At 32.9% G+C, this 47276-nt stretch carries 35 protein-coding genes; 18 read left to right on the top strand and 17 right to left on the bottom strand.

The window, feature by feature from the left end; all coding sequences use genetic code 11:
• Window positions 1-107: 107 nt before the first annotated feature.
• The 6 genes from rpoC to AC5LAX_RS08480 form a co-directional block, all read right to left on the bottom strand.
• Window positions 108-4271 (bottom strand): DNA-directed RNA polymerase subunit beta', encoded by a 4164-nt coding sequence (rpoC, locus tag AC5LAX_RS08505; protein WP_193525971.1) that lies wholly within the window; start codon window positions 4269-4271, stop codon window positions 108-110.
• A 164-nt stretch (window positions 4272-4435) separates the two neighbouring features.
• Complete coding sequence (gene rpoB / locus AC5LAX_RS08500) at window positions 4436-8113, bottom strand: DNA-directed RNA polymerase subunit beta (protein ID WP_033405645.1); 3678 nt, start codon at window positions 8111-8113, stop codon at window positions 4436-4438.
• A 672-nt stretch (window positions 8114-8785) separates the two neighbouring features.
• Window positions 8786-9505 carry an amino acid ABC transporter ATP-binding protein gene (locus AC5LAX_RS08495; protein ID WP_117584997.1) on the bottom strand — a complete coding sequence of 240 codons (720 nt, stop codon included), beginning with the start codon at window positions 9503-9505 and terminating at the stop codon, window positions 8786-8788.
• The gene (locus tag AC5LAX_RS08490; RefSeq protein ID WP_008538735.1) at window positions 9492-10157 is read right to left on the bottom strand and encodes an amino acid ABC transporter permease; all 666 of its coding nucleotides are present in this window, start codon (window positions 10155-10157) and stop codon (window positions 9492-9494) included. The genes AC5LAX_RS08495 and AC5LAX_RS08490 overlap by 14 nt, the downstream gene beginning before the upstream one ends.
• Window positions 10158-10250: 93 nt before the next feature.
• Window positions 10251-11042: a basic amino acid ABC transporter substrate-binding protein gene (locus AC5LAX_RS08485; RefSeq protein WP_018999586.1), complete on the bottom strand. Its 792-nt coding sequence runs from the start codon at window positions 11040-11042 to the stop codon at window positions 10251-10253.
• Between the two features lie 101 nt (window positions 11043-11143).
• Window positions 11144-11431 (bottom strand): zinc-ribbon domain containing protein, encoded by a 288-nt coding sequence (locus AC5LAX_RS08480; RefSeq protein WP_008538738.1) that lies wholly within the window; start codon window positions 11429-11431, stop codon window positions 11144-11146.
• A 311-nt stretch (window positions 11432-11742) separates the two neighbouring features.
• Between AC5LAX_RS08480 and AC5LAX_RS08475 the strand changes: the two genes are divergently transcribed.
• The 8 genes from AC5LAX_RS08475 (at window position 11743) to holA (ending at window position 23428) form a co-directional block, all read left to right on the top strand.
• Window positions 11743-13206, top strand: a complete 1464-nt coding sequence (locus tag AC5LAX_RS08475) for an LCP family protein (RefSeq protein WP_288909193.1) — start codon at window positions 11743-11745, stop codon at window positions 13204-13206.
• 119 nt (window positions 13207-13325) lie between these two features.
• Entirely contained in the window at window positions 13326-15272 is a 1947-nt protein-coding gene (locus AC5LAX_RS08470) for an ABC-F family ATP-binding cassette domain-containing protein (RefSeq protein ID WP_288909192.1), read from the top strand.
• 39 nt (window positions 15273-15311) lie between these two features.
• On the top strand, window positions 15312-17477 hold the full coding sequence (recD2, locus tag AC5LAX_RS08465; protein WP_288909191.1) for an SF1B family DNA helicase RecD2: 2166 nt from the start codon (window positions 15312-15314) through the stop codon (window positions 17475-17477).
• A 26-nt stretch (window positions 17478-17503) separates the two neighbouring features.
• The gene (locus AC5LAX_RS08460; RefSeq protein ID WP_224169603.1) at window positions 17504-18202 is read left to right on the top strand and encodes a ComF family protein; all 699 of its coding nucleotides are present in this window, start codon (window positions 17504-17506) and stop codon (window positions 18200-18202) included.
• Window positions 18199-19302 (top strand): tetratricopeptide repeat protein, encoded by a 1104-nt coding sequence (locus tag AC5LAX_RS08455; RefSeq protein ID WP_288909190.1) that lies wholly within the window; start codon window positions 18199-18201, stop codon window positions 19300-19302. The genes AC5LAX_RS08460 and AC5LAX_RS08455 overlap by 4 nt, the downstream gene beginning before the upstream one ends.
• A 40-nt stretch (window positions 19303-19342) precedes the next feature.
• Window positions 19343-19942, top strand: a complete 600-nt coding sequence (locus AC5LAX_RS08450) for a ComEA family DNA-binding protein (RefSeq protein ID WP_288909189.1) — start codon at window positions 19343-19345, stop codon at window positions 19940-19942.
• 51 nt (window positions 19943-19993) lie between these two features.
• Window positions 19994-22387 carry a DNA internalization-related competence protein ComEC/Rec2 gene (locus tag AC5LAX_RS08445; RefSeq protein ID WP_288909188.1) on the top strand — a complete coding sequence of 798 codons (2394 nt, stop codon included), beginning with the start codon at window positions 19994-19996 and terminating at the stop codon, window positions 22385-22387.
• A 24-nt stretch (window positions 22388-22411) separates the two neighbouring features.
• Window positions 22412-23428, top strand: a complete 1017-nt coding sequence (gene holA, locus AC5LAX_RS08440) for a DNA polymerase III subunit delta (RefSeq protein WP_288909187.1) — start codon at window positions 22412-22414, stop codon at window positions 23426-23428.
• Window positions 23429-23618: 190 nt separating this feature from the next.
• Here holA and rpsT read toward each other — a convergent pair whose 3' ends face one another.
• Window positions 23619-23885, bottom strand: a complete 267-nt coding sequence (gene rpsT, locus AC5LAX_RS08435; protein WP_018999578.1) for a 30S ribosomal protein S20 — start codon at window positions 23883-23885, stop codon at window positions 23619-23621.
• Window positions 23886-24138: 253 nt separating this feature from the next.
• On the opposite strand from rpsT, the gene AC5LAX_RS08430 reads away from it, so the two are divergent.
• Together AC5LAX_RS08430 and AC5LAX_RS08425 are read left to right on the top strand one after the other, a co-directional pair.
• Window positions 24139-25503 (top strand): GDSL-type esterase/lipase family protein, encoded by a 1365-nt coding sequence (locus AC5LAX_RS08430; protein ID WP_288909186.1) that lies wholly within the window; start codon window positions 24139-24141, stop codon window positions 25501-25503.
• Between the two features lie 108 nt (window positions 25504-25611).
• Window positions 25612-26784, top strand: coding sequence for an FprA family A-type flavoprotein (locus tag AC5LAX_RS08425; RefSeq protein WP_288909184.1), 1173 nt, complete (start codon window positions 25612-25614; stop codon window positions 26782-26784).
• A gap of 126 nt (window positions 26785-26910) precedes the next feature.
• Here AC5LAX_RS08425 and AC5LAX_RS08420 read toward each other — a convergent pair whose 3' ends face one another.
• From AC5LAX_RS08420 to AC5LAX_RS08395, 6 genes are all read right to left on the bottom strand, one after another.
• Window positions 26911-27927 (bottom strand): Na/Pi cotransporter family protein, encoded by a 1017-nt coding sequence (locus tag AC5LAX_RS08420; RefSeq protein ID WP_278850129.1) that lies wholly within the window; start codon window positions 27925-27927, stop codon window positions 26911-26913.
• Between the two features lie 224 nt (window positions 27928-28151).
• Window positions 28152-28799, bottom strand: a complete 648-nt coding sequence (locus tag AC5LAX_RS08415) for a hypothetical protein (protein WP_288909182.1) — start codon at window positions 28797-28799, stop codon at window positions 28152-28154.
• A 150-nt stretch (window positions 28800-28949) separates the two neighbouring features.
• Window positions 28950-30170, bottom strand: coding sequence for an ABC transporter permease (locus tag AC5LAX_RS08410; protein WP_288909181.1), 1221 nt, complete (start codon window positions 30168-30170; stop codon window positions 28950-28952).
• The gene (locus AC5LAX_RS08405; protein WP_288909180.1) at window positions 30160-30876 is read right to left on the bottom strand and encodes an ABC transporter ATP-binding protein; all 717 of its coding nucleotides are present in this window, start codon (window positions 30874-30876) and stop codon (window positions 30160-30162) included. Before AC5LAX_RS08405 ends, AC5LAX_RS08410 begins: the two co-directional genes overlap by 11 nt.
• Window positions 30877-30893: 17 nt before the next feature.
• A complete protein-coding gene (locus tag AC5LAX_RS08400) occupies window positions 30894-32018 on the bottom strand; it encodes an efflux RND transporter periplasmic adaptor subunit (RefSeq protein ID WP_288909179.1) in 1125 nt (374 codons plus the stop codon).
• On the bottom strand, window positions 32011-33294 hold the full coding sequence (locus AC5LAX_RS08395) for a TolC family protein (RefSeq protein WP_026296963.1): 1284 nt from the start codon (window positions 33292-33294) through the stop codon (window positions 32011-32013). The genes AC5LAX_RS08400 and AC5LAX_RS08395 overlap by 8 nt, the downstream gene beginning before the upstream one ends.
• 220 nt (window positions 33295-33514) lie before the next feature.
• On the opposite strand from AC5LAX_RS08395, the gene serA reads away from it, so the two are divergent.
• The 5 genes from serA (at window position 33515) to AC5LAX_RS08370 (ending at window position 39034) form a co-directional block, all read left to right on the top strand.
• Window positions 33515-35101: a phosphoglycerate dehydrogenase gene (gene serA, locus AC5LAX_RS08390; protein WP_018999569.1), complete on the top strand. Its 1587-nt coding sequence runs from the start codon at window positions 33515-33517 to the stop codon at window positions 35099-35101.
• Window positions 35102-35332: 231 nt separating this feature from the next.
• A complete protein-coding gene (locus tag AC5LAX_RS08385; protein WP_018999568.1) occupies window positions 35333-36295 on the top strand; it encodes a malate dehydrogenase in 963 nt (320 codons plus the stop codon).
• 138 nt (window positions 36296-36433) lie between these two features.
• Window positions 36434-37054 (top strand): GTP pyrophosphokinase, encoded by a 621-nt coding sequence (locus AC5LAX_RS08380; RefSeq protein WP_018999567.1) that lies wholly within the window; start codon window positions 36434-36436, stop codon window positions 37052-37054.
• Between the two features lie 29 nt (window positions 37055-37083).
• Window positions 37084-37752 carry a response regulator transcription factor gene (locus AC5LAX_RS08375; protein ID WP_115151022.1) on the top strand — a complete coding sequence of 223 codons (669 nt, stop codon included), beginning with the start codon at window positions 37084-37086 and terminating at the stop codon, window positions 37750-37752.
• A 22-nt stretch (window positions 37753-37774) separates the two neighbouring features.
• Window positions 37775-39034, top strand: a complete 1260-nt coding sequence (locus tag AC5LAX_RS08370) for a sensor histidine kinase (protein ID WP_008538766.1) — start codon at window positions 37775-37777, stop codon at window positions 39032-39034.
• An 82-nt stretch (window positions 39035-39116) separates the two neighbouring features.
• Here the strand turns inward: AC5LAX_RS08370 and AC5LAX_RS08365 are convergent, their stop codons facing one another.
• The 4 genes from AC5LAX_RS08365 to AC5LAX_RS08350 all read right to left on the bottom strand — a co-directional run bounded on the left by AC5LAX_RS08365 (window position 39117) and on the right by AC5LAX_RS08350 (window position 43714).
• A complete protein-coding gene (locus AC5LAX_RS08365) occupies window positions 39117-40274 on the bottom strand; it encodes a glycoside hydrolase family 3 protein (RefSeq protein ID WP_288909178.1) in 1158 nt (385 codons plus the stop codon).
• Window positions 40275-40353: 79 nt separating this feature from the next.
• Window positions 40354-41619, bottom strand: coding sequence for an NAD(P)/FAD-dependent oxidoreductase (locus AC5LAX_RS08360; protein WP_008538769.1), 1266 nt, complete (start codon window positions 41617-41619; stop codon window positions 40354-40356).
• A 341-nt stretch (window positions 41620-41960) separates the two neighbouring features.
• Window positions 41961-43007, bottom strand: a complete 1047-nt coding sequence (locus AC5LAX_RS08355; protein WP_287792923.1) for an N-acetylmuramoyl-L-alanine amidase — start codon at window positions 43005-43007, stop codon at window positions 41961-41963.
• A 62-nt stretch (window positions 43008-43069) separates the two neighbouring features.
• Complete coding sequence (locus AC5LAX_RS08350) at window positions 43070-43714, bottom strand: amino acid ABC transporter permease (RefSeq protein WP_008538772.1); 645 nt, start codon at window positions 43712-43714, stop codon at window positions 43070-43072.
• A gap of 206 nt (window positions 43715-43920) precedes the next feature.
• Between AC5LAX_RS08350 and nhaA the strand changes: the two genes are divergently transcribed.
• From nhaA to AC5LAX_RS08335, 3 genes are all read left to right on the top strand, one after another.
• Window positions 43921-45123: a Na+/H+ antiporter NhaA gene (gene nhaA / locus AC5LAX_RS08345; RefSeq protein ID WP_117584979.1), complete on the top strand. Its 1203-nt coding sequence runs from the start codon at window positions 43921-43923 to the stop codon at window positions 45121-45123.
• Between the two features lie 51 nt (window positions 45124-45174).
• Complete coding sequence (gene ftsZ / locus AC5LAX_RS08340) at window positions 45175-46332, top strand: cell division protein FtsZ (protein ID WP_117584978.1); 1158 nt, start codon at window positions 45175-45177, stop codon at window positions 46330-46332.
• A 93-nt stretch (window positions 46333-46425) separates the two neighbouring features.
• Window positions 46426-47169: a tRNA threonylcarbamoyladenosine dehydratase gene (locus AC5LAX_RS08335; RefSeq protein ID WP_117584977.1), complete on the top strand. Its 744-nt coding sequence runs from the start codon at window positions 46426-46428 to the stop codon at window positions 47167-47169.
• Window positions 47170-47276 lie beyond the last annotated feature (107 nt).

Here is a 47276-nt window from a genome sequence, read left to right as displayed (position 1 = left end):
TAAAAGGACTTAGTCCCGTAGAATACAGAACTAAGTCTCAATTAGTAGCTTAATTAATATGTCCAATATTTTGGGTGCATATCAAAGTATCTTGCTTTTTATTAATCTTATTCAGTAACTGTAGCTTCTTCTTGTGCTTCATGTTCAGCAGCATCTAAATCTACTACATTGATATTTCTATATCTACTCATACCAGTACCGGCAGGAATTAATTTACCGATAATAACATTTTCCTTAAGACCGATAAGTGGATCAACCTTACCTTTGATAGCTGCATCAGTAAGAACACGAGTAGTTTCTTGGAATGATGCTGCAGATAAGAAGGAATCTGTTGCCAAGGAAGCTTTTGTAATACCTAAGAGGATTGGACGAGCAACGGCTGGAATACCGCCTTCTTCAATAGCTTTAGCATTTGCAGATTCAAAGCTATTAATATCAATATACTCACCAGGGAGGAAATCAGTGTCACCAGAATCTTCAATTTTAACTTTATGAAGCATCTGACGAACCATAACTTCGATATGTTTATCGTTGATACCAACACCCTGAGATTTATATACTTTTTGTACTTCGTATACGAGGTAACGCTGAGTTTCACGTAAACCACAAATACGTAAGATATCATGTGGATTAATAGAACCTTCAGTGATTTTATCACCAGGTTTAATTCTTGCACCATTTTTAACAATGAGACGAGAACCATAAGGAATTAAATATTCTCTAGATTCGCCTTCATCTGGTGTAATAGTAACTATGCGCATTTCTTTATCTTCGGAAATGAGAACAGTACCTTCGATTTCAGCAATGATAGCATGATGTTTTGGTTTTCTTGCTTCGAATAATTCTTCAACACGTGGAAGACCCTGTGTGATATCTTCGTCACTGGCAACCCCACCAGAGTGGAATGTACGCATTGTAAGCTGTGTACCAGGTTCACCGATAGATTGAGCAGCGATGATACCAACTGCTTCACCAACTTCAACCTGATTAGCTGTAGCAAGGTCTTGACCATAACATTTAATACATACACCAAGCTGAGATTTACATGTGAGTACGCTACGAATAGAAACTTTTTCACGTACTTTACAAATTGCTTTAGCAAGAGCTGGTGTAACAGTTTCATTAAGGGAAGCGATTTTTTCACCAGTAGCAGGATCAATAATATCTTCTGCTAATACACGTCCTACGATACGATCTTCAAGAGATTCGATAATACCGTTACCTTCTTTAATAGCTTCAACTTCGATACCACGAATGTTATTATTGCGAACTTTAACTTCTTTCGCATCGCTATTTAATACAGCTTCGATATATTCTTCTGTAAGTGGTGTATTTGCAGGAATGATTTCTGCGCCTGTGCTGTCATAAACAGCATCAGTTGTATTTTTGCCAAGCATTTCATGCATCATAGCATGTTTGATGGATTTTCGTACATTTTCTTCAGGAGCACCAAGAGCTATTGTTTCAGTGGACATGGAGTTGAGTCCTTCATAAATAGCGGAACCTTTGAGTACGATTTCGCTAACATTATGTTCACCAATAGTATTGAGAGCTTCTTCATCAAGTGTAGTATCTGCAGCATAAAGAACTTCGCCTGTTTTTGGACTAACGATATCATTTGCAAGCACACGGCCTTTTAAGCTATCGCCAAGTTCTTTGATTGCAGCGCTAGAAGATGCAGCGAGTTTTGCACGTTCACGTACGAGGTTAATACCTACAACGTCACAGTCATCTTCACGAACGATAACGTCTTGAGCAACGTCAACAAGACGACGAGTGAGGTAACCAGAGTCAGCTGTTCTAAGTGCTGTATCGGCAAGACCTTTACGAGCACCATGAGAAGAAATAAAGTAATCAGACACTGTTAAACCTTCACGGAAGTTTGCTTTGATTGGTAAGTCGATGATTTTACCAGATGGATCAGCCATAAGACCACGCATACCAGCGAGCTGACGCATCTGCTGTCTGTTACCGCGGGCACCGGAGTCAGCCATCATGAAGATATTATTGAATGTATCCATGTTAGCCATCATCGCATCAGCAACGTCATCTGTAGCATCGCTCCAAAGTTTTACAACTTTCTTATAACGTTCGTCTTCAGTGATAAGACCACGATTATAGTCACGTTCAACACGGTTAACAACTTTTTCTGTAGCTGCCAAAATTTCTTTCTTTTCTGGTGGAACGATGATATCGGAGATAGCAACTGTCATACCAGCAAGACAAGCATAATGGTAACCTAAGTTTTTAACATTATCAATTACTTCAGCAGTTTTAGAACCACCAAATGTTTCAAAGCATCTAGCAACTAATTTACCAAGTTCTTTTTTACCTGTTTTGTAACCGAGATACCATTGTCCAGAGTTACCACCATGAACAATAGCTTCTTTAGCATCACTAGCAAGTAAGTTTTTAATATAACCAGCATCAACAGCTGTATCGGCTGGAACGATTTCTTTACCTTCGCTATTAACGATTGGTTCAGCCATCTTTTTACCTTTTAAGCCTTTAATTAAAGCTTCACGAGCTTCTGGTGTATCAGCTTCTAAGGAAACTTTTGTTACTTGATAGAAATCGCGAATTTCAGGAGGAAGAATTTCATTGAAAATCATACGACCAAGAGTTGTTTTTACAAGGCCATATCCTTCCATACGAACCTGAATTAATGCTTGTAATTGAAGATTTTTATGTTGATGAGCTAAAATAGCTTCATTTATACCAGTAAATACTTTTCCTTCTCCTTGAGCATTTGGACGAAGGATTGTTAAATAATAAGAACCAAGTACCATATCCTGAGATGGAGTGATAATTGGGCCACCATCTTTTGGTGCTAAAATGTGGTTAGCAGCAAGCATTAAAATACGAGCTTCTGCTTGGGCTTCTGCTGAAAGTGGAAGGTGAATAGCCATCTGGTCACCATCGAAGTCAGCGTTGTAAGCTGTACAAGCAAGTGGATGTAATTTAAGTGCACGACCTTCTGTGAGTACAGGTTCAAAAGCCTGAATACCAAGACGGTGAAGCGTAGGGGCACGGTTTAAAAGAACTGGATGTTCTTTAATAACTTCTTCTAATACATCCCAAACTTCTGGACGAATACGTTCAACCATGCGTTTTGCAGATTTAATATTATGTGCAAGTCCAGAATTTACAAGTTTTTTCATTACAAATGGTTTGAATAATTCAAGAGCCATTTCTTTTGGTAAACCACATTGATGAAGTTTAAGTTCAGGACCTACAACGATAACGGAACGACCAGAGTAGTCAACACGTTTACCTAATAAGTTCTGACGGAAACGACCTTGTTTACCTTTGAGCATATCACTTAAAGATTTAAGTGGACGGTTACCAGGGCCTGTTACAGCACGACCACGGCGACCATTATCGATAAGTGCGTCAACTGCTTCTTGAAGCATACGTTTTTCATTGCGCACGATAATATCTGGTGCACCTAAGTCTAATAAACGTTTTAAACGATTATTACGGTTGATAACACGACGATATAAATCATTTAAGTCAGATGTAGCAAAACGACCACCATCTAATTGAACCATTGGACGTAATTCTGGTGGAATAACTGGTACTACATCAAGAATCATCCAAGATGGTTTATTGCCAGATTTACGGAAAGCTTCTACTACTTCTAAGCGACGAATAGCACGAACTTTACGCTGACCGCTAGAAGTACGAAGTTCTTCACGTAATTCTTTATTCATTTTATCTAAATCTAATTCTTCTAAAAGCTGTTTTACCGCTTCAGCACCCATGCCTACTTTGAAGCTAGAGCCATATTTATCATAATACTCACGGTATTCATTTTCGGATAAAAGTTGCTTTTTAATAAGAGGTGTATCGCCTGGATCTAATACTATATAAGAAGCAAAGTATAATACTTTCTCTAAAGAACGAGGTGATACATCTAAGATAAGACCCATACGACTTGGAATGCCTTTAAAGTACCAAATGTGAGATACTGGTGCAGCGAGCTCTATATGACCCATACGTTCACGACGTACTTTTGCACGAGTTACTTCTACGCCACAACGGTCACAGACAATACCTTTATAACGAATGCGTTTGTATTTACCGCAATGACATTCCCAGTCACGTGTAGGACCAAAAATTCTTTCACAGAACAAACCATCACGTTCAGGTTTTAAAGTACGATAATTGATAGTTTCTGGTTTTTTTACTTCGCCATAAGACCATTCACGAATCTTTTCTGGAGAAGCTAGTCCTATGCGCATAGAATCAAAATTATTTACATCTAACAAGGGGCTGTCACTCCCTTTCTTTAAAATTCAGCCTTGCATCTGTTAAAAAACTTTTATTAAACAAATAAAAGTTACCTACATTACTATATCACTATTTCAATTTATTGATTAAGAGCATTTATAATTAATAAATGCTCTTAAATCGATTAAATTAAACCATTATATTATTCGTCAAAATTATCTGCACCAAGATCAGCAATGATATCATCTGTTGGTTCTTCAGTAGTATAATCATCTTCTACTACATTTTCTTCAGAAACATCTGTTGTTACTGCTTGACCATAAGATTCTTTTGTTGCTGTTGCATCCATATCAAGTTCTCTTGCAGTTTCATTGATATCATCTTCAATATCATTAATCATAATTTCCTGTGCATCTTCGGAAAGAACTTTGATATCAAGACCAATACTTTGTAACTCTTTAATGAGAACTTTGAAGGATTCTGGAACACCTGGTTCAGGAATGTTTTCACCTTTTACAATAGCTTCATATGTTTTAACACGTCCAACAACATCGTCAGATTTTACTGTTAAAATTTCTTGAAGTGTATAAGCCGCACCGTATGCTTCGAGAGCCCAAACTTCCATTTCCCCGAAACGCTGACCACCAAATTGTGCTTTACCACCAAGTGGCTGTTGAGTAACAAGAGAGTATGGACCAGTTGAACGAGCATGGATTTTATCATCAACAAGGTGATGAAGTTTAAGCATGTACACGCAACCTACTGTAACTGGATTTTCAAATGGTTCACCTGTACGACCATCATATAAAATAGTCTTACCATTATCAGAGAAACCAGAAGCTTTGAGTGTTTCAAATACTTCGTTACCTTTTGCACCATCGAATACTGGAGTTGCAATGTGAATACCAGCAACGTCTGGTTTTGGCATACCATTTTTATCAAAATCATAACCAATTGCACGTAAACGAGATTCTACTGTTGGATCTCCTGCTTTAATCTGCATACCAAGTTCACGAACAGCCATACCAAGATGTGTTTCAAGTACCTGTCCGATGTTCATACGTGAAGGCACGCCTAATGGGTTAAGCACGATATTTACTGGAGTACCATCTGGTAAGAATGGCATATCTTCTTCACGCATAACGCGGGATACAACCCCTTTGTTACCATGACGACCAGCCATTTTATCGCCGACAGAGATTTTACGTTTTTGAGCAATATATACACGTACTAACTGATTTACACCAGGTGGTAATTCATCATTATTAGCACGGTTGAAGATTTTAACATCAACAATTCGACCAGCTTCACCATGTGGAACACGAAGAGAAGTATCACGAACTTCACGAGCTTTTTCACCAAAGATAGCGCGTAATAATCTTTCTTCTGCTGTAAGTTCTGTTTCTCCTTTTGGAGTAACTTTACCAACTAAGATATCACCTGCACGAACTTCTGCACCGATACGGATAATACCATCAGCATCAAGGTCGCGAAGAGCATCTTCTGCTACGTTTGGAATATCTTGTGTGATTTCTTCTGGTCCAAGTTTTGTATCACGAGCATCACATTCATATTCTTCAATATGGATAGATGTGTAAATATCTTCTTTTACAAGTTTTTCACTTAATAAAATCGCATCTTCGTAGTTATAACCTTCCCAAGGCATATATGCTACGATAACGTTGTAACCAAGAGCTAATTCACCATGGTCAGTTGCTGGACCATCAGCGATAGGTTCTTTTGCTTCTACATGGTCACCTTTGTACACGATTGGCACTTGGTTCATACATGTACCTTGGTTGGAACGTAAATATTTTTGTAATTTATAATGGTCGATTTCACCAGTTTCGTCTGCACGAACTTCAATGAAATCTGCTGTTACTCTAACAACTTCACCTGCGCGTTTTGCAAGTACCATAACGCCAGAGTCGCAAGCTGCTTTATATTCCATACCAGTACCAACAAGTGGTGCCTGTGTTCTGAAAAGAGGTACAGCCTGACGTTGCATGTTCGCACCCATTAAGGCACGGTTAGCATCGTCGTTTTCTAAGAATGGAATCATTGCTGTCGCAATGGATACAATCTGTTTTGGTGATACGTCCATGTAATCTACACTATCTGCATCAACAAGCATTGTTTCTTCATGAACACGTGCTGTTACACGCTGAGCTTTGAACCAGTTATTTTCATCTAATGGTTCGTTGGCTTGTGCAATTACTAAATCATCTTCTTCATCAGCTGTTAAGTAACGAACATCTGTTGTTACTTGTTTATTAACTTTATCGACTTTACGATAAGGTGTTTCCATAAAGCCAAATTCATTAATACGAGCATATGTTGCAAGGGAACCGATAAGACCGATGTTTGGACCTTCTGGAGTTTCGATAGGACACATACGACCATAGTGAGAGTTGTGTACGTCACGAACTTCGAACCCTGCACGTTCACGGCTAAGACCACCAGGACCAAGTGCAGATAAACGACGTTTATGTGTAAGTTCACTAAGTGGGTTGTTCTGGTCCATGAACTGAGACAACTGGCTAGAACCAAAGAATTCTTTGATTGCTGCCACAACAGGACGAATATTTACAAGAGCTTGTGGTGTAATTACATCATTATCTTGTGTATTCATACGTTCTCTGATTACACGTTCCATACGGGATAAACCGATACGGAATTGATTTTGTAACAATTCACCAACAGAACGGATACGACGATTTCCTAAATGGTCGATATCATCTTTATGTCCATGTCCATCCATTAAGTTTAATAAATAACTAATAGATGCAATAATATCGTTAATAGTAATTGTACGATGATTGTATGGTAAAGTACGAGAACAAATCATCTTAATTCTATTATTGTTTTTATCTTTAATATAAACAATTGCATGTTCATCTTCACCGAAGATATTATTTTCCTGTTCGATAGTAATATCTTCAACCATAGATGCTTCAATTGTAACATCAGCAGGAACTAAAACCTCACCAGTTTCTTTATCTACTAATGGCTCAGCTAATTGTTTGCCTAAAAGACGACGTTTCCAGCCTAATTTTTTAGTTAATTTATAACGACCTACAGTTGCTAAATCATAACGTTTAGGATCAAATAAAAGCTGTTCTAAAAGTTGTTTAGCATTATCTACAGTAGGTGGATCACCTGGACGCTGTCTTTTGTAGATTTCTACTAATGCTTCTTCTTTTGTTACTGTATTATCACGGTCTATAGTGTTTCTAATGCGTTCATCATTATCAAATAAAGACATAATAGCATCATTTGTACCATAACCTAATGCACGGATTAATACTGTAGCTGGTAATTTACGATTGCGGTCAAGACGAACAGAAATAACATCATTTAAATCTGTTTCAAACTCTATCCATGCACCACGGTTTGGAATAACTGTGGCATTATATAATCTTTTACCAGTAGGATCAATATTTTCACCGTAATAAGCACCAGGAGAACGAACGAGCTGACTTACGATAACACGTTCCGCACCATTGATGATAAATGTACCTGTTTCTGTCATGAGTGGGAAATCACCCATGAAAACTTCCTGTTCCTTTACTTCGCCAGTATCATTATTAACCAGGCGTACATTGACACGTAAAGGAGCAGAATACGTAGCATCGCGTTCTTTACATTCATCAATATCATATTTAGGTTTTCCTAAAGAAAAACCTTCAAACGATAACACAAGATTTCCTGTAAATCCCTGAATTGGAGAGATATCATGGAAAATCTCCTGTAATCCTTCCTTCATAAACCAATCATAAGAATTTCTCTGGATATCCAGAAGATGAGGCATATCCATAACCTCTTTGATTTTGGCATAGCTATACCTGGTCCGTTTACCAACTGAGACAGGATTGAACATTAAAATCTTCACCCCTCAAACCGAATTGAAACTAAATATTAAACATATGAATAAAGTGTTTTCTTATCTTTTGTCTACACGCTTTGATATGTTTTCACTATCAACATACATTAAACGTTAAAAAGGCAAGGCACTTTTTCTCTTTAAAGACCTTGCTTTGTAATTGACAAAGATATTCCTTTGTACACCTCATTCACTCCAAAATATATAAAGCTATAGAAAAATATTTTCTATAACGTAATCAAATATATTGACATTCTTCACTCAACAATGATAACTACAGTACTTAAATACTTAACAGTTATAATTGCCAATAGAAGATTTTTAAGAAGTATATCCTCTTAAAGGAACTGTCAAAACTCCTTTGTAGCTTCTAAAATATGAAGTCCTACATTTTGTGTTTTTAAAGAACAACTAACTTTATAGGCTTGCTATTTGCTTACCTAAAACTTAACATAAAGCTTTATTTTCTTTGAAATAAAATCAAAAGAACTCTCGCTTTTTATGTTAAAAATTTTGAACGTTACTCATCTCAAACTAATTTTTATTTAGTTTTTTTACGACAAATAATCGCACGTCCGGTAATAATAAATTATAGCATACTACCAGATGAGCGTCAATCAAATATTCTAGCTTAAAATGCGATTTAAACTAGAATATTTGATTTTAATTTTAAAGAATTTTAGATAAGAATAATTTTGTACGTTCTTGTTTAGGATTTTCAAAAATTTCTTTTGGTGTACCTTCTTCAATGATACGACCTTCATCTACGAATAATACACGATCCCCAACTTCACGAGCAAATCCCATTTCATGAGTAACTACAACCATTGTCATACCTTGATTAGCTAAGCTTTTCATAACATCTAATACTTCTGTTACCATTTCTGGGTCAAGAGCTGATGTTGGTTCATCAAAGAGCATAACTTTTGGTTTCATTGCAAGAGCTCTAGCAATAGCAACACGTTGTTGTTGCCCACCAGATAACTGACTTGGATAAGAATTAGCTTTTTCTTTTAAACCAACTCTTTGTAATAAATCCATAGCTGTTGAAATTGCTTCCTCACGTGAAATTTTCAACACTTTTGTTGGTGCAAGTACAATATTTTCTAATACTGTCATATGTGGAAATAAATTAAAACGTTGGAATACCATACCGATATTTTCACGAATTTTATTGATATCCGCATGTTTATCAAGTTTCATATTATCTACAGTGATATCTCCACTTGTAGGCTCTTCTAAATAATTCATGCAACGAAGTAATGTAGATTTACCAGAACCACTTGGCCCAATTATAACTACCACTTCTTTTTCTTCAATGGAAACATCTACGCCTTTTAATACTTCTACATGACCAAAAGACTTATGCAGATTTTTAATTTCTATCATCAATTTGATACCTCCGCTCTAAATATGCTACAAAACGAGAAATAGATAATGTCATTATTAAATAAATTAAAGCAACACAAACCCAAATTTCTAAAGAAGCATATGTTCTAGCAATAACTAATTGACCACGACGAGTTAATTCTTCAAAGCCAATAACAGACACTAATGATGAATCTTTCAATAAAGCGATAAATTCATTTCCTAGTGGTGGTATTACACGTTTAAAAGCCTGAGGAATAATTATATATCTCATTGTCTGGAACCAAGATAAACCTAAAGAGCGACCTGCTTCCATCTGACCATTATCTATAGATTGTATACCTGCTCTAAAAATTTCCGCTACATATGCACCACTATTGATACTACAAGCAGCAATAGCTGCTACAAATGGGTTCATTTTTATACCTGTTAATACAGGTAGTGCAAAATATATCAAGAAAATCTGTACTAATAAAGGTGTTCCACGTAAAAAGTCAACATAAATAGCTGCTAACCATTTAATTATTCTAATTTTACTAATGCGAGCAACACCAACAAATAAACCAATAATAATACCGATTGCAACACTTAGTGCTGTAATTTGAATTGTGAAAATAGCACCTTCAATAAGTAATGGAAAAGCATTGATAATAATATCAAATCTAAAATCCAAAAATAAAACCTCCTCACTTTCTTCTATTATAGAAAAAGGACACTGACCATCAGACAGTGTCCTTCTAGGTTACTATGTTAAATACAAAATCTATTATTTAGCAGGTTTTGTACCAAACCATTTTTCATAGATTTTGTCATATTCACCATTTTCTTTAAGTGTTTTTAAAGCTGCATCTACTTTTTGTTTTAATTCTGTATTACCTTTTTTCATTGCAAAACCATATTCTTCAGATGTGAGTTTATCATCTAAACGTTTTACATCAGTAGCTTTAGTTTTTACAATATAATAATCATTTACAGGAAGGTCATTAATAACTGCATCAACGTTACCTGCTTTTAATTCCATAAATGTATCAGCAGAACTATTTAAAGCTTTTACTTCAGCACCTTCGATTTTCTGTGCTTCTTCCATGCTAGTTGTACCGATCTGTACAGCTATTTTTTTGCCTTTTAAGTCAGCAAAACCATTGATATCAGTGTTGTCTTTAGGAACAACGATAGTAAGACCAGAAGTATAATAAGGATCAGAGAATTCTACCTGATTTTTACGTTCTTCATTAATAGTCATACCAGAAGCGATTATATCAATATTGCCAGATTCCATAGCAGGAATTAAGCCATCGAAGTTAACATTTTGAATTTCAGCTGTGTAACCCATTTCTTTAGCTACAGCTCTGATTAAATCCATATCAAAACCTTGATATTCTGTACTACCATTTTCGTCTTGGAATTCAAATGGAGCAAAGTCAGCATTAGTACCTACACGTAATACTTTTTCTCCGCTAGAAGCTGCTTTATCAGAACTATCTTGTCCACAGCCAGCGAAAAGTGCACTTACAGCAAACATACAAAGAGCACATAAAGTTAATAGTTTCTTACTCATTATGTAACTTCCCTTCTTTAAATTTGTTTATAAAATTATAATTACATCTAACCTTAAAAAAGGCTCGGAAATATCCAAGCCTCCTTGCCGATTAAACTAAATTATTTATTGCGTCTAGCGTTGAAGCAATCACGACAATAAACTGGACGGTCTCCTTTTGGTTCAAAAGGAACCTGTGTTTCTTTTCCGCATTCTGCACATTCTACAGTATACATCTGACGCTGTTCTTTTCCGCCTTCACGTTCGCGACGTCTTTTATCACGGCATTCATGGCAACGTGCTGGTTCATTTTCAAAGCCTTTTTCTGCATAAAAAGCTTGTTCTCCTGCACTGAAAACAAATTCCTTACCACAATCTTTACATACTAGTGTTTTGTCTTGAAAATCCATTTGTAAAACTCCTTAAAAATTTCAATTAAGCCCAAGCCGTTTCATCCCATAAATGCATGATTTTCCACGTCATTTTTCATGTCAGAACAAAAAAGCTGTTTGCTTCTTTTAGTATAAAGTTTTATTCAACAAAAATCAAGCAAAAATTAACTATATATTGTAAAATTATAAAAAATTTTCTCCCTTTACCTGTATATTTATACACAATATTTATAAATATTTATTTTTATATAAATTGAAATGATAATTTATATTTGATATACTAACTTAGTTAGCATAATGTATAAATAAATTAGTAGGAGTTTTTTATTTTGGAAAATAAAATTGATGATACAAATAAACACGATACAACTAGTGATAACGATAAAAATGATATTGATACATTAAATACTCCAGATTGGCTCAGCAGGGAATGGCGAGAAAAAAATGATCCACCCCCTCCTCCACCGCCAAAAAAAATATATAAAAAGAAGAAAAACTATAACCGTCTTATTGCTTTAATTATTATTCTATTATTGGTATTAGTTGGATTTGTCTTTGCTAACTCTGATTCTTCCTCTGATAATCCTCCAACTATAACTACAGAACAAACAAACGTTCTTAATATCATGATAATGGGTGTAGATAGACGTGCTGATGATGTCGGTCGCAGTGATACATTAATGGTTTTAACATATAATCCAAATGAACAAAAAGCTTCTTTATTATCTTTGCCACGTGATACTAGAGTACATATCGAAAAAAATGACTATGACAAAATAAATCACGCTTACGCTTATGGTGGTCATGAGCTTACGCAAAAAGTAGTGGAATCATTTTTAAATGTACCGATTAATTACTATGTTCTTATAGATATCCAAGCTTTTGAAAAAATCATTGACGCTGTTGGTGGTGTTGATATTGATGTAGAAAAACGCATGTATTATGAAGACCCTTGGGATGATAATGGTGGTCTTGTCATCGACCTTCAACCAGGACTTCAGCATTTAAATGGTAAAACAGCTATTCAATATGTTCGCTATCGCGATGGTGAGGGCGATATTGGTCGTATAAATCGTCAACAAAAATTCATGAAAGCTTTCCTTGCGCAAGCAATATCACCATCAATCCTACCAAAACTACCAGATATTTTAAGCAATATTTCCTCAGCTATTCAAACTAATATGCCATTGAGTAAAATGATTGCCTTAGTATCCAATTTACCTACAATCCAACAAAATGGCTTATCTTCTAGTATGGTTCCTGGACAACCTGCTTATATCGAAGATATCAGCTATTGGATACCAGATATTGCCAAAACACGAAATTTAATAGCGCAAAATATGGGAATTACCTTAAATGAAACTGCTCAAAAAGATACTGAATCTACAATAAAAGCATATGAAAAATCTTTGCCTAAAGGTTTAAAAATGGGCGATATTACAACAGAAACTCCTTCAACTGAAGAAAAATCTTCAACTCAAGAAGATAACACAGCTCCTGCTAAAGAAAAAGTTGAACCTATAAAAAATGAAGATATAACTGTTCTAGTCATCAACTCTAGCGGTATCAATGGAGCTGGTGCAGAAGTTGCAGATATCTTAAAACGCAAAGGTTTTAAAATTTCTAGTGTTGAAACAGGAAATACATCTTCTCGTGAACATACAACTATTACGGCAAATGAGCATGAAACAGATTGTTTCTATGGTATGCCATTTACTTGTACTATTATGTCAGGAGGAAGCGCTGGTCAGGCAACAGTCAATATTGGCTTAGATTATCAAAAACAAAATTAAATTATTTTAGATTAAATCTTGCTATATCTTCATGGAGTAGCAAGATTTAATTATATAGGTCTATAAATTTAAAATTTAAATTATATTATATAGTTATAAATTATAAAGGAAGTGTTATTTTGGGAATTTTACGCATTCAAGATTTAGGAAAATCCTTTGGCATAGAAGAATTATTTCATAATGTCTCCTTTGATGTGGCTCGTGGTGATAAAATTGGTTTTGTTGGCCCTAATGGTGCTGGTAAATCCACTTTAATGAAATGTCTTTTAGGTATTGAAGAATATGATACAGGACACATCAGTATTGATAGTGTGGATACTATCGGTTATATGCAACAGCAGTCAGATTTCACCCATGATAATTTATATGATGAACTCTTATCTGCTTTTGCTGATATCATTGCTCTCGGACAGAAAAAAACTACATTAGAAAAACAAATTGAAAACTTAGATGATGATGATAAACTTGATGATTTAATGAAGGAATATAGTCGTATTTCTGATAAATTTGAACAATTAGGCGGATACGATTATGAAAGCCGTCTTCGTCGCGTTGCTTTTGGTCTTGGCTTTAGTGAAGAAGACTTTCCCAAAAACCCAACATTATTTTCAGGTGGTCAACGCACTCGTATTTGTTTAGCTAAAGCATTACTTCGTGAGCCAGATTTTCTCTTTTTAGATGAACCGACAAACCATCTTGATATTGAAATGATTGAATGGCTCGAAGGCTTTTTGAGCAATTATAAAGGTGGCGTACTTTTAATTTCTCATGACCGCTTTTTCTTAGACAAAGTTGCCACTAAGATTTTAGATTTAGAAAATAAAACAACTGTTTTATATGATGGCAATTATTCTACTGCCATGAAAGTAAAAGCTCAAAGACGAGCTACTTTAGAATCCGCCTATGCTAAACAGCAAGAACATATCCGCGAAACAGAAGAATATATTCGTCGTTATAAAGCAGGTGTCAAAGCCAAACAAGCTAGAGGACGTGAAAAACAATTACAACGTTTAGAACGCATCATCTTACCGCCACAAAAATCAGGCTTTAATTATTTTATGTTCCATAAACCAGAAGAATGTGCTCAACGTGTAGCTGAACTTGATGATGTATCTGTTAGCTTTGGCGATCATAAAATCTTTGAACATCTATCTTTATTAATTCGCAAAGGTGATGGTGTCGCTATCGTAGGCCCTAATGGTGCTGGTAAAACAACTTTATTAAGATTACTTTTAGGCGAATTACAATCCCCTACAGGAAATATCAAAATCGGTAGTCGTGTAAAAATCGGCTATTATTCCCAGCAACATGAAGGTCTTTGCCCTAGCAATACTGTTTTTGACGAAATCTTATCTTCATTTGGTTTAAATGATGAACAGGCTCGCCACTGTCTAGGTGCTTTCTTATTCAAAGGCGATGATATTTATAAATTAATCGGCGATTTATCCGGTGGAGAAAAATCTCGCTTGGCTTTATTGAAATTGATGTTAACTGGTGCAAATTTCCTCGTAATGGACGAACCTACAAACCATTTGGATATTCCTGCTAAAGAAGCTATTGAAGAAGCGATGATGGCTTTCCCTGGTACATTTATCGTCGTTTCCCATGACCGTTATTTCTTAGATAAAGTTACTAACTTCACTTGTGAATTAGAAAACGGACATTTAACAGAGTATAATGGAAATTATAGCTATTATCGTGAAAAAAAATTAGAAATGCAAAAAGAACTTGAGTCTACTCAAGAAACTTCAAATAAAAAAGCTACTGTTGAAAATAAAACTACACCTAAAACAAAACAAGAAAAAGCAAAACCTAAAAATGCACATGTAGCTTCTGCTATGAGCAGTGAAAAATTAACCATGATGATACAGCGTTGCGAAGCTACTATCGCTATGTTTGAAGCTGAATTAAAAGGCTTAGAATATCAAATGAATGACCCAGCACTGCAAGCAGACCCTAATAAAAGTCATGAAATAGCTACAGCTTATGCTCAAAAAGAACAAGAACTAGAAGAAAAATATATTGAATGGGATAAATTAACCGAAGAATTAGCAAATAAAGCATAGAATAATAAATTTATCATAAATAATAGAAAGGCTTTACTTATGGAAAAAATATGTGGAACAGTAGACACGATTATTTTTGCCAGTCAAGATAATCGCTTCACTGTTTTAAAATTATCACCAGAAAAACTTTCTACACAGATAACAGTTACCCTAAACGGCATAGCTCCACTCATTGGGCAACTATTAGAAATCGAAGGGGAATGGGTAAAGCACCCTAAATTTGGGCAACAATTTAAAGCTACGACTTACAAAACTGTTGCTCCTACAGAAATATCCGGCATTGAAAAATTCTTAGCTTCTGGGGCAATCAACGGCATTGGCCCTGCCATGGCAAAGAAAATAGTCGCTGAATTTGGCGAAAAGACTTTAGAAATAATTGCTAAATCACCAAATGAATTATTAAAAGTTCCTGGTATCGGCAAAAAAACAGCAGAAAAAATTTCTACATCTTATCTTGAACAAAGTGAACTCACTGAAATTATGGTTTGGCTAGAAAATCATGGTATATCCAATACTTATGCAGGTAAAATCTTTGCTAAATACGGTTCTTTTGCAATAGATATCATGGAAAAAGATATCTATCGCTTATTTCAAGATATAGAAGGCATAGGCTTTTTAACAGCTGATAAACTCGCTTTTAATCTTGGCATACAAAGAGATGATAAACGACGCATAATCTCAGGCATAGATTATGCTTTAATGCAACTTTGCAACAATGGTCATTGCTGTATTCCTGAAATGGCTCTTGTCGATAAAACAGCAAAGATATTGCAAGTAAATAATCAAATTATCTTCACTATTTTAAAAGAACGCATTGATAATGGCTCTTTAAATACTGAAGTAGTCGGTGGTGAAACTTTAATTTATCCGCCATATCTCTATTATGCCGAAAAAAAAGTTGCTATGCGTCTACTTCAATTACAACAAGCAACTGAGCCTTTATCAGAAGATAATCTTTCTTTATTTATCAAAGTATGGGAAAAAGATAATCAAATCCAACTTGCACAAAAACAAAAAGAAGCCATCAAAGCTTGTCTTCATCACGGAGTTTTAGTCCTCACTGGTGGCCCTGGTACTGGTAAAACGACTGTAATCAAAGGCATCTTATCTATTTTAAAAGCCCAAGGATTAAAAATTCGCTTAGCAGCACCAACTGGACGAGCTGCAAAACGCTTAAGAGAAACAACAGGGCAAAAAGCTTTGACTATTCATCGTTTATTAGAAGCAAATAATTTAGCTCAAGATGATAATTTACAATTAGGCTTTAGCAAAGATATCGATGACCAATTAGATGCTGATGTCATCATCTTAGACGAAGTTTCTATGGTGGATATAGTCCTCATGCACCATTTTCTAAATGCTGTACCAGATGGTTGTCGCATCATTTTAGTCGGTGATACAGACCAACTCCCTGCTGTAGGCCCTGGCTCTGTGCTTAAAGATATCATCCGTTCGCAAAAAATCCCTGCCATTCGCTTAGATGAGATTTTCCGCCAAGCTCAAACAAGCATGATTATCCAAAATGCACATATCATAAACGCTGGTAGATTACCTGACATTCGCAAACAATACAGCGATTTTGTCTTTTATGAATTAAATGACGATACTTCCATTACACAAAAAATCCTTGATTTATGTACTAAAGATTTACCTCATGAAGGTTTTGATGTTCTCAAAGACGTACAAATTTTATCTCCTATGCATCGCTTTTTATGTGGCGTAGAAAATTTAAATCTAATGCTTCAAGAACAATTAAATCCTAAAAAAAATCAAGATGAATTAAAATATTCTTCACAAACATTCCGCGTTGGCGATAAAGTCATGCATATTCGCAATAACTACCAAAAAAATGTATTTAATGGCGATATTGGTTTTATCCAAGATATCAACAACGAAAAATTAACTGTAGATTATTTTGACCATATTGTTACCTATGAAAAAAATGAACTAAACGAATTAACTCTAGCTTATGCCTCAAGTGTGCATAAAAGTCAAGGCAGTGAATATAAAGTAGTCATCATTCCTTTATCAACTAGCCACTACATCATGCTCCAACGAAATTTACTCTATACAGCTATCACCAGAGCCAAACAAAAAGTCATCATCATTGGCTCAAAAAAAGCATTGATGACTGCTATTCAAAGCAATCGAACACAAAAAAGATATACACTGCTTGCTGAACGTTTAGCCCATAAATTAATTTAAGCTATTTTAGAAAAGAGTTCTTTATCATGTTAAATAATATCTATCAAGCTATTATGCAATTTCTATTTCCTAGCCATTGCCCTTCTTGTAATGCCTATGTAGAACAAAAAGGTATGTGGTGTCCTTCTTGTTTAGAAGAAATTATCCGCAATGAAAATCTAGCTTATGATGAAGATATTCGGCAATATATTTCACCTATTATAGCTATAGGTAAATACGATAAAGGACTTAAGAATTTAATTCACGAATTAAAATATCAAAATAAATTTGCCACTTTAGCTTATTTAAAACCATTATTTTCATATTTAGATGAAGACTGGGATTTTTCCACTTATGATATGATAATCCCAGTACCCCTACACAAAAATAAATTAAAAAAACGTGGTTTTAATCAAGTTGAAAAAATTTTTAAACCATGGATTGATAAACATCATTTTAATTATTGCGATATTCTTGAGCGTACAAAACAAACTAAATCACAATATCAATTACTACGCCATGAACGTCAAGAAAATTTAGCCAATGCTTTTACCTTAAAAGATTATGTTGATGTAAAAAATCGCAAATGTCTATTGATTGATGATATATTCACCACAGGCAGTACACTAAAAAATTGTGCTATGGTTTTAAAAAATCATGGCGCTAAAACTGTAAGCGGTCTAGTATTAGCTAGTCAAGCCAATATCAATTTACCTACAAAGCCTTCAAAGGAGGTATTCTTTTGAAAAAACGTCCAAAATGGTTTCAACAAACCTCTTTTAATCAACCAAACACTTCTGATACTTCTTACTGCGTATTTAAAAATCTCTATCCATCTTCCTCAGAAGATACAACTACAGAAGAAATATCAGCTCAAAATATCACTACCGATAATAAGCCATCTTCAAATGAAATGACTAAAGATGATTTTCTCTTGGAAATCCATCAATTCAAACAACAAAAACTCTATGAAGAAGCTTTATCTTGCATTCAATTATTATTTGAAAAAAATATCGTAGATAGTGATATCATCTACGAATTAGCTGATACCTATTTATGTTTACATGATTATGAACGCGCTTTCAATTGGACACAAAAGTTAAAAGCTCAATCTCCACAAGATTGCCGTAGTCTACTTCTAGAAATCCAACTTTTATTAGTTCATGGAAAAAAAGAAGAGACTTTAAATCTACTAAATCATCTATTATCCAATAAAATCACTTTAAAAAATGAAAAAGATTATCAGCTTTTAGATATGGTTATTGAAAAACTCAAAAAAATATTTAAAGCTGATAAATTAATGCGTCGCTGTCCCAATCTAAATACTTATCAAAAACAGCGTAGACAGTCTTTAAAGACACAAAAGCAAAAAAAACCTGTTAATCATGATTTAACTGTTCATCAATCCACTGTTATCAATAGTGCAAAAGGAGTCATCATGCCTGATACTAATACCAATATAAATCCAGCCCTACAAAATACAATCAATCAAATTTGGGATATGCAAATAGCCAATAAGGAAAATATTTCTACTATTTTAGCCACACCTTGCGAGCAAGTGAGTCAATGCATCATGTCTCAAGTTTTATCTTATAAGAAAAAAATTTGGCTATTTAATTATCTAGCTGATATTTTCCGCACACATAATAATCTTCAATCAGCTATTTTTTTATTGCGCCAAGCTCTACTTTTAGATGATGAAAATGACTTCATCTTAAAAAATCTTGGCTATCTGCTCTGTCAAAATGGCGAATATCCAAATGCTTTAGTAGTATTAAAAGATATTAAACATAAAGATTTCGCTGTACTTGATTTAATCGCCAAATGCCAAGATTTAAAAAATTAATATTTCCTTTTTGTTTTTATAATTAGAAAGAATGATTTATATGCCTATGTATAAAAAATCGCTACTTGTTTTATTTTGTATAGCTCTATTTGCTAGTGTTTCAACTTTTTATTATCTTTACACACAAGAAGATACTACTCCTATTATCACCGATAATATGCAAACACAGACTCAAGATAATCAAGAAGATGTTACAATTACTGTTTATGTCTCCGGCGAAGTCAATTCTCCTGGTTTAGTTGAATTACCCAGTGATAGTCGCATTGCTGATGCAATTAAAGCCTGTGGCGATTTTACACCACTTGCAGATAAAACTAAAATCAATTTAGCTCAAAAATTAACTGATGGTATGCAAATTCAAGTAAGCAGTAAGGCTCCTGTCATCAATTCTAATGAACAGGTAAATGATACTAATTCCAACAGTCCTAGTAATAATAATTCATCTTCTAATTTAATCAATATAAATACTGCAACAAAAGAAGATTTAGATACTTTACCTGGAATTGGCCCTGCAACTGCTCAAAAAATCATTGATTATCGCCAAGAACATGGTAATTTTTCTTCTATCGAAGATATCAAAAATGTCAAAGGTATTGGTGAAGCTAAATTTAACAAAATGCAAGATAAAATTTGTACTTAAAATCTTTTAAATCTAACAAATGATTTATTTTATTATTTAAGAAGGCATATTATGATTAAGATACATTATGGGCAATCGCCCTTACTTTTCATTAATTTTATAATTCTTTTCTACAGCTTAGGTGTGTATATGACGATGAAAACTCCTGAAATTTCTAAGTCATATACACACCTTTTTTATTTAATTATAGTAAATCTAATATTAGCCTTCTATTTTACTTTGCGTAAACATAAACTTACATTTTTACTATATCTTATTTTATTTTTCCTTTTAGGTGTGATGCGTTATCTCTCTTTTACCTTCATTGCCGATGACAATATAAAAAATTATGATAATCAAGAAATCACTTTGACTGGTGTTATCTGTCAAATGCCTAAAATCCGCCAAGACAGTGCTGGTATATATCATTTAACATATGTTGTTGATACTAAATCTATCAAGCAAAAAGAAGAAAAAACTGCCACAGGAAAAGTTTATCTCTACCAAAAACAAAAAAATTTAACTAATCTTGCTAAAATCAATGATACGATTTCTGCCACAGGTACTATCCGCTTAATCCAAAATTATCACAATCCTAATTTAATTGACCGTGAGCTTTCTGCCCAAGAAGAAGGTATTTATGCTACTTTTTCCATTGGCAAACAAAATTTAAAAATATTAAATACATCTGATAAATTCTCGCTTCAAGAATTTTGCTATCAAATTGAACAATCTTTTTTGCAATCCATGTATCAAGTAATGCCTGAAAATGATGCTAATATGATTTTTGCTATGTTATTTGGTGGCTATAATAATATCGAAAAAGATATCTTAGAAGCTTATTCAATCACTGGAATTATTCATATTCTTTCTGTATCAGGTTCTCATATCAGCTTGATTTCCCTATTTTTATTATCTTTAGGTAAATTTTTACATCTGCCTCGCTTTTTTAATTTAATCTTATTATTAATCCTCATTATTTTTTATACTATTCTATGCGGTGCTAGTATACCTGTCATACGTGCTAGCATAATGGGATTACTTAGCATTATCGCTCTATATCTTGAGGAAAAATCTACGGCTCAACATTTATTGAGTATCATCGCTTTGATTTTATTGCTCTTTGATCCTTTATTATTATTCAATATAAGTTTTCAGCTTTCATTTGCCTCTACAGCTGGTCTTGTCTATTTAATGCCAATATTACGCTCTAAATTAAATAAATTAAAATTGCCTTCACTATTAATAGATAATTTAGCTTTAACCATGAGTGCTCAAATCTTTGCTTTTCCTATTATTATTTGGTATTTCACCAGTTTATCTCTTAGCTCCCTACTAGCCAATTTAATCATTATTCCCCTATTGGAAATTCTCATCATCTTGGGTTTAATAGCTTTCATCTTAGGATTTATCTTTCCTTTTATCACTAAAATTTTATTTATTTTTGCCAGCTTAATTTTAAGTACAAGCAATGAAGCAACTTTTTTACTCACCAAAATTCCCTTTGCTAGTATTTATGTACCGCCATTAAATTTTCCAGCTATTTTAATTTATTATTCCCTTATTTTTATAATTTTAAATATCAAAATTCGCAGATACTTATATTTACTTTTACAAAAATATAAATTTATCACGTATATATGTAGTATTAGCCTAATTATTTGTTCTTGTTATTTAATGATAAAGCCTTCTCCTCTACAAATACATTTTATTGATGTAGGTCAAGGTGATGCTTGCCTTATCATCACGCCCCATCAACATAGTATACTCATTGATACAGGTGGCTCTATTAATTCTGATTTTGATATTAGCTCTTATGTAGATTTACCTTATTTACGTCATTACGGTATCAATAAATTAGATTATTTAATTTTGAGCCATGCTGACGCTGACCATAGTGGTGGAGCTAGTTCCATTTTACAAAAAATACCTGTAAATCATTTAATTATCGCTGATGAAGATAAAAATTTATATGCTAAAATTTTAAAATTACCACTAAATAATCCCCTATTAACCAAAGCTATTGTAGCTAAGGAAAACACTGCTTTTAATTTAGAAGATATTCATTTCCAATTTCTTCAAAATGATGAAAAAGAAAATTTAAAATCTAGCAATGATAGTTCAAATGTACTAAAATTAACATATCATAATTTTTCTGTGTTATTCACAGGTGATTTACCGCAAACACAAGAAAAATATTTGTTAAATAAAAATATAGCCTCTACAATTTTAAAAGTTGCTCATCATGGCTCTAAGACTTCTTCTTCACAAGAATTTTTAGAACATGTACGACCTCAATTAGCTATCATCTCTGTGGGCAAATATAATAGCTTTGGTCACCCTAGCAAAGAAGTTCTCGATAGGTTGAATAATCTGCCTACAAAAATTCTCCGCACAGATGAAAAGGGGGCTATAGTAATTTATACTGATGGCTATAATTATTCTCTCAAAACATTTTTAAATTAATATATTTTAAGCAAAGGATTTCCCATGAAATATAATGATGCAATAAAACAATTACAAGCTAAACAATTAAAATCAGTCTATTTAATCACTGGTGAAGAATTATATTTAGCTGAAAATTATCTCAAAAAATTACTAACTTTATTAAATCCACAAAACGACAAAGAAGCTGTTCAATATTTTGATAGCACAGCTGATACAAAAGCTATTTTACAAGCATTAGATAGTTCTCCTTTTTTCAGTGAACATAATATCATCATCGCCAAAGATTTGAAGATATTTCAAGACAAGTTATCTGCTAAAGATAAAGAAGATGAACAATTATTTTTAGATTATATCGCCAATATGCCTAATTATAGTATATTGATTTTACAATATAACTTAGGGAAAATTGATAAACGCAGAAAACTCATTAAAACTATTGAAAAATTTGGCACTATAGTAGAATGTGAAGCTATAGCATATTGGAATATCAATGACTGGCTCAACTCTCGCCTTCGTGAGTTAAATCTCCGCTTTGATCGAGAAGCTTATGCTTATTTTTTAGAAGCTATAAAATCCATGGAAAAAATCTCCCTTGGCTTTTTAGACCAAGAATTACAAAAACTCACACTCTATCCACAAAAAACACTTATTAATCGCCAATTTCTTGAAAATAATTTTTCTAGTATCCCTGAGATTTCCACATTTCGCCTTTGGGAAGCTTTAGGCAATAAAGATATTGCCACAGCCTTAGAATTATTTACCATTCAACAACAAGCAGGTATACATCCACTGCGTTTATTAAAATTCTTAGCTCGTCAAATAGACCAGCTTTGGCATGTAAAAATTTATCTCAGTGAAGGTCAATCTACAAAACAAATAGCTTCTATTTTAAAATTACATCCATTTATCACTGAAAAAATCATCAAACAAGCTCAAAATTTCAGTTTATATAAAATTCAACAAATGATCATAGATATAGCTGATGCTGATTATAAATTAAAAACAGGCTCTAATGAACCTGCTTTAATCGAAAATCTTCTTATAAAATTTTGTCTTTAAAATCTAATAAAAATAATTTATTTTACTCTTAATCTACAAGATTATGCCATTATTTTAATGGCATTTTTTTATTAAAAAATATTCTATATTCATCTTTAATAAAACTTTCTCCTCAAAATAAATTAATTTATCTATAAAAACGAAAAAGGACTGCTTTCTTTTGGAAATCAGTCCTTACTTTGATTAGCAATTATTTGCTTAAGCTGTTTACTCGGCGAGCTAAACGAGATTTACGGCGAGCTGCGCAATTTTTATGGAATAATCTGTTAGCAGCAGCCTGGTCTATTTTTTTGCATGCGATTACAAGTAATGCTTTTGCTTCTTCAGCATTGCCAGCAGCAACAGCATCAAGAACTTTACGAGAAGCAGTTTTTATAGCAGATTTAGCAGAAACATTTTTTGCACGACGCATAGCATCTGTTTTTACGCTGAGAATAGAAGATTTAATGTTTGGCAAGAAATTCACCCTTTCATCATTATAATTGTACCAAAATAGTTTATCATGTTATAAAACAATTTGCAAGATGGCTAGATTAAATACTATGTATTCAATAGCTAGACGCGATATATATTGTACCACATAAAGCTCTAAAAAATCTAGTCTTTCTTAAAAAACATTTAAAATTTTATTTTTTTCTTGACTTAGAGTCAAATCCTAGGTATATAATCTTTTTAACTATTTATTATTTATATATGAAGGATTTTTATTTATGAACAAAAAATTTTTATTTATCATTTTAATTTTAATAACTTTAAGTTGGCATTTATCCCTACAAAATAATGATACTATTGATGCAGAAACAAAAAATACAGCCCAAATATCAACTTCAGAAAAAACTCCATTAGCACCAGCCTTAGTAGCTTTATCTCACTTTCCTCTACAAGACCCTAGCAATAATATGCCTCTCTTAGAATGGAGAGAAGATTTAAATGCTGTTTATTATGAATTAGAATTATTTGATACCATTCCTGATGATTTAAGTGATGAAGAATTATCTTCTGAACATTTATATTATACAGCCTCTGTTTACACAAACGCTAAACAACTTGATTTAACTCAAATTGCCCCAAATGCACTGAACGGAAAGACTCCTCTTTATTGGCGTATTCGTTCTATGGATATAGACCATAATCCTATCACTAAATTTTCAGCTTTAGAAGAACTATATGCCACTAATCAAGCACCTCAAATGAATACACCTATACCACATGTTATTTATAATGAAAAAAACGGCACTACACTTCTCTATCCTGTTTATTCGTTTATTCCTAATGCAAATGCCACTCAATTTGAAATAGAAGTTACAGATAACATTCCAGAAAATCCTAATGGCACAACACCTTCTAAATATCGTATTTATGCCAAAATAATCACAGGTGGTGAGCTTTATGATGAAAAACCTCGTATTGGCACTTTTTATTGGCGTGTACGCGGTTTAGATGATGAAGGAAATCCTGTTGGCGTATATTCTGATGCTCAAATTTTCAAAAATGAACCTCAAGACAATTGGAAAATCGCAATTTTTGGCGATAGTATCAGTCATGGAGGTGGGCATTTATCTTTTGGCCCAGCAGATTGGGCATATAGTTATGCTTATTATTTAGACTTTCCTACTATTAATTTATCTTGTAGCGGAGATACTAGTGAAACTATGGTACAACGTTTTGATGATGATGTACTGCCTTTCCACCCACAATATTTATTAATCATGGGAGGAACTAACAGTCTTCGTGCTGGTATGCCTGCCGAAAATGTAATCAATGATTTAAAAACAATCCAAGAAAAATGTTATGAAAATAATATCACACCTATACTACTAACTTTAGCGCCTATAAATCCTTATAATATAAAAAAGGTATTCAATGAAGAAACCTCTGAAGTATGGCAATATAATTTAAATTTAGTCAACGATTTCATTCGCACACAGCCACATATTGATACAGCAAAAGCTTTGAATAGTCCACCAATATTGCCAACAGAATATGCTATGGACGGATTACATGGTGATGTTATCGCTAAAAAAATCTATGCTCAAGAAATCAATGATAACATTTCTCAATTTATTGCTAAATAACCCTACCTATATGTTGTAATTATAGTTTTGAAATTGTATAATAATTACTGTAAATAAAACAGCTAATTTTTAATTTCTATAGAACTATTTTTACAGGAGGAAGATATCTTGAAAGCTACTAAAATACGTGATGATATTTATTGGGTAGGTGCCATTGATTGGTCCGTTCGCAATTTTCATGGTTATGAAACTGGACGCGGTAGCACTTATAACGCCTATTTAATACTTGATGAAAAAATCACTTTAATTGATGCTACTAAAAAAACTTTTAGTGATGAAATCTTAAGTCGTATTTCTTCTATCATTGACCCAGCAAAAATTGATTATATTGTTTGCAATCATTTAGAAGCTGACCATTCTGGTTCTTTAGACGCAATCGCTCAAAAATGCCCTAATGCTACTATTTTTGTCAGCCAACCAAATGGTTTAAAAAATATTGCTAAATTCTGCGGTGAACATACTTACCAAGGCGTAAAAGCTGGTGATAGCATAAATATTGGTAAACGCACTTTAAAATTCGTTCCTGTACCTATGCTTCATTGGCCAGATAGCATGGTTACTTATTGCCCAGAAGAAAAAATTCTTTTCTCTAATGATGGTTTTGGTCAACATCTCGCTACTAATGAACGTTTTGATGATGAAGTTGATTATGCTGTTTTAATGCATGAAGCGAAAAAATACTATGCTAATATTTTAATGCTCTATGGTCGTCAAGCTCAAACTGCGCTTAAAACAGTTTCCACACTTGATATTGATATGATTTTAACAGGTCATGGCATAAGCTGGCGTAAACATATTAAAGATATTTTAGATTTATACGCAAAATGGAGTAATTTTGAAGCTGATGAACATAAAGCTGTTGTAGTATTTGACAGCATGTGGAATTCTACAGAAATTATGGCTAAAACAATCACAGAAGCATTCCAAGCAAAAGGAATTTGTGCAAAATTCTTCGATTTAAAAACTAATCATTATTCTGATATCATGACTGAAGTTCTTGATAGTAAATATATCGCTGTTGGCTCTCCTACTTTAAATAATGGTATGATGCCAAATGTAGCTGCCTTCTTATGCTATCTCAAAGGTCTAGTACCTAAGAAAAACGACCGTCAAGCTTTAGCTTTTGGTTCTTATGGCTGGGGTGGACAAAGCATTGCTCTCGTACAAAAAGAACTTGAAGAAGCAGGACTCAATATCTTCCATGATATGATTCGTATTGCTAATCAACCAACACAAGAAGATTTAGATAATATTTATAATAATATCATTGAAAAACTTTAAAATCTAAAAAAGACTGTGCTTTAAAATAAAAATTAAAGCACAGTTTTATTTTTTATCCAAAATAAAAAATAAAAAAAGCGAAGAAAAATTTCTTCGCTTTTTATTTCTATATTATCATTTATTATATTAAACAGCTTCAGACTTAACTTGTTCTGTAGATAAAGCTGGTTTTCTATCTGGAACAATAAAGCAAACTATTTTTACCATTATTGGAATAAGTGGTAACCATAATAAAGTATTTATTAAATTAAATGAAGTATGTGCATTTGCAATTTGACGAGAAATAACTGCTGTTTCTGGTCCAACAGGAGAAATATACATTACAAACTGAGCAAACAATGGTAATATACATAAGAATAAAATACTTCCTGTAATATTAAATACGCTATGTGCTACAGCTGTACGTTTTGCGTTTTTAGATTGACCAATAGAAGCTAATAAAGCTGTAATTGTTGTACCAATATTGTCACCTAATAAAATAGGTAATGCACCTTGAAGACCGATGATACTGTTACCATCTACACCTGCTTGAGATGCGAAGTTCTGTAATACTGCAATCGTTGCACTAGAACTTTGTACAATTACTGTCATAACTGTACCTAATAATAAACCTAAAATTGGATTATCATGTACACTAGCGATAAGTTCTGTAAAGATTGGTGCATTTACAAGTGGCTTCATAGTAGAGCCCATGATTTCGATACCTGCGAATAATAAACCAAAGAAAAATACTGTCTGACCAATATTTTTTAATTTATCACTCTTAGCAAAGAAATAAACCATAAAACCGATAAATACGATTGGCCAAATATAATCGCTAAGTTTAAAAGCAATTAATTGCGCAGTCATTGTTGTTCCGATATTTGCACCAAAAATAATGGAAATTGCTTGTGGTAATTTCATTAATCCAGCACTAACAAAACCGATAGCCATTACTGTTGTAGCACTAGAACTTTGTAATACACATGTAACTAATGCACCAGCTAATACACCTACAACTGGATTTTTAGTTAATACGCTAAGTACATAACGCATTTTTTCTCCAGCCATATTCTGTAAACCTTGACTCATCATGTTCATACTGTAGATAAATAATGCCAAACCGCCTAATAATTCAAAAGCAATTTTCAAACCCTCACTCATTAAATATTCCTCCAAAATAATTTTCTAACACATATTTTCAAAATAAAATTCGCTCGATTGCTATTTAATTATATAAATAAGTGAATAATGCTTTCTAGTAGAAAAAAGTAAAATGAATGTAAAATATATGTAAAATCTTTTTCATAATATCCAGATAGAGATTATATCTTTATATAAAAAAACTGGTGTAAATTAAGTAATTACACCAGTTTCTTGTCTTTTTATCAAACAAAATATTTTGTTTTGAATTCTTCGATTTGAGCTTCATCTAATGGTCTAATTTCACTTAAATAAGCGATTTCTACTTTACTACCATCAGAATGTACACCTTCTAAATAAACAACGCCATAACCTTTAGCTAAATATTGTATCATGCCTTCGCCAGTTTCTTCATTATAAATTTTAATACCTATGCAATCATCAAAAGTTCCCATTGAAGTGACTATTTTATATCTTCCTAATAATACAATATTTGTAGCATCTCCACCTGTATAAACTTTGGGTTGTTTAGAATTTGTTTGCACTGTTCTAAAATCCTGCAAATATGGCATTTCTTGTCGCTTATTTAGCACAACTTCTGACACTTTATCTTCGCTACCAATAATTCTTTTTACTAATAAAGGCTGTAATACTTTTTGATTTTCCTTATCTACAATACAAGTTCCTTGATAAAAATTAACTTTATCACCTTTATTTTGTTCATCAAAATTAAATGTAGCTAGATAAAAATTGTCATTTTCAAAAGGTGCTGCTAATACATTAATTGTACCAGTAGCTTGCTGATATTCTCGCAAATCTATATTTTTAGGAGAAGCTAAAGCTACCGCTTGAAATGTTAATAAAACTACAAAAACTACTAATAATCTTTTCATTTAGATAGCCTCCCTTTATTTATCACTATAATATATATCATATATTATATAATTCGCTACAATACTAAAAAATACCTTTCATAAAAAAATTTTTTACAAAAATAAAGACGAATATATTGCTATTCGCCTTTATTTAAATTATCTATGAACTTATTCATAACGAAGTGCTTCAATAGGGTCTAATTTGGCAGCTTTTCTCGCTGGATAAATACCAAAGAATAAGCTTATGCCTACAGAGAACATAAAAGATATAATAATTGGCTCTATAGTGATAACTGTTGTAAATCCGCCAAATTGAGCTATCGCTGTAGCTAAACCAACGCCAACACCTACACCAATTAAACCACCTATAATCCCTACAAATACAGCTTCAATCAAAAATTGGAACATAATATTATTATATGTCGCACCTAAAGCCTTACGAATACCAATTTCTCTCGTTCGTTCTGTTACAGATACCATCATAATATTCATAATGCCAATGCCACCAACTAATAATGATATGCCAGCTACACTACCTAATAAAAGTGTAAGCATTGTACTTGTACTAGTCATAGTTTCCATAATACTAGTCAAATTTCTTACAGTGAAATCATCTTCTTTATCTCCTGTAATTTTATGGCGTTGTCGCATTAAATTTTCAATTTCAGCTTGTACAGAATCCATTTTATCTGCTGATACTACTTGTACACTTATTTGCTGTACATAATCTATAGCCATTATACGCGTCATCGCTGTTGTCAATGGTACAATTACTGTATCATCTTGGTCTTGACCTACACTAGATTGACCTTTACTTTCTAAAATCCCTACTACTTTAAATGGGTCATTATTTATACGAATATTTTTACCCACTGGATTTTCTTCACCAAATAAATTACTTGCTACAGTCGTTCCAATAACAGCTACACGAGCTCTTGTTTCTACATCTTTTTCTGTAATAAAAGTACCATTTGCTATACTCAAGGAACGAATATACATATAATCTGGTATTACACCCACCACTTGTGTATTCCAGTTTTGATTACCATTTACGATTTGATAATTTCTTTGTACCTGTGGTGAAACATATTCTACATCTTTTATTTTCTTTTTTATAGCTTCGGCATCTTCTAATTTCAAACGCACATTTGAACCAGCTGCTTGACGAACACCAGCCGCATTTTTTGTCGCACTAGCATTGATAATCAACATATTGCTACCCAAGCTAGCAATTGAATCTTCTACCTGTTTTCGTACCCCCATACCAATAGAAACCATTGCTATAACGGCACCTACACCAATTATAATTCCAAGCATAGTCAGTAATGAACGCATTTTATTTGCCCATAAAGCCAATATAGCCATTTGCACAGTTTCTTTAAATAACATCCATTACTACCCCCTTGCCTGCATCTTTTGTTATTTTTCCATCAACTACTAATAATTGACGTGAAGCACATGCCGCAATATCTGGTTCATGTGTTACTAAAATCATGGTTTTTCCTTCTTCATGTAATTTAATAAAAATCTCCATGATTTCCTTTGTTGATTTTGTATCTAAGTTACCAGTAGGTTCGTCTGCCATGATAATACTTGGGTCATTTACTAAAGCTCTAGCAATTGCTACACGCTGTCTTTGCCCACCTGATAATTCATTTGGTTTATGGTATGCCCTATCATCTAAGCCAACAGCTTTTAAATAATGATGAGCTCTTTCTAATCTTTCCTTCATGCCTACTCCAGCATAAACTAAAGGCAATGCTACATTATCTAACGCAGTTATCTTTGATAATAAATTAAAATTCTGGAAGACGAAACCTATTTTTTTATTGCGAGTCTTAGCAAGCTCATCATCACTTAAATGAGCAATTTCTCTACTATCTAATTTATAAGAGCCACAAGTCGGTCTATCTAAACAACCTAATATATTCATTAAAGTAGATTTTCCTGAACCTGATGGCCCCATAAGTGCTGCAAATTCACCTTTATAGATTTTTAAATCTATACCATTTAAAGCTGCTACTTCTTGTGTTCCCACTTGATAAAGCTTTTTTATGCCTGAAAGTTCAATAGTAATTTCTCTTGTTTCATTCATATCACTATTTTCCTTTCTTAGTGAATTGGTGGTCCTGGTCTAGTAGAAGTTGTAGTAGTTGCTTTTTTAACCATGGTAACATCTACTTTTTCATTTTCAGATAAACCATTTATAATTTCTACAAATTCATCACCATATATACCTGTTTCTACATAGCGATTTTCTGTTGTGCCATCATCTTTGATAACAATTACATATGTTCCATTTTTATCAGTTTTTAAAGCTGAAAGTGGTACAGCTAAAGCACTATCTTTATTTGCAGTTTCAATTTCTACACGAGCAGTCATTGAAGGCATCAATAAACCTTCTGGATCATCTACATCTAAAGTTACACTATAATAAATTACTGCTGCTGATGAAGATGAACTACTGCTTGATGAATTGCTTATATTCCAGCTATTATCCATATCTGTTTGTGAAATTTTAGATACAGTAGCTGTAAAAGTCTTACCATTATAAGCATCTACTGTAAAAGTAGCTTTTTGCCCTACTCTTACACTGCCGATATCTGTTTCATCTACTTTAGCAAAAATCTGCTTTCTTGATAAATCAGCAATACGCATAATTACAGTAGGATTGCTATTTCCCTGTACCGCCATAGTACCATCTGTAACAGGTTCACCAATTACTACCCCATCCATAGGTGATACTATTACTGTTTCGGATAGATTTGACTCTGCTTCTTCCAATTTACTCTGTGCTGTATCGTAATTGTATTGAGCATTATCTAAATCCTCTTTAGATTTTGCTCCTATATTATATAAATAATTAGTTCTGTCATAAATTATCTTAGCATTTTTCAAAGTAAATTCTGCTTGTTCTTTTTGAGTTTCATAATCTTTTCCGTCTAATAAAGCTACAGTTTGACCTTGAGTTACAGTATCATTTTCTTTTACTAATACTTGTTTTACACGAGCTGTAATTTTAGAGCTTACTTCTACTGACTCTACTGGCTTTATTGTTCCTGTAGCTGAAACAATTGATTTCATGCTCATATATTGAACTTGAGCTGTATTTACTACTGGTTTTTTCGCTTCTTCTTGTTTTTGTGCATAATATTTATAACCAGTAATAATAGCTATTATTACAACTACCAATACCAATATTATTTTTGCCCATTTTTTTAACTTCACTTTATCCATCTATTGTTTCTCCCTTTGGTGTTCCAATAACATATTCTAGATTAGCTTTATATCTAGCATAATCATATTGAGCACTTGCATAGTTTAATCTAGCTTGTGAGAGTGCTAATTCTGCATCAATTACATCTAAGATTATACCTGCACCAACTTTATATTTTTCAGTAGCGATGAAATAATCTTCTTCCGCTTGTTTTACTGCCATTGCTGTAGAATTAAAACGTCTTTCAGCTTCTCTCATATTTAAATAAGCTTGTCTTACTTCTAAATCAATAGTATCTTCTGTATCTGATAATTCATATTCTGCTTTATTATAACTAGCTTCTGCTGATTTTACATTTGATTTTGTTACATTATTATCGAAAATATTCCAATTGGCAGATACACCAGCTTGATAATCATGGTCATTGCCACTAGGTAATGCCTGTTTATCCCAACTTGTGCTTACAGATAAATTCACTGTTGGCAAATATCCAGCTTTAGCCACATCAATATTATTTTTAGCAATTTCTACATCTATCTGACTTGCTATTCTATCTTTGCGATAAGCCATAGCATAATCTAAACATTCAGGTAAGGACATTCTAACTATTTGATATACAAAATCATCAGTTAAATTAATAGGTTCATTTCGATCAATTTTTATGATATTACGGAATGTACTTAAATTTATTTCATAATCATTTTGTGCTATAATCAAGGATTGTTGCGCATTTGATAAGGCAACTTCTGAACGAAGTACATCTGATTTTGGTATACTGCCTGCAGCATAGAGATTTCTTACATCTGTCAAATGACTTTCATAATTATTTACAGACTCTTGTTCAATATTTACATTTTGCTTTGCTTCTAATATATCAAAATAAGCTTTTATTGTATTATATTTAATAGTTTCTTCTGTGCGTTCTAAATTCAATTCAGACTTTAATAATTCCAATTTTTTACTATCAATATTTAGCTCATTTTTATTTCCTGTGTAAAGAGGCAATGTTGCTGAAATACTATTACTATTACCTCGCTCAAAAGTTGTATCTGCACTATCTCTAGCTGATAGACTACTTCCTAAAGAAATACTTACACCATTTGCTCCTTTTGTAGCTTCATAATTTGCTTGTGCTGCCATTTTTTCTTCATTAGCAATCTTTACATCATTATTTTTAGCTAATGCCATATCTACAGCTTCATCAATAGATAAATCAGCTGCCAAACAAGCTGGCATACCAATGTTCATACATATAGATAAGACCATACATATATCTTTCATTTTTTTTAGGGACATACGTTCTATTATCCTTTCTTTAAAAAATTAATATATATTTATTATCATTATATATATTTACATATTTATTGTATAACAAAATATAATTATATAGTATTAAATTTATATTAAAAAAATTATACTTGACGATTTCAATTGAACACAATAGAATATTTAGATATACAATATTATTACACAATTGTATTTTTTAGTTCTACTTTTATCAAGGAGAGAGAAATATATGAAAATATTAGTAGCAGATGGTGTTTCCCCTAAGGGCATCGAAATTTTGCAAAAAGCTGGCTTTGAAACAGTAATCAAAGACAAATTACCAGCTGAAGAACTTTTAGAAATTATTCCTGATTTTGATGGTCTAATCGTACGTAGTGCTTCTAAAGTAACAAAAGAAGTCATCGAACGTGCTAAAAAATTAAAAATCGTTGGTCGTGCAGGTGTTGGTACTGATAATATTGACATTAACGCCGCTACTGCACATGGTATTATGGTAATAAATTCTCCTGGTGGAAACACAATTGCTGCCACAGAACACACAATGGGCATGATGATGGCTATGGCAAGAAATATTGCTGTCGCTAATGAAACAATGCAACACGGCGAATGGAACCGTAAAAAATATACAGGTGTAGAACTTCGCGGTAAAACACTTGGCGTAATCGGTCTTGGTCGTATTGGTAGTGGTGTAGCTACTCGCGCATTGGCTTTCGATATGAATGTTATTGGCTATGATCCATATGTCAATGAAGAACGTGCTCATTCTTTAGGCATTAAAGTTGTTTCTCTTGATGAATTAATTAAACAATCCGATTTTATCACAGTACATATGCCACTCACTCCAAAAACAAAAGGCATGCTCAACAAAGATAATATCGCTAAAATGAAAAATGGCGTTCGCTTAATAAACTGCGCTCGTGGTGGTATCATCAACGAACAAGATTTAGCTGATGCTGTTAAATCTGGTCATGTTGCAGGTGCTGCAATCGACGTATTTGAAAGTGAACCTATCGATCCAAATCATCCATTAATTGGTCTTCCTGGCGTAACTTTAACACCTCATTTAGGTGCTTCCACAGTAGAAGCTCAGGTAGGTGTTTCTGTAGATGTAGCACAAGGAATTGTAGCTGCATTAAATGGTGAACCTGTATCTACAGCTGTTAATATGGCTCCAGTTTCTCCTCAAACTATGAAATTCATCAAACCTTATCTAGATTTAGCAGAACGTCTTGGTTGTACAGCTTGCTCTTTAGCTGATGGTCCTATCAGCGAAGTAACTATTAAATATAATGGTGAAATTGCTGATGTTGATACAAAAATGATTACTATTGCCGCTATCAAAGGTATGTTAAATCCTATCTTAGAAAGCAATGTAAACTACGTAAATGCTCCAAGCCTTGCTAAAGAACGCAATATCAAAATCACAGAAATAAAAGATAAAGCTGTAGAAAACTTCGCTAACTTAATCACAATTTCTATCACATCTTCTGGTAAAACAGAAACTATCCAGGGTACATTATTTGGTGAAGAAGGTCGTATTGTCAGCATTAATTCTTATCGTGTTGACGTTGACCCTCATGCTCGCATCCTCATTTGTCCACATATTAACCGTCCTGGTGTTATCGGTACTATCGGTTCACTTTTAGGATATGCTAACATTAATATTTCTGGTATGCAAGTTGGTAAAACAAAAATTGCTGGTACTAGTATGATGGTTTTAACTATTGATAACGAAATTCCTGATACAGTTATGCAACAAATTATAAATTTAGATGGTATTTTTGATGCTAAACTTGTAAATTACTATACAGTTTAATAAATTCTAAGGTAAAGGCTCTAGGTTTTTTACTTAGAGCCTTTAATTTATAAGTTCAAATAAATTATAACTTCTAAATAAACTATATATTACTATAAATAATAAGTAGTATAAATAGTAATAATTTATTATAGAATTGCAAATATTTATCCTATTTTTATTGACATTTTAACTTTATCTAGTTAAACTAAAGATGAATAGATTTTCACATTATAGGGAGATGTTCATATTATGAAAATTTCAGTTATCGGAGCAGGTAACGTAGGTGCTACTTGCGCTAACGTACTCGCACTCAAAAATTTTGCAACAGAAGTTGTACTTCTCGATGTTAAACCTGGCGTATCCGAAGGTAAAGCTATGGATATGATGCAGACTGCACAGATGATGCACATCGACACTAAAATCATCGGTGTAACTGCACCTATGGATGATGCTGCTAAAGCTGACGAAGCTTACAAAGCAACAGAAAACTCCGACGTTGTAGTTATTACTTCCGGTATTCCTCGTAAACCTGGTATGAGCCGTACAGACCTTATCGGTGTTAACTCCAAAATCGTTAAAGGTGTTATGGACCAGGCTTTAAAACATTCTCCAGAAGCAGTATTCATCATCGTTTCCAACCCTGTAGATACTCTTACTTACCTTGCACTTAAAGACAGTGGTCTTCCACGTAACCGTGTAATCGGTATGAGCGGTCTCTTAGATGGTAGCCGTTTTGAATACTATTTAGCTCAAGCTATTGGTTGCCCAGTTCGTGATATCAACGCTATGGTAATCGGTGCTCATGGTGACCTTATGGTTCCTCTTACTCGTTTTGCATCTTATAAAGGCAGACCTGTTACTGAACTCCTTTCTGAAGAAAAACTTGCTGAAATCGAACATGCTACTCAAGTAGGTGGCGGTACTTTAACAAGCTTACTTGGTACTTCCGCTTGGTACGCTCCTGGTACAACTGCTGCTACTATGGCAGAAGCAATCGCTAAAGACAGCGGTCTTACAATCTCCAGCATTTGCTACCTCGATGGCGAATATGGCGAACATGACGTTTGCGCTGGTGTTCCTGCTGTTCTTGGTAAAGGCGGTATCAAAGAAATTACTGTTCTTGACCTCAACGAAAAAGAACAAGCTATGTTCGACGCAAGTGTTGGCTCCGCACGTGAAACAAATGCTAAATTAGCTGAAGCTTTAAAATAAGTTTCAATAGTTAATTTACAACGGAACAAAATATTTATTTAGAAATGCTCCCTTATAGCAAAGCAAATATTTTGCTTTCTATTTAGGGAGCATTTTCTCTAAATAATCAAATTGATAAATCCAAAGCAGGTGATAGTCATGACCCACTTTAATATTTACGGAAAATATGAACCAACTCTCAATATAATTTTAGATAATATAATTTCACAGATAAAAACTTATAATGATATGGAAGTGCAAAAAAGTGGCGAAAAGGCCTATGAACACTTGATTTATCGTGTAAAAGATAAAGATAGCATGCTTGAAAAATGCACTCGCAAAAATCTACCGCAGACAACTTATTCTGCTCTACATGATATTCAAGATGCCATCGGTATTCGTATCATCTGTCGCTTTATTGATGATATCTACAAAAACATTGATTATTTAAAATCTCTTCCTAATTTAAAAATAATCAAAGAAAAAGATTATATAAAAAATGTAAAACCAAATGGTTATAGAAGTTATCATTTAATAGTTGAAATCACTGCTCCCTATGAAGATATTCTAGGCAATAATCCTGGTAAATTTTTTGCTGAAATTCAGGTTCGCACCATTGCTATGGATAGCTGGGCTAGTCTAGAACATCAAATGAAATATAAACATGACATCAAAAATCCAGAGTTAATCGTAAAAGAATTAAAACGTTGCGCTGATGAATTAGCAGCTTGTGATGTTTCTATGCAAACTATTAGAAATTTAATCAACGCTGAAAATTAACTACATTATAAAAAATAAGGAGTATCTTTATGAAAATACTATTAGCTGAAGACGAAAAAGATATGTCTAGTGCTTTGACTGCAATTTTACAACATTCAGGCTATGATGTAGATAGCGTTTATGATGGTCAAGCCGCTATGGAAAAAGCCTTAGAAAATGTATATGATTGCCTAATCTTCGATATTATGATGCCTAAAATGAGTGGAATTGAAGCATTAAAAATAATTCGCCAAAAAGGAAATCTTTCACCCGTGATTATGCTAACAGCTAAATCAGAAATAGATGACCGCATTACAGGACTTGATGCTGGCGCTGATGATTATCTAATGAAGCCTTTTTCTGTTGGCGAATTATTAGCTCGTATACGTTCTTTAACTCGCAGAAATACACAATTTTCACCACTGACTCTATCTGCTGGCTCTGTTCATTTAAATATCGAAGAACAAAATTTGTCTTGCAAAAACTCCATAAGTTTAAATCACAAAGAAACTAAATTAATGAAGCTTTTCATGACTAATATGGATAAATCATTATCCACTAATCATATATTTTCTGCAATATGGGCTGATGAAATAGATGCTGATGAAAATATAGTATGGATATATATCTCTTATTTACGCGAAAAATTGGAAGCCATCAATGCTGACATTCAAATTCTCGGGCAAAAAGGACAAGATTTTTTACTTACCCAAAAATAAATAATTAAAGAGTGTATCTATCATGAATGTAATAAAAAAACTTCGCCGAAAATTCATCTTAATCTCTACTGCTACAGTAACAATTATTGTTATTGGTGCCTTAAGTCTTGTCACAAGTGTAGCTTATATCAGAATAAATGCTCAGATTGATTCATTTCTTATCTATATTTCCCAAAATAATGGAAGAATTTCTGAACATAAATTACCACCAAATACTACATGGTTTAGTGAAACGGATTGGACAGGAGATACACCTGATTTTCCCTACCAGCTCCGCTATTTTAGCGTTCTTGTAGATGACCAAAATTATATAAAAGAAATAAATATAAAAAATATCGCTGCTTTTACAGAAACAGAAGCCATTCAATATGCACAGATGGCTGTACAAAAAGATAAAAGTAATGGTATTTTCAAAAAAGACCGTGCTAGCTATGCTTATCAAATTACAAAATTACCAAATAATGATACCTTAATTGTCATTATGGACTGTACTCGTGATATGGCTATAATCCAAGACTTTATCCAAGATTCTATTGAATTAGGTCTAGTGTGTATTATTCTCTATATCATCATCTTAGCAATTTTGAGTAAACTAGCGATAAAACCATTCATTCGCAATATGGAAAATCAAAAAAGATTTATCACTAATGCTGGTCATGAATTGAAAACGCCTATAGCGATAATTTCAGCCAACACAGAAGCCATTGAGTTAATTAACGGCAAAAACCAATGGACAGAAAATATTTTAAAACAGATACAACGCTTATCTAAATTGATTAATGAATTAATTACCTTATCCAAAATGAGCGAATACTCTACAGAAAATCTTTGTTTTACTTCTACTAATTTTTCTGAAATAACCATTGAAGTGGCTAAATCTTTTCAACAAATGGCTACAGACCAAGAAAAATCTTTAAAATATCAAGTTAAACCTGATGTCTCTATTTTATCTGAATATAAATATCTATATGAATTAGTAAATATTCTTATCGATAATGCAGTAAAATACTGCGATGATAAAGGTCTTGTCGAAGTAAAATTATCTCAATCTAAAAAAACAGTAACTTTATCTGTAACCAATGATTATATCGATGGCAAAAATATTGATTACTCCCGTTTTTTTGAAAGATTTTATCGTGAAGATACTTCTCATAGCAGTGAAAAAGCAGGTTATGGTATCGGACTTTCCATTGCAGAAGAACTTGTAAAATTATTAAAAGGCACCATAAAAGTCAGTTATAATAAAGGTAAAATTACTTTTATTGTAAAATTTACTAACTAAAAATAACTCTATATAAATAAAAGGATAAATAGAAAAATCTTCTATTTATCCTTTTTTATTATTTATTTTATACTAAGTTATATCATTGATATAAATGTAATAATTTCACTTTGATAATTCTTTTTACAGATTCATCTATGCGCTCTTGACTAATTTCACCACTATTAACAGCATCTAATAGACCAAGATATACCTCTTGTTGATGTTCATATTCATGGCAAACAAGCACGATATCCGCACCAGCTTTTACAGCATTTACACCAATTGACCTAAAATCATTATGATTTGCTACTGCACCCATTTCCATATCGTCAGTAATAATTATACCTTTATATCCAAGTTTATTGCGCAATAAATCAGTCATGATTTTTGAAGATAAACTAGCTGGATATTCTTCATCAAGAGCAGGATATTTTAAATGTGATACTAAGATAAAATAATCATTCGGTTCATTTTCATCAATAATAGTTTTAAATGGAAGAATATCTTCTGTCATTAAAACTTCTTTGACAACATCAATACTAGAACTATCTATATGAGAGTCCACTTTTCCCTTTCCTATGCCTGGAAAATGTTTCAAACTATATATAATATTTTCTTGTTGATAGCCCTTAGTCGCTGCTCTTACAAAGTCTATTACTGTATTTGCATCTGTACTATATGAACGTTTATCATTAGAACCTACATCAGCAACTGGCGCAAAATTAACATTAATCCCCATTTCTTTTAGTGATTTAGCAGTTTTTATAGCCCATGTTTTTGCTTGCTCAATATCACCTGTTGCCCCAATTTCTTTTTGTGATGGAGGTGGCGTCAATTTCTCTGCCATACGAACTACATCTCCACCTTCTTCATCTATGCCGATGAATAAAGGAACTTTTTCATTTGATTGAGCTTGTAAATCTGATGTTAATTGTTTTACTTGCTCAGGACTTTTCATATTCCTATCAAGTAAAATCACACCACCCATATGGTACTGATTTAACATATATAAACTATCATCATCAACTTTTGTCCCTTGAATACCAATCATCATCATTTGTCCAAGTTTTTCTGTTTGGGACATAGACGCAACTATTTTGTCTACTTTTTCATCAATAGTTAAATTCTCTTGCTTAATTTGTTGCTTATCTTGTATGATTTGCTTATTATCATTAAAAATATTTCTATTATTAATCCCTAATATTGCTAAAACAATAATTATAATTATTACAATGCCAATAATTTTTTGTTTACGCATTTAGCATAAATTCCTTTCTCTTTGTTAAAATAAAAAATACTTCTGATTAAAAGCAATCAGAAGTATTTTTTAATATATATTAATCTCTTACAATACGAGCCATACGAACACCGAAGAAGTAGTTCATAACCCATTTAAAGATAACTGTGCAGTTTGTTAATGGACCAGCAAGTCTCAATACATGTACTGCCATCCAAGCAATCCATGCAAATAAACCTTTAGATTTCATAACGCCTTTGAACATTACAGCGTCACCTGCACCGATTGTTGCCATGCTACCTAAATCTTTGTAAACAAAAGTTTCTTGTTCTTCACCTTTAATAGCATGCATAATATTTTTTACTGTAGTTTCTGCAGCTTCATATGCAGCTGGTGCAATTGTTGGAAGTGGACGACCATCTTGTTCAAAATGAGCGCTATCACCAATAGCATAAATATCTGGGAAGCCTTTTACCTGTGTTGTTTTTTCTACAATTACACGGCCTGCACGGTCAACTTCAGCACCAAGAGTTGCTACAACTGGCTGAGCTTTAACGCCTGCTGCCCAAATTACAGTACGAGTTCTAATTTTTTCTTCTTTTTCACCACATTTTAATGTGATATATTCGCCATCATAATCTCTAACTTGAGTATTTAAACGAACATCTACTTTTTTACCTCTTAATACATCTACTGTATTATTGCGAAGAGCTTCTGGCATCATTGGTAAAAGTTTATCAGTAGCTTCGATTAATTTAATATCAACATCATTCATATTAAGATTATGATAATCTTTTTTCATGCATTTATATACAAGTTCAGAAATAGCACCTGCTTCTTCAACGCCAGTAGGGCCGCCACCAACAATCATGATTGTCATAAGTGCTTTTTTCAAATCTTTATCATTTTCTACACGAGAAGCACGTTCAAATGTACGAATAAGATGATTGCGAAGTAATGTGCTTTCGCGTAAAGTTTTCATTGGATAAGAATGTTCTTCTACAGATTTCATACCAAAATAATTTGTAGTAGCACCTGTAGCAATAATTAAATAATCATAGCTGATATCCCCATGACTAGTTTTTACAATTTTATTTGCAGGATCAAATCCTGTAGCTTCTGCCATAAAGAAATCGATGTTTTCATTTTTCTGGAAAAATGCACGAATTGGATAAGAAATTTCATCTTCAGATAAAATAGATGTAGATACTTGATATAATAGCGGTTGGAATAAATGATAGTTATGTTTATCAACAATAGTAACATCTACATCTTTGTCTGCTAATAATTTTGCAGCTTTAATTCCACCAAAACCTGCTCCAAGAATAACAACATGTGGTCTTGTTCCCTGATTTTTTCTAGGCATTATTAAATCTCCCCCAAAATTCTAATCATTATTTGTGAAATTCTTCACAATACCCCTAAAATATACCCCAAATAAAACGAAATAAAAAATAATATTTGTGAATAAATTCACTTTTTGTATACAACAAAATAATATATTTATCTCTATGACTTATACAATAACCTTTTATTGTAAATTTGTCAAGTTAAATTCAAAATATTTTATAATATTTTTACAATAAGAATGTTTTATTTCATTTTTGTTATAGGATATGATTTTTCTACTCTATTCTTGAAATTTATTTTATATTTTCTAAAATAAAACAAGCCTTTTCTCAATGTATCTAAGAAAAGGCTTGCTTCTTATAATTCGCTAAAATATCTTACAATACCATTAAAAATACCTTTAGCTGATTTTTTTACACCATCATCTGATTTTAAAATGGCTTCTTCTTTTGGGTTAGAAACAAAGGCAACTTCTAATAATGTAGCTGGCATCTGGGTATGTTTAACCACATAGAAATTACTTGTTTTTGTACCTCTATCATATGTTCCTATTTGCTCAATAACGCCCTCTTTTATATATCTAGCAAGTCGTTCACTATTGCTACTACCATTTACATAATAATAACCTGTAGTACCTTGAGCTGATGGCGATGTGAAGGAATCTAAATGTATACTTACAAATATATCTGAATTTGTTTTATTTCCTACATCTACACGCGCTTGTAATTCTTCCACATCAGTTGCAGGCTGTGGAGCAACATCTGTATCTGTTTTTCTTGTTATATATACTTTTGCTCCGGATTGTTTTAACATTTCTGCTAGATTTAAGCCAATACGTAAAGTTGGGTCTTTTTCACGTACTCCAGTTGGTCCAATTGCTCCAGAATCACTGCCACCATGACCTGGGTCAATTGTAATTCTCTTACCTTTTAACACGGATTTTGCATTTTTATCAATATCAAAATCTTCATTAACTCTATAGCTAGTATCATTACTACTGCTACTTGTAGAGCTTCCTGTAGTAGAGCCTATTGCAGCATAACTAATGTTACCAAAATCCATTGCTACTCTATAAGGTGTTTCTCCGCCTACAATACCAAAAATATCATAACCAGATTTTTTTACATCAGTTTCTACAACAACTCTTACTACATTATCTTTAAATTGTGCAACTCTTACTTTGCTAGCATATTTACTATTGATATCTACTTCTTTTTCTATATTCTTAGCCAAAGCAGCATCATTTAAATCTATAACTACTCTATCAGGTGAAGATAATGCAAATGATTGATAATCTACTTCTTTATCAGCGTCAACTACAATACGAACTTTATCGCTATTATTACTAATTCTTAAATTCTTTATTGTAGCCGTTTCGCTAGCTGCAAAAACCATACTTTGCATACAAAGCAAAGTAAAAAGACATACTAAGGAAAAAATATATAAACTTTTTCTCATTACGTATTTTACCTCGTACTAATATTATATTTCGCTTCTAATTTTTTGAAGCCCCATGTTAATATAAATGTCATAAATAAATAAAAAATAGCTGCTACTAAAAACGGTGTCATATCAAATTCTCTTTGTACTATAGAACGAGCTACTCTTAGTAAATCATTCATAGCCAAGATATAAATAAGTGAAGTATCTTTCACTAAATTTATAGTTTCATTACTTACAGGTGGCAATACTATGCGTATTACCTGTGGCAAAATAACGTGTCTCATCATTTGTGGATAATTCATACCTAAAGCTTTAGCAGCTTCATATTGACCCTTATCGACAGATTGAATTCCCGCTCTAAAAATTTCAGCAAAATACGCTGCATAGTTCAAAGAAAATGCTAATAGTGCAGCTGCTATATCAGGTAAACGAATTCCAATCATTGGCAATGCAAAGTAAACAAACAATAATTGTAACATAAGTGGTGTACCACGCATTAACCAAATATATACCTCTGTCAAATATCTTATTGGTTTTATTGATGATAATCTAGCTAAAGAAAATAGCATACCTAACGGCACCGATAATACCAAAGTAATAAAGAAAATCTGTAGTGTTACCTGTGACCCTTCTAACATCGGTAATACTATTCTTAAAAGGTTATCCATAAAATTTATCAACTCCAAAACTTACTTGCTCATTAAAATCCCAGTATAGTTATTTTACAACAAAGATACATAAAATACAAAGATTAATTATTATTATCTCAAAATATATTTGCCTTACTTATATAAAAAAATGTATAATCTATATAGGCAAATTTTTAGTAAATAAATTAATAATATTAATATTAAAAAGAAAAGAGGTTATTTTATTGAGAAAAAAAATTAATAATGTAGTAAAAAGCAATGTTGAATTACTTACTTCCCCTTTTATGACTTTCTTTCGTCATGAAGCTTCTAGTGGTATAATACTTTTACTTTTTGCTATATTAGCATTAGTGCTAGCTAATACGAGTTTATCCACTTTCTACAATGAAGTTTTAAATACACAAATCCCATTAGGTCCAGCCAAATGGCATTTAGATTTAACTATACTTTATTGGATTAATGATGGACTCATGGCAATTTTCTTCTTTGTTATCGGTCTTGAAATCAAACGTGAATTTCTCTTTGGCGAATTAAAATCTCTATCTGCCACCATCTTACCTATAAGTGCAGCTATTGGTGGTATGATTGTTCCAGCGATTTTATATTATCTTGTAAATATGGGACAAGATACTGTTTCTGGTTGGGGAATTCCTATGGCTACAGATATTGCCTTTTCCTTAGGTATCTTAGCAATCGCTGCTAGTGGTGCACCTCGCAGTATTGCCATTTTCCTCACAGCTTTAGCTATTGTTGACGACTTAGGTGCTATTATTGTTATTGCTATTTTCTATAATTCTAATATATCTTTTGCTGCTTTAGGTATTGGTTTAGTTGCACTTTTAGGTGCTTTTATTCTCAATCGCTTAAATTGCAAAAATTTCCTTCCTTATTTATTAGTAGGTTTAATCGCTTGGGTTGCCTTCTTAAATGCAGGTATTCACCCTACAATCGCTGGCGTATGTTTAGGTATGTTAATTCCTGCTGATAATAAAAACCGTGAAAATTCTTTACTCCACAAACTAGAACATAAACTTGAACCATGGTCAGCTTATGCTATCATGCCTATTTTTGCTCTAGCAAATGCTGGTGTTACTGTTGAAGGCGGTATTTCTGATATTCTTTCTCCTATTGGTATCGGTATCATCTTAGGTCTTTGTATTGGTAAGCCTCTAGGTATTTGCGGTGCAGCTTTCATTTTATTTAAATTAGGCTTTGCTAAAATGCCAGAAGGCGCTAAAACTACTCAATTAATTGGTGCTGGTTCTTTAGGCGGTATAGGCTTCACTATGTCCTTATTTATCGCATCTTTGGCATTTGACAATGCCTCTTACCTTGCTAGTGCCAAAATCAGTATTTTATGTGCTTCCGTATTATCTGGTATTTTAGGAGTAATTATATTTAAAACTTCTAAACTATTCAAAGCCTAAATATTATGGTAAGCTATTAATAATATAAATTCTATTAAGAAGGTGCCCTTATTGAGTGAAATAACCAATGGAATAAAAAATGCAATTGTTAATATAAAAATAATTGGTGTTGGTGGTGGTGGTAATAACGTAGTAAAACGTATTGCCGAAAACACTGATTTAGATTTAGATTTAATTGCAGTTAATACCGACCACAAACAATTAAAATCTTTAACAAGCGACAATATTACAAAAATCCAAATAGGTACAACTTTAACTAAAGGTCTTGGTTGTGGTGGTAATGCTAACTTAGGTCATGAAGCAGCCGAAAATGATGCTGAAGTAATTAAACAAGCATTAAAAGGTGCTGATATGGTCTTTTTAACAGCAGGACTTGGTGCTGGTACTGGTACTGGTGCATTACCTGTAATCGCTAAAATTGCCCACGATATGAATATCTTATCAGTCGGCGTAGTAACTGTACCTTTTACTTTTGAAGGAGCACGTAAACAAAAATTAGCTGAAGCTTCTATCAAAGAATTAATGCCTTATATGGACGCATTAATCACTGTTCACAATGATAATTTATTAAAAATCAAAACAAGCACTAAATTAACACTTTTAAATGCTTTCCGCATGGCTGATATGGTACTCCGCCAAGGTATACGCTGTGTAACTGAATTGATTTTAACAGTAGGCGTTATCAATGTTGACTTTGCCGATGTAAAATCTATCTTCCAGCAAAGTGATCATCCTGATGCACTCTTAGGTATTGGTGAAAGCAGTGAAAGTGCTGTAGATGCTGTAAAAGAAGCTATTAGTAGTCCTTTAGTAGAAAGAAGTTTATCTGGTGCTCGTGGTATTATTTTAAATATCAGCGGTAATTCTTCTTTATCCTTGTATGAAGTAAATGAAGCTAGTAAATTCATCAATGAACATACTCATCCAGATGTAAATATTATTTTAGGAACAGTAATCAATGATAATTTAGGCGACAAAGTTCGTGCTACTATCATTGCTACTGATTTTTCTGATAATGCTTCACCAAATGAAGAAAAAGCTTCTACAGAAAATAAAGATACTGCAACTAAAGCTACAACTGATAATACTGTTAAGCCAAAAACAGATGATAGCTTAAAATTACCAGATTTCATGAATAAAGAAAAAGACAATAAAAAAAGTAGCTTTTCAGCATTTCCATTTTTCAACTTTAAAAACGATATAAAATAAAATTTACTTTATCAAAACTAAATGCACTAAATAGACTAATCAAATTAAAATTAATCTGTTTAGTGCATTTTATCTATTAATGAGGAGAAATCTATGTTAAACCGTTTTAGCCGTACAGAATTATTATTAGGCGAAGAAAATATGTCTAAATTAGCCCAAAGTAAAATTGCCATCTTTGGTATCGGTGGCGTAGGCTCTTATGTGGCAGAAGGATTAGCTCGCTGTGGTATTGGTGACTTCATTTTAATTGATAGCGATGATATATCACTAACTAATATCAATCGTCAAATACATGCTCTTGAAACAACTATTGGTCAGAAAAAAACATTAATGATGAAAGAGCGTATACTTGCTATCAATCCACAGGCAAAAGTTACAACTATAGAAAAATTATATACACCTGAAAGCAATTTTTTCAATTGGGATGACAATTATACCTACATTGTTGATGCTGTAGATGATGTAAAAGCTAAAATTAATTTAATTGTAAATGCCAATAAGCACAATCTGCCAATTATGAGTTCTATGGGCACTGCCAATAAATTAGACCCACAAAAATTCGTAATTACAGATATCTATAAAACACATACTTGTCCTCTTGCTCGCATTATGCGCAAAACATTAAAACAACAAGGTATAAAAAAATTAAAAGTCCTTTATTCTACAGAGGAACCCTTTACTAATTACACTGTAAATTTTAAAGAAAATACCTCTAAGGATAATAATCCTGCTTCTACTCGTAAACAACCTTTAGGAAGCATTTCTTTCGTGCCACCAATCGCAGGCTTAATGATTGCAGGAGAAATCGTCAAAGATATTTGTCAAATAAATAGATAAAATAAAAAAGCATTAAAGCTGAAATGAACTGCACCCCAAAAGTTGGACACAAAACAACTTTTGGAGGTGCAGTTTTTTTATGACTAAATACTCAAATGAATTTAAAG

The organism is Megamonas sp. (assembly GCF_986095205.1).
Note: the sequence above shows the minus strand (reverse complement) of the source record. Positions and strands in the feature narration are given on the sequence as shown.

Coding starts and splice junctions, on each gene's coding strand:
- AC5LAX_RS08450 (WP_288909189.1), top strand. CDS start 19,343: ATGCCTATGTATAAAAAATCGCTACTTGTTTTATTTTGTATAGCTCTA.
- rpoB (WP_033405645.1), bottom strand. CDS start 8,113: ATGTTCAATCCTGTCTCAGTTGGTAAACGGACCAGGTATAGCTATGCC.
- AC5LAX_RS08360 (WP_008538769.1), bottom strand. CDS start 41,619: ATGCCTAGAAAAAATCAGGGAACAAGACCACATGTTGTTATTCTTGGA.
- AC5LAX_RS08420 (WP_278850129.1), bottom strand. CDS start 27,927: ATGAGTGAGGGTTTGAAAATTGCTTTTGAATTATTAGGCGGTTTGGCA.
- AC5LAX_RS08355 (WP_287792923.1), bottom strand. CDS start 43,007: ATGCAAAGTATGGTTTTTGCAGCTAGCGAAACGGCTACAATAAAGAAT.
- AC5LAX_RS08385 (WP_018999568.1), top strand. CDS start 35,333: ATGAAAATTTCAGTTATCGGAGCAGGTAACGTAGGTGCTACTTGCGCT.
- holA (WP_288909187.1), top strand. CDS start 22,412: ATGAAATATAATGATGCAATAAAACAATTACAAGCTAAACAATTAAAA.
- AC5LAX_RS08445 (WP_288909188.1), top strand. CDS start 19,994: ATGATTAAGATACATTATGGGCAATCGCCCTTACTTTTCATTAATTTT.
- AC5LAX_RS08480 (WP_008538738.1), bottom strand. CDS start 11,431: ATGGATTTTCAAGACAAAACACTAGTATGTAAAGATTGTGGTAAGGAA.
- recD2 (WP_288909191.1), top strand. CDS start 15,312: ATGGAAAAAATATGTGGAACAGTAGACACGATTATTTTTGCCAGTCAA.
- AC5LAX_RS08415 (WP_288909182.1), bottom strand. CDS start 28,799: ATGAAAAGATTATTAGTAGTTTTTGTAGTTTTATTAACATTTCAAGCG.
- AC5LAX_RS08410 (WP_288909181.1), bottom strand. CDS start 30,170: ATGTTATTTAAAGAAACTGTGCAAATGGCTATATTGGCTTTATGGGCA.
- AC5LAX_RS08395 (WP_026296963.1), bottom strand. CDS start 33,294: ATGTCCCTAAAAAAAATGAAAGATATATGTATGGTCTTATCTATATGT.
- AC5LAX_RS08400 (WP_288909179.1), bottom strand. CDS start 32,018: ATGGATAAAGTGAAGTTAAAAAAATGGGCAAAAATAATATTGGTATTG.
- AC5LAX_RS08365 (WP_288909178.1), bottom strand. CDS start 40,274: ATGCGTAAACAAAAAATTATTGGCATTGTAATAATTATAATTATTGTT.
- serA (WP_018999569.1), top strand. CDS start 33,515: ATGAAAATATTAGTAGCAGATGGTGTTTCCCCTAAGGGCATCGAAATT.
- AC5LAX_RS08380 (WP_018999567.1), top strand. CDS start 36,434: ATGACCCACTTTAATATTTACGGAAAATATGAACCAACTCTCAATATA.
- AC5LAX_RS08460 (WP_224169603.1), top strand. CDS start 17,504: ATGTTAAATAATATCTATCAAGCTATTATGCAATTTCTATTTCCTAGC.
- AC5LAX_RS08370 (WP_008538766.1), top strand. CDS start 37,775: ATGAATGTAATAAAAAAACTTCGCCGAAAATTCATCTTAATCTCTACT.
- AC5LAX_RS08485 (WP_018999586.1), bottom strand. CDS start 11,042: ATGAGTAAGAAACTATTAACTTTATGTGCTCTTTGTATGTTTGCTGTA.
- AC5LAX_RS08430 (WP_288909186.1), top strand. CDS start 24,139: ATGAACAAAAAATTTTTATTTATCATTTTAATTTTAATAACTTTAAGT.
- AC5LAX_RS08350 (WP_008538772.1), bottom strand. CDS start 43,714: ATGGATAACCTTTTAAGAATAGTATTACCGATGTTAGAAGGGTCACAG.
- AC5LAX_RS08495 (WP_117584997.1), bottom strand. CDS start 9,505: ATGATAGAAATTAAAAATCTGCATAAGTCTTTTGGTCATGTAGAAGTA.
- AC5LAX_RS08335 (WP_117584977.1), top strand. CDS start 46,426: ATGTTAAACCGTTTTAGCCGTACAGAATTATTATTAGGCGAAGAAAAT.
- AC5LAX_RS08375 (WP_115151022.1), top strand. CDS start 37,084: ATGAAAATACTATTAGCTGAAGACGAAAAAGATATGTCTAGTGCTTTG.
- AC5LAX_RS08405 (WP_288909180.1), bottom strand. CDS start 30,876: ATGAATGAAACAAGAGAAATTACTATTGAACTTTCAGGCATAAAAAAG.